The sequence below is a fragment of the Kluyvera ascorbata genome (assembly GCF_023195735.1).
GTDB classification, from domain to species: domain Bacteria; phylum Pseudomonadota; class Gammaproteobacteria; order Enterobacterales; family Enterobacteriaceae; genus Kluyvera; species Kluyvera ascorbata.
Window position 1 is genome coordinate 2,126,811 of sequence record NZ_CP096201.1, and the last position, 57,671, is coordinate 2,184,481.

Consider the following 57,671-nt stretch of genomic DNA (forward strand, 5'->3'; position numbering starts at 1 on the left):
CCTGCCCAGGCGGTTATCTGCATGCCGTTTTCGTGCAGCGGCAGATTACCGTTATGGAAGCGCATGCCGTTATCGGCCGGGAAATCGACCTCAACGCGGCCAAGCGCTAGCAGCAGACGGCCACGTGCTTCAACGTCACGAATAAATGCCGGGATGGCATCAATATCGACGGTATCCGGCTGGTTGCCCGCCAGACCCATAATAATCGCGATATCGGTATGGTGGCCCTTACCGGTGAGGGACAGTGAACCATAGACGTCGACGGCAACGCGCGTCACGTCATCAATCAGTCCCTTTTCGACCAGGTCATCGACGAACTGTTTGCCAGCCTTCATCGGCCCTACAGTATGGGAAGATGAGGGACCAATCCCCACCTTAAACATGTCGAATATACTAATCACTTTAACACTCCTGACAGGGTTGCCGCGTTGTTGCGGCAACGATGTAATAACTGCGCATAGTGTATGAGGGAACCTGAAACTCAGCTTAACTATTCACATGAATTTAATTAATGTGTAGCGTTGATTTTACTAATGCTGAAATGACGGTTTTCAGGGTAAGTATAGTCAGGGTTTTAGGCCCACCTGTAGCGCCAGCTCACGAATAATGCCTAAGGTTAGCCCCGACATAGTGCTGAGGCTACAACGTCCAGACTGTATTACTGCGTAGCAATACAAATAGAGAACCCGGAGCGTAAATTATTGCCGGGCTCTCTATGGTGGAAAGAACTAGTCGCCTGAATCAAAGATGAAATAGTGGGCTGGTTGGAATCCGAGAGGAACTGAGCACAGGGCCAAAATCAACGATGCTATCTGCATCATCGTCAAATTCTGACATAAATGCCGCCATCTGTTCGCGGATCAAAGACATTGAGATCGGCGCATCGGTTGGCGCAGCCAGAGGCAGTTGAATATCATATTCTACATAATTCAGGATATCTTCCGGTGCCCAGTCAGTGCCATCGGCAAAACTAATATGTTCCACCTGATATTTCGCCGCAGTGAAGTAATTTTTCACCGTCACGCTGTCAGTATTGCCGGAAAAATTGATCACCAGATCGCCACCATTGCGCTGTATTCGGGCATCCTTTGCCTGCACACCTTCACCAAAGCGTAAGGTATCTGCATCACCGGTGTTTTTGCGGCCTTCAGTAATCGTGTCCTGTCCATCTCCGACATTAAAGAGATAAGTATCGCTACCGGTTCCGCCTTTCAACGAATCATTGCCTGTACCTCCAGCCAGCAAGTCATTATCGTCACCACCGTCCAGACTGTCATTGCCATCACCGCCGCTCAGCCAGTCGTTATCGAAGCCGCCGGTAAGCATATCGTTTCCTGCATCGCCGTACAGCATGTCCCGACCGTATTCCCCTTTGAGCGCATCATCTCCTTCACCGCCAGACAACAAATCATCCCCGTCCCCACCAAACAATGCATCATTACCGTCGCCACCATAAAGCGTGTCTTCACCACTCGCACCATCAAGTGTGTCGTTTCCTGCATCGCCGTACAGCGCATCATTGCCACCCGCGCCGTAGAGGCTATCATTTCCGCCAGCGGCATGGATAACGCTGCCACAGTCCAGTGCCAGCAGGGTCTGTGCTTCACTCGTACCGGTATGTATTTGTGATAATACGGCGGCGGTATCCCAGACCGTACCGTCGGCAAACATGATCTGTTCTATCTGGTAGAGGAGCTCATCGCCCCCCTCGGTAGAGAAATAGTTTTTAATCGTCACGCTGTCAGCGCTGTTTTGAAAATAAATGATAAGGTCGTTATCCCACTGCTGCATGACAGCATTTTCTGCCAACAGACCATCACCGAAATGCAGCGTGTTGGTTTCGTTTACGTGACGACTTTCGCTGATGATGTCCTGCCCATCTCCTGCATTAAACAGATAGGTATCCCCATCCTCACCACCTTCGAGGGTGTCATTGCCCGCGCCACCTACCAGTATGTCGTGGCCACCGTGTCCCATCAGTCGATCATCGCCATCATCACCATAAAGCGCGTCATCAACATCAGAGCCGTACAATTTATCGTTTCCACCTGCTGCATGGATATTGCTCCCGCGATCGAACGCCCACAGTGTCTGAGCTTCGTCGCTACCAATCAGTATCTGGGCTTGTACGGTGGCATAATTCCATACCGTACCATCGGCAAAAGTAATCAGGTCGACCAGACAGCGATCCTGATCAAAGTAATTTTCTACCGTAATACTGTCGCTGTTATCGCGGAAGGTAATCGTTAAGTCAGCGCCGCTCTTATCAGCAATGGTGTTGCTCGCCAGCAGGCCATCACCGAGCACAAGGGTACCTGGAACGTAACTTTCGTTATCTGCATTAGGGGAGGGGATGTCTCCATAAGAAAAGTTTGCAGTGATTCGATCCTGACCATCTCCAGCATTAAACAGATAGGTATCATGACCAGACCCACCGTACAGCACATCATTGCCTGTACCGCCTGCCAGCACATCATCACTCCGCCCGCCGTACAGTACATCATCTCCGCCACCTGCATAAATTACGCTGCCGTGGTCGCTCGCAATCAGCGTTTGATCTTCATCTGTTCCCACTTGCGCCAATGCTTCCACCGCAGCAATATCCCAGAGTGAGCCGTCGGCAAAAATGATCAGGTCAACAGGGTGAACGTCCTGCGCGAAATAGCCTGGAATGACGATGCAATCGTCACTCCCGCGGAAGTCAATAACCAGATCATCATAGTAACGAGCAACATGGGAATCTTCCCTATGCAACCCATCGCCAATGCGCAAAATGTTGTGGTCGAGATTGTCGGCATAGCGGCAATCCTCGATAATATCCAGACCATCCCCGGCGTTAAATACATAAGTATCGCTACCTGCGCCACCCGTTAAGATATCTTGTCCGGCTCCACCGGTTAGCGTATCGTTACCATCATTGCCATAAAGGCGATCGTCTCCGGAGAGCCCCGTTAACGTGTCATCATGACTACCGGCCTCCAGAACACTGCCTTCTTCTTGAGCAATGAGGTTTTGCACAACATCTTTTATGACAACGACACCATCAAGAATGGTTGCCGTATCCCAGACTGAGCCATCAGCAAAAACAATCTGCGCTATTGGCCAGGTGTTAGAATGGAAGTAATCAATGACGGTAATACTGTCCGCACCGTCGCCAATGGTAATCAGCAGATTGCCATCCTTTCGCTGCAGTTGTATCTGGTCAGGAAGAATGCCGCTACCCAAGCGCAGGATATCCTGCTCCTGATGAGTGTTATTCCACGAGTCGTCAGTGTCGCCATAAATGACATCATGTCCATCGCCGACATTAAACAGGTAGGTATCATTACCGCCGCCACCGCATAACGCGTCGTTTCCCTGGCCGCCGGAAAGAATATCATCTCCTTCATTACCAATAAGCTCATCTGAGCCATTATCACCATAAAGAATGTCATTCCCTAGCTCTCCGAAAAGAACATCATCCCCGCCCGCGGCATGAATTTCATTGCCCTCAGGGAAGGCCCACAGGGTCTGGTTGCCCTCAGTGCCGACAAGAAATTGGGAGTTTCTTTCGGTAAGATCCCAAACAAAGCCGTTGGCAAACGCCAGCTTTTCGACTTTGTAGTCGTCAGCAAGGAAGAAATCCGTTATCGTCACGCTATCGTCGCTTCCTCGAAAGCCGACAATAAGATCGTCCCAATCGCGACTGAATTCCACCTGCTCGGGCGATAATCCTTCGCTGAAATAGATAATATCCCGCTCGCCGTGATACTCTTTTATTATATCCTGTCCGTCACCAACATTAAAAATATAAATATCATCACCACCTTCTCCTTTAAGTACGTCATTGCCTTTTCCGCCGGAGAAAATGTTATCATCTGCATTGCCGGAAAGTGTATTGCTGCCGTCATCGCCTAAAATGATATTATCATTTACAGTTAAAGATGGCAGATATTGGAGCATCCCAGGTTCATTTTTGATGAGATTGACATACAGACTGACTAATTGTACTCGGTTATTATCCGAATAGATGGATAGATTAAATAATGCTTGTGTAACGTCATCAAGCTTACCATATTCTCCATTTAAATATAGGCTGTGAATTAACTGTTCTGCCGCGCTCAGGCTGAGTACCAGACCAGTAACCCTGGAGTTATATCCCGTCAGAACCACATCTTTAAGCTCTTCGTATAAATAAGTCTGCGCAAGAATTTGAGCTTCGGTATAATTTCTGAATTTTTGATATTCATTAAGTAGTACCAGTGATGCTGAATCTCCTACCGTCGACCCGCTATATTTATTGTTATAAGGTGACATGGTTAACTGCTCAATGACAGCAACCTGTTGTAGGGTAATGGCATAGAGTTGAGTCGCCTTAACATCCTGTACCCCTGCCCACTGGTAAATTAGCTTGTCTAGTAACGCATCTTTTTTAGTACGGTCTGTTTCGATAAGATAATCACGAAGTAATGCTTGCAGAATATCATCCGCCACCATCGCCTGACGTAAATCAGGAAGATGCCCAAAACCCCGAGCATTAGGGAGCCGAATGACCTCTTCGGTCAGAGGCAAATCGTTATTGTGAATTCGAACGGATTTGTCCACCTTAAACCAAATATCCGCGCAGGCTGCGGTTATACCGTTGTCCAGCGTAACGTTGCTAATTTGCTTATGATATTCACCGTTATCATCCTGATATGTTGAAGCGGAATAGCGAACGTTGACGGCAGTGATACCCGCATCCGCCATGCTATATAATTCCCCGGCGTCCGTTTTGCCATTACTATTTTTATCCTGCCAGATATGGAGCGACGACCAGGCTTTATCATTGCTATCCAGACTACCGTCCAGATTATCATCCAGTTCCGCTAGTGCCTGAAAACCATTACTGGCTATGCTACCATCGCGCAAGCGCGTGTTGTTACCAAACAACTCTAGACCGCTGGTAATCTTCCCATCGCCATTAAGATCCCGCACTAACAGGCCATCGGTGGCGGCTACCCAGCCGCTAAGTTCTTTGAGTCCATCATTGGCATGATCAAAATAGACCTCTTTATCGGATAATGTTTCGACGCCATTACCGTTCAGATCGATAACAACAGGAGATACCGTCTCTTCAGCTGCACCATCGTCTGGTTCGTCATCGGGCTCTCCTTCTTCACGTAACGTAATACCCATTGCGGAATAAATGTCGCCGCCATCGGAATCCTTGGTTTGCCGGGCATATTTTTTAAAATCAACAATTCGCAGCCCATCATTAATGACCAACGTGTCACCGTCAAAATAGTATTTGTCACCTTCGCTACTTAAATAGGTGATGTTGCTATCGGCTTCAGTTTCTGGAACTGTTTCTGAGTTTTCATCTGTGTTTTCTTTTATCTCAAGAATAGCTTCGGTCAGTTCTATTAATTGACCGTCAGCATTCTTAAGAAATATAGCACCATCAGGATTACTCCCTGCCGTAATAATAATAGTGTCATACTCATCGACAATATAGGTATTAAAACCGGCACCTCCATATAAAGTGTCGGCTTCACCATCATCAAGCTCATCTTTACTGCCCCCGTAAATGACATTTCTGCCATCACCGCCGTACAAAATGTCTTGTCCCGAACCGCCTTCAAGGGTGTCGTCGCCGTTTCCTCCTTCCAGATAATCGCTTCCCGCAGCACCCGAGATGACATCATTCCCTTCATTGCCATAAAGATAATCGCTCCCACCGGCGCCAGTAATACTGTCAGATTTCTGGCTACCAAATATGATTTTGTGGTCATCCATCGAGATTCCGCGGCCGTCTATGCTTAATTGCATATAATCACTGCCAGACAGCGGTGTGCTCATGTCCACAAAATCATAATTGCCGTATGTTGAATCGCTGTTCATCTGCTCACTGACGTCCAGACCCTGCAGTTGATACTGAATCCGCCAGTAGGTCATTTTTGCGCGATCCTGCCAGTACTGTTCAGAGTAATTAGCGTACTGATACTCCGTGTTGAGCGCGTATGCCGAATAATTGTAATCAGTAATCACAAAGGGATTAAGGTTAATCAGTGCATAACGGTACGCCAGGCTGTTTTTTGCCATTGCCGCCATGGCACTCGCACTGGAGCGCGTATCTAACGTATAGCGGTGTTCTGGCGTAAATCCGGGAGGTAAGCGGTTTGGTAATTGATCATTCACTCCAGTGAAGACATTCTTCATTCTGTCCAGCAGATCCATCACCCCGTTGGCATCATGGTCGCGGATCAAATCTGCGTATTGGTCCACCGTTTCTGCCGTAATGAATCCTCCCAGTACCGCAGTCCCAAACCCTACTGCTGCAATGACCGATGCAGGCGCTCCCACCGTTGTGGCCGCTGCTCCAGCCGCGATCCCAGCCAGAGTAGCAACGATCTCGCCACCAAACTCTTCAAGGGCAAATTCAATCCAAATGGAAATGGCTTCATTTTTATCACCGCGATCCATCGCAGCTGACGATTCCGCAGCCACCATCGCCAGTGATGCCCCTAATAATGTCTTGCCAACTAATGGAGCATGTTTGACCAGTTTTGTACTTATTTCCGCCAGGTCGTTCGCCGTTTTTTTATAGCTGGTGAGTTGGGCATCATTCAGTGTACGTAGTTCTTTTCTAAGGTTATTAATATAATCTACATCGCTGTAGCTTTCCGGAGTGATATTAAGCCACGAGTCAATGTGTCCGTGTATAAGGTCGGTGCCCATGATGTTTTGCCAGGCGGAGTCGCGTAGCAGTTTAAATATCTCAGAGGTGCTTTTTCCTGAAAGTTCTGATTTGGGGATACCCTCAATCGTCGTGATATTAGGGTTATCCATCAGGGCCGGTAATTCCGTTGCGCCAAATACCCGAGTGGGGTCGGTGTTCATGCCGACAAGCAGACGGACTTCACCGGTGGTTTCCGCAACAAAACGCTGGGAAATGATATCCCATGCACCGTTGGGCTGGCGGACACCATCGATAATTTCGCCAAAGAGGAATTGATTGGATTTTGAACCTATGTCAGCACGATCATCACCGAATATTTGGAAGAGTATATCATCAAGTTCAGGATTTGATAGAAATGTGCTAGCCTCTGTTTTATCGATAAGACGAATGTCAGAATTGTTTTTTAAATCATTAACTATATCAGATGCTCGAACAATACTAACCGTTTCACTAGCTGTTTCGACCTCTCCTAACACGCCACTATAAAGCACGGTAGTGCTGCCAGCACAACTGACATCCAGTTGATATAATAGAGCCTTTAATTCTTCCTCAGATGTGATGGTCTTAAGAAGGCTATTCGCTTGCTTAGTTGTTAACATATCCCTGTCTCTAATAGTCTTTCAGTTAAAACTCAAATCTGACAATTGTGTCAGGGACTTGGATTCTGGCTCCGCGAACGCCGAAAATTGTCAATGCATTTTTTAAAGACGAGATGATCTCAATATACTCTTTTTCATTATTTATTTCTGGTGAGATAGATGATAGCTGCCAGATGATAACAAATGGCAAATTATGAATATTCGGGCTGCTATCCTGTGACTTTTTAAGTTTAAACTCATAATTTTTCCCTTGGTAATGCAATACAAATACACGCACTCCTGTGGGCTCTGGATAACCGGAACGACTATTTTCATAACTATCTATTCCACCGACATACATGAGCCAAATATTCCTTTCCCGATCAATAGTGAGGCAAGGTCTGGCAGAACCGTCAAGGCGGGCCTCAGGCCATTTGCGATTGCCCGGCCCCAGGTCACAGGCGTTATAGACATTGTCCAGATCAAATTTTTGGATCTCTTTTTCATCGGTAATAAATTCATTCACAAAACCCATATTATTCACCTCATTAAAACATTTCATTAAAACAATAAGTATCAGTATATTAATATACATAGGATACATGGTTCTCTGCTTTCTTTATATCGTAGAAAATCGCGTACGTCATGAACTATTATTTACGATAACGATTTTTTCTTTGCACGTTAAGCCCTGGTGTCGCTAGTCAACATCGCAGGATAGGGAAGTTTGCCATGCTAAAGATATCTGGTGTGGGGGGATGATATTGCGTGTATCTACTAAAGCTCAGATCAAGGATTCATTCAGAGGAAAGAGATTTGTTAACGAGGACTATGCAACGGCGCCAAATACCCGAGTGGGGTCGGTGTTCATGCCGACAAGCAGACGGACTTCACCGGTGGTTTCCGCAACAAAACGCTGGGAAGTGATATCCCATGCACCGTTGGGCTGGCGGACACCATCGATAATTTCGCCGTAGAGGAATTGATTGGATTTTGAACCAAACTCATCTGGAATATCACCGAAAATAGAAAATAATGTATTTTTAAATGCACTACTTTCCATGAATGCACTTGCTGCTGTTTTATCAATAAGACGTATATCAGGATTATCTTTTAAACCATTGACTATATCTGATGATCTGATGGTATTCATATTACCATCAGATGTTTCAACTTCACCTAAAGCCCCTCTGTAAAGTACCGTTGTATTGCCAGTACAACTGACGTCGAGTTGATATAATAGTTTCCGTAACTCTGCTTCAGTAGTGATAGAGCTCAGCAGATTGTTTGCCTGTCTTGTCGTTAACATATCCCTGTCCTCATATCCTTTAATTAAAATTCAAATCTGACAATGGTGTTTGGTCTCTGAATATTTGCACCAAGAATTCCAAAAACCTCTAGCGCTTCTTTCAGTACAGACATGAGTTGTTTTTTTTCTGTGCTTTCCTCTATTTCAGGAGGAAGGGAGACAAGCTGCCAGATTACAATTCGAGGTGATTCAGTATTGAAATTACGCGTTCCACTCTTTGATCTTTTAAGTCTGAACTCATAGTTTTTTTCTGAATAATGGAGAATAAATACACACACTCCCGTTGGTTCAGGATAGCCAGTCCGACTATTTTCATAGCTGTATACCCCACCAGGGTGCATGAGCCAGATATTTCTCTCCCGATCGATAGTGAGATTCGGTCTGTCAGAACCGTCAAGGCGGGCCTCTGGCCATTTCCGATGACCCGGTCCCAGGTCACAGGCGTTATAGACATTATCCAGATCAAATTTTTGGATCTCTTTTTCATCGGTAATAAATTCATTCACAAAACCCATATTATTCACCTCATTAAAACATTTCATTAAAACAACAAGTATCAATATATTAATATACGTATGATAAATTGTTCTCTGCTTACTTTATATCGTAGAAAATCGCGTACGTCATGAATTATTATTTACAACAACGATTTTTTTTGCTCGCTAAGTCCTGGTGTCGCTAGTAAATATCGCAGGATAGGGAAGTTTACCATGCTAAAGATATCTGGTGCGGGTGTGATGATATTGCGTGTATCTACTAAAGCTCAGATCAAGTATTCATTCAGGGGAGAAAGAAGAGATTTGTTTACGAGGATAACGCAACGGCGCCAAATACCCGAGTGGGGTCGGTGTTCATGCCGACAAGCAGACGGACTTCACCGGTGGTTTCCGCAACAAAACGCTGGGAAATGATATCCCATGAACCGTTGGGCTGGCGGACACCATCGATAATTTCGCCGTAGAGGAATTGATTAGATTTAGAGCCAATCTTATATGGGTTATCAGCAAAAATAGAAAGTAATGTATCTTTAAATGCCTTGCTTTCCATGAATTCACTTGCTTTAGTTTTATCAATAAGACGTATATCAGGATTGTCTTTTAAACCATTGACTATATCTGATGATCTGATGGTATTCATATTACCATCAGATGTTTCAACTTCACCTAAAGCCCCACTGTAAAGTACCGTTGTACTGCCAGCACAACTGACGTCGAGTTGATATAATAGCTCCCGTAACTCTGCTTCAGTAGTGATAGAGCTCAGCAGATTGTTTGCCTGTCTTGTCGTTAACATATCCCTGTCCTCATATCCTTTCGTTAAAATTCAAATCTGACAATGGTGTCTGGCATTTGATATCTTGCGCCGAGAATCCCAAAAACCCCCAGCGCTTCTTTCAATACCGACATCAGTTGATTTTTATCTTTGTTCTCCTTGATTTCAGTAGGAAAAGAGACAAGCTGCCATATAACAATTCGAGGTGATTCATCACGATAATTGCACGTGCTATCATTTGAACATTTAAGTCTGAATTCATAATTTTTTCCCGAATAATGGAGGATAAACACATACACTCCGGTCGGTTCAGGATAACCACTACGACTATTTTCATAACTATGTATAACTCCAGGGTGCATCAGCCAGATATTTCTCTCCCGATCGATAGTGAGATTAGGTCTGTCAGAACCGTCAAGGCGGGCTTCTGGCCATTTCCGATTACCCGGTCCCAGATCACAGGCGTTATAGACATTGTCCAGATCGAATTTTTGGATCTCTTTTTCATCGGTAATAAATTTATTCACAAAGCTCATATTATTCATCTCGCTAAAATATTTAATTAAAACAATAGATATCGATAAGGTAATATGGCGCGACATCGTATTTTATGCTTATGTTATATCGCAAAAAATCGTTCTCGTCGTGATTTATTGCTTACGATAAATACAATATAGTGGTGAATATATACTGATTGATAATTGATCTACTGTATAGTGGTTACCACTATTGCCGAGGTGGGGTTTAACTATTATGTTCACAATAGTAACCGCCAGCGGCATCGCGCTGGCGAAAATAATCTCTATTTGAATTGGTGGACGCTCAGGGTTTAAGGCCCACCTGTAGCGCCAGCTCACGAATAATGCCAGCGGTCATGCCCCAGACAAAATAGTGCTGATACCACGAGAGCCAAACGCGATGCTCATTGCCACGGCGGTGAATATCGAGCGGGTGATAACGCCCCAGACGCAGCGCTTCGGCAAGCGGCATTTCAAACACCGACGCCACTTCATCTTCACTGGCGTGATAGTGCAGATCCGGTGGGATCACCCCGAGCACCGGCGTAACCTGAAAGCCGGTCACGCTGTCGACCGGCGGCAGCACGCCGATGATATCCACGCACTCCGGAGGAATGGCGACCTCTTCCTGCGCTTCACGCAGTGCGGCGGCAATCAGCGAGGCATCGGTGCTGTCTACGGCACCGCCGGGGAAGGCCACCTGGCCGGGGTGTTTGCGCAAACGCGCCGAGCGCTGGGTCAGCAGCAGGCCCGGCTCGGGGCGGCGAACAATGGGCACCAGTACCGCCGCCTGTCTGGCGTTTAATGCTGCCCGCGCGGTCTGCGGGCGAAGCAGCTGAAAGCGGGAGAGGAAGTCATCCAGGTTCAGCGCGGGCTCTTGCATTGTCAGGACTCCAGTTGTTGAAGGATTCTATTCACTTTATCAAATGTTTCCTGATATTCCGCATCTTCGTCGCTGTCGGCGACAAGGCCGCCGCCCGCCGAGCAGTAAAGCGTGCCGTCCGAGGCCGTTACCGTGCGAATGGTGATGCTGGTATCCATGTTGCCGCAGGCGCTGACATAGCCGATGCTGCCGCACCAGGCGTTACGGCGATGGGGCTCCAGCTCGTCGATAATTTCCATCGCGCGAACTTTTGGCGCGCCGGTAATTGAGCCGCCGGGAAACGCGGCGCGCAGCAGATCGGTAGCGTGCAGCGTCGCTGGCAGCTGTGCGGTGATGGTGCTCACCAGATGATGTACCGCCGGGAACGGTTCAACGACGAACAGCTCCGGCACGCGTACACTGCCCGGGACGGCGACGCGCCCGATGTCGTTGCGCATCAGGTCGACAATCATCAGGTTTTCTGCACGATCTTTCGGCGAGTTGGCCAGCCGCTGGGCCTGCTCGGCGTCAGCCTCTGGCGAGCCCAGACGCGGCAGGGTGCCTTTAATCGGCCGAGTCTGAATGCAGCCCTGCTCGAGCTGAATAAAACGCTCGGGAGAAAGGCTAAGAATGGCGCTCTCATCAAGACGTAAAAACGCGCTAAACGGCGCACGATTCGCGCGGTTGAGTTCCACAAAGGCCGCCCATTCGTCGCCGCGATAGCGCGCCTGAAAACGCTGGGCGAGGTTCACCTGATAGCAGTCGCCGCTGTGCAGATAGGCCTGCACCTGGCGAAACTTCTCGCCGTATTGCTCGCGGGTCATGTTCGACTGCCAGCCAGAGGTGAGGGCGAACGGCTCGGCGACAGGGGCAATCTGTTGTTCCAGCCAGCGTAAGCGGGCCTGAATATCGCCGTGGCAGAGCAGCGTTACCGCCTGGCGTTGATGATCCACAATCAGCGCCCAGTCATAAAGCCCAACGGCCATATCCGGCACGCTCACATCCTGCCGCGCCTGGTCGGGCAGCTTTTCAAAGCGACGGCCCAAATCATAACCAAAAAGACCAACCGCACCGCCGGTAAACGGAATGTCGGCGAGGGGAGCGGTCGAGATGTTAAGCCGTTCAATGGCCTGCTGCAGCAGCGCGAGCGGGCAGTCACCGGAGGCCTGTGTTTGCCCTGCTTGGGTGATGAGGGTGCTATCGCCACGGGTTACCAGGGTCTGGCAAGGGTCGGCCACCACGATATCGTAACGGCTGTGCGGGTGGTCCGCGAAGCCTGAGTGCAGCATCATCGCCCAGGGCGATGCGTTTAACGGGGCAAAGTAGTGTTCGGCGGCATCCTGTCGCCAGGGAAGCGTCATCGTTGAAGGGGGTAACATTGTTTCTCTGTCCAGCCTTGTTGCACTGCCACTGGCGAATGTTCGGGCAGCATGAAATAATACGCGCTCACAATGTAGCAGGAGTAAATGATGTTTGCAGGATTACCTTCACTGAGCCATGAGCAGCAGCAAAAAGCCGTTGAGCGCATTCAGGAACTGATGTCGCAGGGCATGGCTAGCGGTCAGGCGATTGCGCTGGTGGCCGAGGAGCTGCGTGCTACCCATACTGGCGAGCGTATTGTCGCGCGTTTTGAGGATGAAGACGAAGACGAATAACGTCATGTCCATTCGTACAATACCGCTGCTGCTGGCGCTGATGGCCGTGCCTTTCGTGGCAGCTGCGGGCAGTTCGTGTCGCCTGACGGACCCCAATCTCACGCTACAAAGCTATACCGCCGATCCCCAGTACGAACGTATTGCCATGTACTGGCTAAAAGCCAACGGTAAAGACTATGGTTCGCTGCGCGCGCTGCTGTCCGACATTAACGGCGACGGTCGCGTGCGGATGGCGATGAACGGCGGCATCTACGATAAAGCCTACGCCCCCCTTGGGCTGTATATTGAAAACGGCCAGCAGAAGGTGGCGGTGAACCGGGCGTCCGGCGGCGGAAACTTCTTTATCAAACCCGGCGGTGTTTTCTACGTTAAGGGCGACCGTGCGGGGATAGTCAGCCTCGACAAACTGAAATCGACGAAAGGCATGGACTACGCGGTGCAGTCCGGCCCGATGCTGATTGAAAACGGCGTGATTAACTGGCGGCTGAAACCGTCGGCAAGTTCACGCAAACTGCGCAACGGTGTAGGGATCACCGCGCAGGGCAAGGTCGTGTTTATGCTGAGCGAGCGGGAAACCAATTTCTATGATTTCGCCTGCTATGCGAAATCGCGCCTGAACGTGCGGCAAATGCTCTATCTCGACGGCACCATCTCAAAGATGTACCAGCAGGGGAGCAGTGTCCCCTGGCAGTACCATCCTTTCGTCACCATGATAACCGTGGAAAAACGCGAGTAGCCTGGACGCGCGCATCGCGCCGATTCCGGGGACTTATCCTCGCATATTACCGCTCGCCTGGTTACGCACCTATGCCAACAAATAGCTTAACCCCATAAACGCCGCCATTCCCGCAATCACCGTCGCAAACAGGCTGCGGCTCAGCGCGCCAATCAGCGTGGCTACCGCGGCCGCCAGCAGTGAAATGCTGATTCCACTGCCGGTTAACGCCGGTTTTCCCACCAGCTCAGCGGCGATAATGGCCGACATAATCGCCGCAGGAATAAAGCTCAGCCACTGCTGCAACGCAGGCGGCATACGAAAACGCGACAGCAGCAGTACCGGCACCACGCGCATTAGCGCGGTTACCCCCGCCGAGAACACAATCGCCAACAGAATATTACGCTCCATCCTGATGCTCCTTTTGCTTAGCAAATTGCATTCCTAGCGTTGCCAGCGTCGCGGCAACAGACGCGGCGACAATCACCACCAGGCTGGTATCGGTATGCCCGGACATGAGCAGCGTAATGATCACGGCCACCGCGATGCTGAAAGACTCCAGCAGCTTACGACGGCTGGCAAACCACAGCATCAGCACCAGGCCGATAAACATCGATACCAGGCTAAAGCTCAATCCTTCCATCAAGGCTTCCGGCAGCGCTGATGCCAGTCCCGCGCCAATCACGCAGGCCAGGATCCAGTTCAGCCATGCCGCAACGTTCAGGCCAAACATCCACGCAAAGGACACCTTATTCTGCGCGCCCGCACGCTGTATCGCGACGCCAAACGTTTCATCGGTCAGCAGCAGACCGCTGACGATTTTCTGTAACGTTGTCTGCTCACGAAAATAGACGCTCATTGCCGAACTCATCAGCAGATAGCGCAGGTTGACCAGCAGCACGCTGAGCACCACTGAGGCGACTTCCGCGCCAGCCGCCCAAAGCGAATAAAAAAGAAACTGCGCCGATCCGGCGTAGAGCAGGCTTGCCAATAGCGCCGTTTGCAGGTTAGTAAAACCGGAAAGGGTACCGATGGCACCGGCGGCGAAACCAATGCTCCAGTAGCCTGGAATGGTGGGGAAGCAGGCGATTACCCCGGCGCGAAACTGTGCCCTGGCCTCATTGCGTGGTGAGGCGGCGGTGTGAGTTAACATCCATCTGTCCTGTGGTTTGTGTGTCGGTCTGACGATGGGCACGAGTGCACCATCTTTTATAAGAAAATCGTATGTATCAGAACAAACAGCATATTACAGGTTTGATGTCGGAGGATAAAAAAATCCACGCGGGGGCGTGGATTTTAGAGGCGATGCCAGAACGTCGGATTAGCTTTCGCGTTTCGCCATCATCACCGCGAGGTCGACGAGACGGTTGGAGAATCCCCATTCGTTGTCATACCAGGCCAGGATTTTAACCATATTGCCGCCAATCACCAGCGTTGACAGACCGTCAATAATGGAAGAGCGCGGGTCGCCCTGGTAATCGCTTGAAACCAGCGGCTCATCGCTATAGCCGAGGATCCCTTTCAGCGGACCTGCCGCGGCGGCCTCACGAAACGCATTGTTCACCTCTTCAACGGTGACATCACGCTCAAGGGTTACGGTCAGGTCGACGATGGAAACCACCGGTACCGGTACGCGCAGCGAATACCCGGTTAAGCGTCCGTCCAGTTCGGGAATGACTTTACCCAACGCTTTCGCCGCACCGCTGGAGTAAGGCACGATTGACAGCGCAGCAGCGCGCGCGCCTCGCAGGTCTTTTTCTGGCTGATCGTGCAGTGCCTGGCTGTTGGTATAGGCGTGGGTAGTGTTCATCAGACCATGTTTGATACCAAAGTGCTGATGCAAAACCTGCGCGGCAGGCGCCAGCCCGTTGGTGGTGCAGCTACCGTTGCTGACGACAACGTGTTTGTCCGGGGAATAGAGTCCGTCATTCACGCCCATCACGATGGTCAAATCCTCGTTTTTACCGGGGGCAGAGATAATCACGCGTTTTGCGCCACCGCTGTGGATATGCACCGCCGCCTTGTCGCGTTCGGTAAAGAAGCCGGTGGCTTCAATGACGATGTCGACCTGCTCCTGGCGCCACGGGATGTTGGCCGGGTCGCGTTCGCTAAACACTCTGATGGGCTTGCCGTCGACCACCAGCCGTCCTTCACCGGCGGAGACCTCTGCGGCGAGGGTGCCGAGCAGTGAGTCGTGTTTCAGCAGGTGCGCCAGCGTTTTGCTATCCGTCAGATCGTTAATCGCCACAATCTGCATATCCGGGTTGCCCAGCGCCGCGCGCAGTACGTTACGTCCGATTCGGCCAAAACCGTTAATACCGACCTTTACCATGATCAACTCCTTATCTGTTGTCTCTGGCATTACTGTAGGCCGGTGGCTATTTGGCGTAAATGACAAAAAAGGATCACTTTACGCCATTTTGCGGCAGTGGAACCGCTGGCGATATTCTCCCGGTGTCAGGTGAAGCTGTTTTTCAAACATACGACGCAGATTAATGCTGCTGCCAAAGCCGGTTTGCTGGGCAATTCTCTCCAGCGTGTCGTTGGTCTGCTCTAGTCTTTGTCGAGCGGCGGCCAGACGGGCTTCAGCAACATAGCGGGCCGGAGATGCACCCGTTTCCCGGGTGAAGACGCGGGTGAAATTGCGTGGGCTCATGGCCACTTTTTCCGCCAGTTTCTCCACGCCAAGGTCGTCGGTGAGATTATCAAGGAGCCAGGCCAGCAGGTCGTTAATGGGGCCAAGCGTGCTGGTTTGTTGGAGGTGGTAGCGGCTAAACTGCAGCTGACTGCCGGGGCGATGCAGGTACATCACAAAATCCTGGGCGATATCGCGCGCCAGGCTGAAGCCGTAGTCCTCTTCAACCAGCGCCAGCGTCAGGTCAAAACCGGAGCTGACGCCTCCGGAAGTCCAGATATTGTCGTCCTGCACATACAGCGGCCCACCTTCCACGCGTACCTGAGGATATTCTGCCTGCAGGGTTTCCAGCAGCTTCCAGTGGGTTGTGGCGCGCCTGCCGTCCAGCAGTCCGCTTTGTGCGAGCAGCATCGCGCCGCCGCAGATAGAGGCGATACGGCGAGTATGGGGGGCGGCAAGACGTAGCCAGTCGACGACGGCAATCCCTTCCTGCGGATTCTGCCCCCTGCCGGTAATGATGATGGTATCAAGAGGTTCCCGCGGGTCTATCTCGTGGAGGCGATGATCGGCCAGCAGATTTAAACCCGACTGGCCGTGGATCACCTGATGCGGTTGAGTGGTTGCCAGCTGGACCTGGTAGCAGGTAGCGGTGGCGTTTTCTGGATGCAGACGGTTTGCCTGCATCAGGATGTCAGCAATACCAGCGGATTCGAACAGCATGCCGCCATCGGGGACGATAATCAGGATTTTCTTCATGTCCTGAAAAGTAGTCTTTTTACAGAATAAGTCAACAGGACATAAGAGGGCGGTGACCCGTTATCCCTGAAGCAGCGACAGTACCGCTTCGGGTTGATGGTTTGATTTTGCCAGCACAGAGTTGCCCGCCTGCTGTACAATTTGTGCGCGAGACATTTGAGAAACCTCGGCTGCGTAGTCAGCATCTTCAATCCGTGAACGTGAAGCGCTGAGTGCTGAAGAGGTGTTGGTTTGTACGTTCTGAATGGACTCAAGACGGTTCATTGTGGCCCCCAATTGACTTCGGCGCTGATCAACCCGAGCAATGGCAGCATCAATCGCCGCCAGCGGGTCGTCAGGCTGGCGAAGCCGAATACCGTCTGCTGTTTCTTTCAGGTTGATGGTCGTCCAGCCTGTAGCCGCATCGGTAGAGGCGGTGTAGCTATTTGGATAATAAATCTGGACTTCACCGCTGCCGTTGAGAGTTTTAATCAGCAGTGTCCCGTCGGTTTGTTTCACCATCGTCGCGGTTTTTCCATCAACGCCGAGGTTCATGATGTAATTGCCATCGGCATCCGTGCTCAGCACATTCGCAAAGGTCCTGCCTGCGTTATCGGTATAGCTGAGCTGCATTTTGCTCGGGTCGAGGGTGATATTCGACGAGCCACTTACGGTGGTGACGGGAGTAAAGGCATTCTGCGAAACTGCGCTATTCGCCTTCACGGTGACGCTTGGTACCCCGCCATCGCTTTGCATCGAGACCGACGCCGCGTAATAGCGATAATCGCCACCGCCATTATCCACTTCCATGTAGTATTGATTTCCGCTCTTGACCAGCCGAGAGGCGCTGGAGATATCCGCACCGCTGTTATCAAGGAAGGTTGGCGTTATGCTGGTTAAATCGACGTCAGGCGTGCTGGTGACCTGGACGGGAGCGTTGAGCGTGGTCAGCGCCGTGGCGTCGGTTATCTTTGCCTGCATCGCACCAGTCGGCCCCCAACTGAGCTCTGCGGCAAAATAGTCAGTGCCTTGCTGGATGTAGTACTTCCCATCGCTATTCACCAGTGCATCTGCTGTGATAGGCGTGTTGGTATCATCCATAAAGGACAGTCCCACGACGGCGCGGGAAGACAGCGTATCGACACCGCTATACAGCGCTGTGGCGGAGGTCGGTATCACGTTAACGTCGGCAGAATCAGTGGCGGTGGTGTAGGTCGCACCATAGGTCGCTGGAAGATAGGTATTTTTACCTTGCGCGTCCGTCGCCTGAATATAAAGTTGTCCGTTATTGTTGCTGCGTACCAGCTGCGCGGAACTGTAGGTGCTGCTTAGGGTAAATGTCACGCTGGTGGATGGATCGCTCAGTGAAATGTTGCTGGCGCTGCCCAACAGCTGGTCGGTTGGCGTCACTTTACCGCTTATCCCGCGAATAACCAGATCGGTCAGACCCAGTTCATTAACGCTAAAGCCCGGCTTACCAAGGAAAAGGCCCATGGTTTCGTTGTCGTTGACGCCGACCTGCAGGGAGACGGTTCCCGCGCTACCATCAAGGACATTTTTGCCATTAAAGCTGGTCTGGCCGTTGAGTCGGGCTATCTCTTTGAGGTTGAGGTTAATCTCGGCCTGGATGCTGTCTGCATCCTCTAAAGAGTAGGTTTCACTCATTGCCTGGACGGAAAGTTCACGGATGCGCTGCAAGCGCTGGTTTACTTCACTCAGTGCACCTTCAGCGGTTTCTGCCATGGAGCGTCCGTCGCTCGCGTTTCTGCGTGCCTGCAGCAATCCCGCTATCTGGCTCCCCATTCGGTTGGCGATCGCTTGCCCAGCAGCATCATCCTTAGCGCTGTTTATGCGTGATCCTGAGGAAAGGCGTTCAATCGACTGCTGTAAAACAGAGCTGTTTTTTAATGCGTTGTTTTGTACGACCAGAGTATTGATGTTGGTGTTGATCCCTGCCATCTTGCGCCCGCATTTTTGATTTTGCTTTTACGGTATATCGTCCGGATGGAAGAAATATTTAGACATAAACATAAAAATCAGCGGGTAATTTGACAAGGGGCGGTGTTAACCCCCGTAATCTTTGATTAAAAGCAGCCCTGTTGGATGATAGGTTTACCTACTGCGACCACGTTATTGGTTTTTGGGTCGACGTTCAGCACCACTGAGCGAATTTGCGGGCAGATAACCTCCATGCTCTGTTTACTGCATTCCAGCTGTAACCAGCGATGCTGAACGCCATCCTCGGTCTGGACGTGATTCAACGCGGGGGCGGGGCTACAGATGAAGCCGTTTTCAGCCACTCTTGCCTTTGCGGCGTTCATATTCAGGCCAACGACATGCAGCGCGTCAACCTCTTTGGCATGCGTACTGTCTGATACACGAGTCAACATGCAGCCAGACAGCGAAGCGATGAGAAGGAGCAACGGCGCAATGCGCAGGAAGGCGAAGTATTGAGTGAGCATCCGGCAATCTTTGTGGGGTGACATCATCATTCACCGTAACGGGTTATCGAGGTGTTACGGCACGCTATCATTGAATCATAGACAATGAAAACCACGCTGCGCCGTTTTTGTACCCGAGGAATTCAGCTATTGACTGCTTTGTGCGGTTTCGCCTGCGCGGCATTATCTAGCCGTCGGATAGCGGGCACCAGGCTCGCGCATACCGTTGCCATAACCACCGCGACCGCAGATACCATCAGCACATGACTGCTGCCAAAACGCATGGCCAACGGGCCAGCAACCAGCTCGCCGAATGGGATAGCCACAAAGGAACCTACTGCATCGTAGGCATATACGCGCGCCAGCTTTTCTGGCGGAATATGCGTCTGCAATGAGTGCGCCCAGGAAACACCGAAGAGGCCAAAAGCCACGCCGGTAACAAAGAAAGCGACAATCAACCACGATGCGCTGACAGCCTGGCTCAGCATAAAAATCGGCACCGCGCAGAGGACAACCAACATCACGCCAATGAAGAGATCCCGGCGCGGACGCCAGCGCAGCGCGAGGAAGGTACCGGCGATAAGCCCAATGCTTTGCGCCGCGACGATCATGCCCCAGCGCGCGCGACCAAAAGAGGCGTCCGCAATGGCGGGACCGAGCACCATCACCACGCCGCTGAACGCCGCATTGACGATGGTGAACTGCACGACGATAGACCATACCCAGGAACGGCTGGCGAACTCTGTCCAGCCTTCTTTTAAATCCTGCAAGATATTGCTTTGCGACTCGCTTGCTTTGATGGCGCTGACCCGAATCAGGGAATAGAGCGGGGCGGCGGCGGCGAAGCCAAGCGCATCAATCGCCAGTCCCCAGCCGGGCCCCACCGAGCTTGCCAGCACGCCGCCCAATGAGGCGCCAATAACCGTACCGCTATAGACGCCAAGCTGAATCAGGGCGTTGGCTTCACGCAGGTTTTGGGCGGGCACCGTTTGAGGAACCAGCGCAGACGACGCCGGTAGAGCAATGCCCGCCGCCGCGCCGTTCAGCGCACCGAGGAGCGCAAGGCTGATGACGGTGGCGGAGCCATCCAGCACCGACCATGCGACAATCCCCTGGGAAATGGCGGCCACAACGGAGGAGTAGACCAGCACGCGGCTGCGTGAATAACGGTCGGCCAGCACGCCGCCGAGCAGCAGAAACGCGACGTTAAAAATCGAACGTGACGCGACGACAATGCCTAAATCGGAGACCGAACCGCCGATATCAAGCACCGCAAAAGCCAGAGCAATTGGGGCAATGCCGTTGCCAAGAACGGTCAGTAAACGCGCCGTAAAAAGATGGCGAAAAACGGGGAAATGCCAGGCTCGAATTTTTTTATTATGCGTCGTCATTGTCGCGGCAACTTCTGGTCTGAAGAATGGGTAAGAGCAAGAGGTCGCAACAGAGTATCGGCAGGTTCAGCGGGGGTAAAGCGGCAGCGCAAAAAAAATCCACGCCGCGACGTGGATTTAGCATGATGCGGTATTCGATATTAATTCAACCTGACCGGCATGCCTGAACGCATCGTCAGCGCCTGTTTGAGAACGGGCTGCTGGATATCCGCCGCCGCTAACGTGGCGTTGAGGGATGCGGGTATCACCGTTGCTTTTGCGGTGCTGGCACCCGATTCAGATAACGGGCTGTGGACTTCGATGTAGCGCGCGCCGTCAGGTTCAACGCTGGCTTTTACAGGCTGATTAACAAACTCAACGCGGGTGCCAACGGGAACTTCGCTAAAAAGTTTTTTCAGATCGTCGGCCCGTAAACGCACGCAGCCGTGGCTGACGCGCAGCCCAATACCAAAATTCGCATTGGTGCCATGAATGGCAAACTGATTGCCAATATACATGGCATACAGTCCCATTGGGTTATCCGGCCCCGCGGGGACGACCGCTGGCAGGATATTCCCTTCGGCGGCAAATTCAGCACGCTCGTTCGGGGTTGGTGTCCAGGTCGGCCCGACCTTTTTCTGTTTCACTGAAGTGACCCAGTGTTCTGGGGTATCGTGGCCAATCTGACCGATGCCGACCGGGTAGATTTCAACCGTACCACTGCCCGCGGGGTAGTAGTAAAGGCGCATTTCAGCGGTATTTATGACGATTCCCTGATGGACGGTGTCAGGTAAAAGTGTCCGTGACGGGAAAGTCAGGACGGTACCCGGTGCAGGTAAATACACATCCACGCCGGGGTTCGCATCCAGCAGGTTACTCATACCGATATGATGCTTTGCCGCGTAGGTCTCCAGCGGCGATTTTTGCCCCTGTGGGATCTGTTCGTATTGGTTGCTGCCGACCAGACTGCCGCCCCCGTTGGGCAGTGGGTAGGTGAGAGCAAATGCGGGCGAGACGCTGAAGGAGATGACCAGTGATACCAGTAATGTGTTAACTTTCATTTGGTTGAATTGTACGACAAATTAGCGTGTCATTGATTGTACTCGCCTGGTATCTGCAACTCCATTGTTTTCGGCGGATAGGGTTACGTACCTCGCCGGCTTGGAATTCATGGGGAGCGGATAGGTAGTTTTAAACGGAAGTCGCCAACCGGCGGCGCAAGTGCCGTTAGACACCGCCGGATGATGGCCGGCGACTCTGCATTATTTGCGCGAACAGCAGGCTATATAGTTTAGCTGGTGGCGGTTGCGGCGAAAGAAGCGAAACATGCCCAAAAAGCGCGTCCGATTCTCGCGGGTGCGCAAAGCGTTAAACAGAATTTTTGCGGCGCGCGCCAGCCCCTCGTCGCGAATCATTCCGGCGGGGGACATCAGAGACATCGCGCCGTGGTGAGTGTCGACCGAGCGGAAACCGCTATCGAGAAAGAGCGTTTTCCACGCCGCCTGGGTCATCGGGCTGACGTTGGATTTCACTATCTCTTCCAGCTGCGCTTGTCCCCGGGTTTCCAGCCGCTCCTGGGTAAACATAATGTCATGCGTCAGCAGGCGGCCGCCCGGTTTAAGCACGCGATAGTACTCGTCGATAAGCCGGGTTTTAGCCTTGTCCACATACATGGTTAGCATGGCTTCGTTGATCACCACGTCGAAAGTTTCATCCGCAAAAGGAAGCTTTGTTGCGTTGGCTTCCATGACCGTAATGTTCTCTCCAAGGCCAGCGGCGGCGATATTTTCACGTGCTTTAGCGAGCGCGTTTTTATCCATATCGACGGCATAGATAGTGCAGCCAAAACGCTGGGCCAGCTCGATAGAAGTGGTGCCCATATTGCAGGCGACTTCCAGAACGGTGCTGTCCGGTGACAGCGCGGACTGATTAAAGAGCCATTCAGTGGCATCAACGCCACCGGGACGCAGCCGGGTTTTCCCCAGACTTGCTAAAAAGGTGTGACCGGCTTTTTCACTTGCGCTCATGGTTTGCTCCTGCCAATAAGATTCATTTAAAATACAACTTATCATATTTGCAAGTTAATGAGAACCATTTGCATTGACGAGCATTCCAGCCGGTCTTACCTTTGTGAAGCCCACGTTCAGGGCGCGAGGCGATTAAACCAGTGTTACCATTTCATTTCACCGGTATTCACCTTGGCGCTGAGTTCGAGCGAGCTTTCATCCGCCAGGTTCGGGTAGGCCGCTTTCATCGTCTTGATAACGTCGGCAGATCCTTTGTGGTTTGCCAGCGCCTGCTCGAACGTTTGCAGATAGCGGTGAGTAAAGGTGATGGCCGCGTCTTTTGCCGGGCGCTCACCGAGATAGTGACCCGGAATAACCTGCTGAGGTTTCAGCGACTGCATTTCGCTTAATACCGTCATCCAACCCTGGCGAATGGCGGGAGTCTGGGTATCGGCGGTCCAGACGTGAATGCCGGACGCAATACCGGTTCCGCCCAGAATGGCCTTGTTTGCGGGGATCCACACATAGGCGGCATAGTCACCAGAATGCTTGAGTTCCAGCGGCTCGCCGTCAACGGTGAAACGCGTCACCTTGGTCGCCTGCGGCACGGTGATTGTTGTTGGCGCACCGTCCTTCATCTGCGGGCCCCAGAAGGCCAGCTTGGCATCCTTGGTGGCCTTGATATGTGCCACGACCGATGGCGAAGCGACGACGCTGACGCCCGGGAATGCTTTCACCAGCGGCTCAAGCCCAAAATAGAAGTCGGGGTCGCCAGAGGTAATCACGATCGTTTTTAACGTCTTACCACTGGCTTTGATCATCTCTACCAGTTTTTCGCCATCTTTGACGCTGAACTGGGCATCAACCAACACCGCTTCTTTCGGGCCAGAGACCAGTGTGGAGGATACCGGGAAAATGCCTTTTTCCTGTGGATTGTAGACTTCCAGGTGCAGCGGGGCGGCAAATACGGGAGCCGCTGCCAGTGACAAGGCCAACGTGAGTGATTTCATGTTCATAGGTTCCTTAGCGGTGTATCCGGGTAAGTTGAGGTTTGACTAACGCCAGAAAGGCATCCGGCTGGCCGTAGTGCTGTGCGACGGGCAGCAGCGTGCACTGTCCGTCGGTATCGATAATGACCGCCGTTGGAAATCCCTGGCCTTTAGCCATGGCCATCAGCATCCGCGCGTGCTGAATGCTCTCCAACGCTTCACTCTCGGTGATTTGCTCGAGTTTCACGCCAGGCGAGATGGCCTGTTCGAGCATCTGGTTGACGACGGCGGTCTGGGTAATATTTTGCCCATCGACATACCAGGCGCGCTGCACGGCGTTGAGATAGTTGAGATCCTCGCCGGGTTTGGCAAAGCGCTGCGCCGCTAGCAGCCCGCGCGTCGCGGGTAGGGAGTCGAGCATTAACGTGCTGTCTTCCAGCAGCATCTGGTGATAGCGATCGCCAAATTTCATTCCGGTTAACGTTGCGATGCGAGCATCGTGTTCATTCACGTGCGCCACCCACTCGGGGTTCAGCGTGCGGCGGTTGGCGCCAATAAAAAGCCCGCCGGACAAAATTGGCTGGTGGGGAAAATGTTGGGCGATACGGTTCATCAGCGGCAGCGCGCCGTAGCTCCAGCCGCATAGGGGGTCGATAATCCAGTAAAGCCCGGCCTGAAATGCCATGACGTCGTTCTCCGTTAATGGGGTAAATCCATTCTACGGATTTTGGCTTCTGCTAGAATTCCTGAAACAATACATGCTGAGTTTCATAAAACGATCAAATGGAGTGGCGATGGATAGGGTCATGGCGGCAATTACCTATAACCGCATTTGCGAGCTTGGGAGTCTGAGTGCGGCCGCGCGCTCGCTGGGGATTTCTCGTCCCATGGTCAGCCGCTATCTTGATGAGATGGAACAGTGGGCCGGCGCGCGGTTAATTCATCGCTCAACCCGGCGGCTCACGATTACTCCCGCGGGGGAGAAAACGCTGGAGAAAACGCGCCAGCTGGCGCTGTTATCTCAGGGTATTGAGGGCGATGCGACGCGGCTGACGCCGTCGGGTACGCTGCGCATTGCCTGCGCCCATTTTACGGCGACGCATCTGCTTGGCCCTGTTATCCCAACCTTTCTGAATCAGTATCCCGCGTTGCGCATTGAAGTGGATATTAATAACCATCCGGTCAGCCTGGTGGGCGAGCGCATCGACCTGGCCATTCGCATTACCAATGAACCGGAGCCGGGCGCGATTGCCCGTTTTCTCGGAACCTGTCAGTCGGTGCTGTGCGCCTCCCCGCGGTATCTTGCACGAGCGGGCATGCCTGAGACGATTGAGAGTCTCGCGCAACACAACTGTCTGCACTACAGCCGCTTTTCCGGGCAGTCCTGGTCTTTCCGCGACGGGGAAACAGGGGGGATGTCGGTGGCGGTGAGTGGTAATTTCAGCGCGGGGATATCGTCACTGCTCTGCGATATGGCGGCGGCGGACATGGGGCTGGCGATGGTGCCTGAAATAGAGGCGAGGGCGGGGTTGGAAAGCGGGCGTTTGGTACGAGTGTTGCCGCACCTGGAGCCTGCACCGCTGGGAATATACGGACTTTATCAGTCGCGAGACCATCAGCATGCGGCGCTGGGGCTGCTTATTGATGCGGTTAAAGGGTATCTGGCGGCCGGGTAAGTACGATTGAGGTACAACGGGGCCATTCTGGCCCGTTGTACCGTTGAGCCCACTTTACTGCTCGGCCGCCAGTTCCTGCCGTTCGCTCTGCGGATGATGTTTCTTGCTGAGCGTGAAGTAACCAAATATTAGCGTGATGACCACGATACTCGCCATAACCAGGAAGATTTCCTGATAGCCCACCTTATCAAACAGCTTACCGATAGGCAGCGACAGTACGATGATGCCGATGGAGCTGGCGATATTAAAGCCAATCAGGTACATCGTTGATGAGAGGCGTTTATCAAAGTTCGCGACGCTGAATTTAAACACGGAGATGACAAACAGCGGCACTTCCAGCGCGTGCAGCATTTTGATCAAGGAAATAATATAGATATCGGTGAACAACGCAGAGCCCAGAATGCGACAGGTCATGATTGTGCCACCCAGCAGCAATGCGGATTTAGGTCCGATGCGGTTAATCAGGAACGGAATCATCGCCATGCCGACGGCTTCCATAAACACCTGTACCGAGTTGAGGTAGCCGTAGACGCGCGGAGCCAATTCAGGGTCGTCAAATAAGCTGGCGTAAAACACCGGGAACATTTGCTGATCGTAGATGCTATAGAACGACCAGGTGCCGACGACAAAGATAACGAAAAACCAGAACTGCGAATCTTTAAAGATGGTGAGAAAATCCTTTCGGGTCAGCGCGTCTGGCTCGGGCGCACGTGTATCCGCGGATGCCGGGGCCGGTGCGTCGGTTTTGAACACTACGTTAATCACCAGGAATAACACCCCCATGACCGACACGCACCAGAAGTTAATATGCGGGTTGATACTGAAGAAGATGCCACCCACAAACGTCCCTGCGGCGTAGCCAAGCGATCCCCAGAAGCGGGCGGTGCCGAATTCAAAGTTGAATTTGCGGCTCACTTTTTCGACGAAGCTTTCCACCAGACCGCAACCGGCGAGATAGCCAAGGCCAAAGAAAATGGCGCCCAGCACCATGCCAAGCTTGAAGTTGGAGACCAGCAGCGGTTCATAAACATAAATCAGGAACGGACCGCTGAGCGTGATGACGGTCCCCATCATCCAGATAAGGGGCTTGCGGGTACCGAGCTTATCCTGCAGAAAACCGTAGCCCAGCATAAACAGCATGCTGAAAAACTGGTTTACGGCATACAGCATTCCCAGCTCCGTTCCTGACAGGCCTAATTTGCTTTTTAGCCAAATGGCATAAAAAGACCACCACAGAGACCAGGCGGCAAAGAAAAAGAGCAGATACCCGGAGGAATACCGGTATTTATCATTACTGAACGGCATCGTTATTTTCATGTTTTTCCAATCCAGATTAGGTCATTGTAAGGTCTTGCCGCCGAGACGTAACGCGTGCTCGGTATTACGGGTTTATCGTTCTGCGTAACGAAGGTTGTGACTGAATAAAGCGGCTCAGCTGCTGGTTGTTGGGGAACGCGCTAAGCGCGCCACGCTGGGTAGTTGCCAGAGCACCGCAGGCGCTGGCCTGCTCGAGAAGGGAGGACAACGCCGCCGTTGACGCAGGCCAACCTGCACCGGCAAGTGCTGCCAGCAGCCCGGCCATAAAGGCATCACCTGCTCCGGTGGTATCGATGCTGTCGACGTGATAGCCGCTTAACGTCATCCTATCGTTTTGCCAGAAAGCGATAGCGCCATCGGCGCCGCGGGTGATGATTTTCAGGCGTGCGGGAAAACCAGTCAGACGCTCGCAGGCGCTGTTCAAATCGTCGGTCTGCGTTAGCCAAAGCAGTTCTTCCTCCGACATCTTCAGTATGTCGCTCTGCCGTGCGAAGTCGCTCACCTGGTCAAACATCTGCGTCTCATTGCTCCACATTTGCGGACGCAGATTGATGTCGAAGCTCAGCGTGCCACCGGCCTGGCGCATAGCCGCCATCGCCTGGGTAAGCGTGGCTCTGCAGTCAGGGGCGACCAGCGCCAGCGAGCAGAAGTGCAGAATATCGTGGCCAAAGTCGGGCAGGCTCGCCGGACTGAGAAACTGATCGGCAGAGGGGTTGACCAGAAAATCAAATTGCCGCTCACCGTCAGAGTCCAGCGACACCAGTACGGTGCTGGTGTGCCGCTTGGGATCAAACTCCAGGCTTTTGGTGTCCACCTGCGCCGTCACCAGCGTTTGGTGCAGAAAGCGGCCGAAGGCGTCATTGCCTACGCGGCCGATAAAGCCGCTGTCATGGCCGAGGCGGGCGACGCCGATGGCCACATTGAAGGGCGCGCCTCCCGCACAGGCTTCAAACTGCATATTGTCGCGCGGTAGCAAATCCACCACGGCATCTCCGAGCGTCCAGATTGTCATTATTTTTCCCCAAAGCAGTGAGACGGGTGGTTATTTGGCGGCGAGCGGCCAGGCATGCCCGTTATTAAAAATGGCGTGTCCGTTCTGGCTAAATAAGGTCAGTTGGCGATCGTCCGGTTCAGGATAAATACGGCTGCTGAGGGTGTACTCGCCGTGATTAACAAAGATTTCTACCGACGAACTATCGATAAACAGGCGTAGGTCCAGCACATCATTGGCGGGCAGCGGTACGCTACGGCAGCCCGACAGGCCGTGTTGCGGATAGCGACGTTCCAGCACCAGACGCTGTGCCTGGGTATCGACGAAGACGCGCAGCCCGTCACCCAGCGCGATGCCATACTGTTCAGCTTGGCTGCGGGCGATATCGAGGCTCAGTTCGACTTCGAGAGCAAGCGCCTGTTCTTCTACCATCAGGGTGCGATTGTTAAGGTCACTGACCGGCCAGACATGAAGCTGACCGCGTAATGACTCCAGCTCTTTGACCGGGTTCATGCGCAGCCGCAAATCTGCATCGAGCGTCACTTCCCGGGGAAGAGTAAGCATGCCCGCCCAGCCGTCGGCCTGTTCTGGCATCGGCGACTCCCACATGGATAGCCAACCGATCACCACGCGGCGACCGTCCGGAGTGATAAATGACTGAGGGGCGTAAAAATCATGCCCGTGATCCATCTCCTGGAAGGGTTGGGTAACGTGGAACTGATGGTTATCCTGCCATTCGCCGACCATATAGCCGCTCTGGAACAGGTTACGGTAATTGTAGCCGTCGGCGGCGATACCCTGCGGCGAGAACATGAAGACGAGCTTATCGTCCAGCGGGAAGAGGTCCGGGCACTCCCACATGTAGCCCATGCCGTCATCGGCCTGGGCGAGCGTGCTGGCAAACTGCCAGTGCTGCAGATCCTGCGAGCGATAGAGCTGTACTTCGCCCACGTCGTCAACCCGGGCGCCCACCACCATGTACCAGCTTTCTCCCTCTTTCCAGACTTTCGGATCGCGAAAATGGTGAACACCCTGCGGGGTATCCAGAACCATACCCTGGCGTTCGAAGTGAACGCCATCGGTGCTGGTGGCCAGACACTGCACCTGATACAGGTTTTCCTCTTTCGCTTCGCCGTCGAATTTGTGCCCGGTGTAGATCAGGGCCAGTTTATTGCCGTCAACCACCGCTGAACCGGAAAAACAGCCGTCTTTATCTTCTGGTCCTTCTGGCGCCAGTGCTATCGGTAAGTGCTCCCAGTTCACCATGTCGCGGCTGCGCGCATGGCCCCAGTGCATTGGCCCCCAGACCGGTTGCCACGGATAGTGCTGATAGAACGCATGGTAGTAACCATCAAACCAGGACAGGCCGTTAGGGTCATTCATCCAGCCCGCTGGAGGGGCGAGGTGATAGCGCGGATACCAGCGCGGATTGATACGGTCTTTTTGCTGGTTTAGGGCCTCGTTGGCCGTGGCGAGTAATGCTGTCATTTGTTTGTCCCTATCAGTTAATTGAGTAAAAGATAACGTTAACATTCTCGGTTTTCTCGCAGAATTGATGGTAATATCGATGTTAATCACAAAAGTTAACGTTAACATTTTGCGAGTGTTATCGAGATCGCATTTTCAGACCCGGTAGGGTGAACGCCGTCAAAGGAGAGGGTATGGCATCTTTAAAGGATGTGGCGCAACGGGCTAACGTCTCGTTAATGACCGTATCGCGAGCGATTAACGAGCCCGAACGACTGCGGCCAGAAACGTATAAAAAGGTGATGGAAGCGGTAGATGCGCTGGGGTATGTCTCCGATCTCTCGGCGAAAAAAATTCGTGGCGCGAAAACCACGGCTAACACTATCGGGGTGTTAGCGCTGGACACCATGACCACGCCATTTTCCGTGGAGATAACGCTCTCTATCGAAGAGACCGCGCGGGCGCACGGTTGGAATAGCTTTGTGGTGAATATGTTCAGCAATGACCAGCCAGAGAAAATGGTGGATCTGCTGCTGGCGCATCGCCCTGACGGTATTATCTACACCGCGATGGGGCTGCGTCAGGTTCCGGTGCCGGAAAAGCTGCATAAGTATCGCTGCGTGCTGGCGAACTGCGAAAGCATCAGTGGCCCTTTTCCCACCTATATTCCTGATGATGAGCAAGGGCAATACCTTGGCGTGAAAGCGCTGTTGGCCGCAGGCTATCGTCGGCTGCTGTGCATCCACCTGCCAAAAGGGATTGTGGCGACCGATCGTCGTAGGGCGGGAATGGAGCGCGCCTGTCGTGAAGCGGGTGTCGACCCTGATGCCATGTTCCACCACTATCTGCCGCCCGGTGAGCGCCACCATATTGATGCGGCGGAGATTGCCGGGCATTACCTGAGCGGCACGCGTCCGATGTTTGATGCGGTGGTATGCGGTAACGACCGCGTGGCTTTTGTTATCTACCAGGTCTTGCTGGGGCGAGGGCTGCGCATTCCGCAGGATGTTGCCGTTCTGGGCTATGACAACATGGTAGGCACCGGCGAGCTGTTTTTGCCGCCGCTATCCACAGTACAGCTGCCGCACTATGAAATCGGTCGTCTCAGCGCACTGCATCTTATCCAGGGGCTCGATCACCGCGATACCGTGCGGGTAGACAGCCCCTGGCTTGCGCGTGAATCGATATGATTAACCGAATCCGCGGATTATCTGTTAAGAGCATGGCTTATTTCTTCTCGCTCTCCCGCATCGTTAATCAACCGAAAGGTGATGTTATTTCCCGTCCCGAGTGACGCTTGCGGCAGCGCTTTTAATCCAAATCGCTGAGTGGAGAAGGGGGGCAGCATCAGGTCAAGCTCGGCAGTGGCCTGGTAGCGGTGTCCGCGAAAGCTCACGCTTATGTCGTTATAGGAGAGAAAATAGCCGCTCGGATTACGACAAACTAAGGCGAGGGGCGCATTATCTTCTACCGTACACGAAACGGATTCCCCAGCAGCAGTGACGTTATCGCGCAAACTTTTGGGGCGGTAAATGAGCTTTAGCTGCGTCTTCATTGACATCAACAGATACTGCTGCTGGGTAAGCCCCGTTTTTACCGCCGGTACCTCGTAGAGGTTAATCCAGAACAAACTTTCCCTATCGGCCGCTAACTTTTTACCGTCGTAGATGATTTTCACCGATTTCACTTCGTCTGCCCGGAGATTAAATATCGGGGGGATAAGGACAAACGGTGCATCGGGGCTCTGGGTGAAATTATTAATGTCGCCGGTATCGACCCACACCTGCACAAAAGCAGGGTAGGCGTTAATGTTCATGACGTTGATGCCCTGCGTGTCTTCACCTTCATGAAAAATGACGCGCGTTTTGTCGACCAACATCCCCGCGTGCGCGTTTAACGTCATCGCCGCGAAAAATAGTGCAGTGAGTTTACGCATCACTGTACTCTCACCCAGACGTACGCTTTAGCGCTGACTTTGCCTGCGGTGACCGTCTGCCCCGGTATTTTTTTCAAGGTCGCGGTCAGCACTGACTGGTAGTTGGTATATCCAGAGGCCGAACTACCGCTAGCGGATGCGCCGTTGAGCACAGAATACCAGCCCACGTCGTTACCGCTTGGGCAACCGGTGGAGGTACAGGCACCCCAGCCCAGGAAGTTCATCGCCGTACCGGTTGCGGCGTTGCTTAACGCGATGCCGACACCGGTGGCGATGGTGGCATCGGTGCCATAGCCATCGGATAAGAGATAGCTGACGCCGCCGGAGGCATTCACTAGCCCCAGTTTTTGCGCTGCTAAATAGCTTTCATACGGTACCTGTAGCCCTAACGCCGTGCCTCCTGATGAGACGCCGGACACGGCGGTGTTATCGCATTCAATGGAGACGGTAAAGTTAGACTGTGACGTTCCGCCGCCTTCCAGAGATTGGATGCTGATAGTGGGTAACAGAACCAGTGGCGTGACGTTACGCGCCACGCAGGTCGCCGTGTGGGTTAAGGTCGAGATGGGGGACGTTCCCATGCCCATCGCTATCCAGCGTCCGGTGCCCCAGGTTGAATAGTTATAGGCTGAATCCGAACCGATAGTATCGGTGGCGATACCTGGCCCTTTGAAGGTGACGTAACCATTCGGCTGAGTACAGGAATAACTTGAGGTTCCCGTAGCTGAGGCCATTCCCGCATAGGGATTGCTGGAACTGGTCGCGCCACAATAACGGCTTGCACCATTGCCAGGAAGCCCGCTGATACGTATCAGGTCAGCGCGAATGGCGCTGAAATCTTTCACCCGGATCTGTATTTTGCTGCCGACAGTGGCGTAGCTGGTAATCGGGTACTGCTGCCAATAGCGCGTGAAGGGCATACCAGAATTGAGGTGTGTGAGCTTAATGCCGACATAGGGAAAATAGGTCGCGTAATAGTCTGGATTCCCGTCATCGGTGCCCAGGTCGTAGAAACCGCCTACGCGGTCGTCACCGTTGGTGGCAAACACTTCGTAGATACTGCCGACATCGCTGGCGTCGCATTCGTATAAAACCAGGTCGCCTGCGCCGCTGCTGCTGTAGCGTGATGCGGTGGTGATGCTGAATACGGTGCTGCCCAGCGGCGTACCCGTAGGCTGGAGATAGGCGCTGGTGATATTGACGTTGCCGAGCCCAATCCCCACGCCACAGCTATCGCAACCGGCATCGATTGATGATTTACGGGTACAGGTTGCCTGCGCGGTGGCGACAGATAAAAGCAGGAGGGCAGCGCCCCAGATTAATGTACGGAACATGGAATGGTGTCTCACCGGCATTCTCCAGGCGTTTTAATAATGGTGTCGTGGCTCTGCTCATCCGCAATGTGATAATGCAAGCGGCAGGATTGCTGATTCCCCCACTGAATGGTCAAGGTGTCTTCCAGTTTGTCATTGCGAACCCAAGCCTGATTGTTCTGCCCAACCGTGCCAACAGGGCGACCGTCGTTGTCGTAAATGCTGGCGCCAATCGGCAGGCTGCCGCGATAGCGAATATCAATGAGCATGGGGTAGCCGTGGATGACGCTAAATTTGACCCGAACCATCGCGCCAGCCAGAGGCGCAATGCGCTGACTGCTTGATACCAGTTCGGCATTTTTGTTTATCCCGGACGAGTCGAGAACGACGTTGTTATATTGATATGGCGCGACGGATGGGCTCAGGGCAAAGCCAAATCTGTCGATAGCCACGTTCTGACTTCCGGCGATCGTCGCGCCCTGGGCGCCTTTGGCCTCCACTAACGCGAAGGTTTCGCCCAGATAAGGTCCTGCGGTGATGCCATCTTTATGAATCACCACCGCGCCCTGCAGCCCCGCTGAACCCTGAGAGTAGTTTTTGCCATGTGAGAGGGTGCCTTGCAGAGACCCAATTGTCGTAGCAGCTTGCAGGGTACCGCCGACGGAATGCGTGTTGTCGTAGTCGCGCGCGTAGGTGACGCCATAGCTTAACGGGCGTTCGCTGTCCGTGACGCCGGATAGCGTGGATTGCAAGGTTGATCCGATGCCGTTTTGTTGCGTGTAGGTTGAGCTGAGCGTCGTCTGCCGGTTCTGGCCAAAGGGAATGGAAACCGAGACCGAGCTTAGGGTCTGCTGATTGGCGGAATAATAGTTATTGATATAGTTGTCATAGCCAATTCCTCCATCAATGGTTGAGCGATAAACCTCGCTGTAGCGGGTACGCGCAATTGACGCATTTATCGATATGCCGTTGGCAAACTGCTTGCTATAGCCAAACTGGTATTGCTTATCCGGGCTTCGGCCGTCGCGGTAGGCCTGCGTTGAGCCCGAAAGCCAGACGCTACCAAGGGCATCCATATCCTGGGTGACGGAGACTTCAAAGCGGGAGGACTGGTTTAAGGTCGTCGAGGTCCAGTCTTGCTTATTCTCTTCCCTTGCCTGGCGTAAGCCAAAAACGTCTGAAAGATCGCGGTAGCCAGCCGTTGAGTAGCGATATCCGGCGATGGCGATGGTGGTATTGGTGGGTTCAATACGTTTGCTATAGCTGGCATGGAACATCCAGCCGGTTTGCGAACCGCTGGGTAAATCGGCCTGGGAGAACGTTGAGTCCAGTCCGAAGGCGCCAAGCTCGGAGGAGTGCACTGCGCCCATGACGGCGGAGAAGTAGCCCTGCGCCAGGCGGCTGCCAAGGTTGGTGGTGACGTTATTGCTCACGCCGTATTGTAGCGTGAATTCGGTGAAAGGGTCCTTGTCGCCCACATAGCGAGAACGGCCCGCGATGGCTGAGTATTTGAACATTCCCTGCCTGACTGATTCTGGACCCGCTGCGTAGGGCACAGTAAAGGTGCTGATGCTGCCATCGGCTTCGGTGACCGTCACGGCGAGATCCCCGGAATAAGAGACCGGGTACAGGTCGCTAATCTCAAAACTGCCGGGAGGAACGGTGGTTTCGTAGATAACGGCTTTGCCCTGGCTCACGGTGACGCGGGCATTGCTTCTGGCAACGCCGCGCACCACAGGGGCATAGCCCTGCTGGGACTGAGGCAGCATCCGGTCGTCAGAAGCGAGCGAAACGCCGCGAAAGGCCATACCGGAGAAGAAATTACCGGCGGTATAGCTATCGCCAACCGTCAGGCTGCTTCTGATGGGCAAAATAGGGCGTTGGAGGTAGGCGCGGTTGCTGGACCATAAGGTTTTCCCCGGAGAGCTATGTGACCAGGAGCCCTGCTGATGCAGCTGCCATTGCCCGAAGTTTATCGCGTTATTTAAGCTAACCCAGGTTGATTGATAATCACCGTTAGCGCTGCCGTTAAATCGCGAGTAGTACTGATTCAGGCTGTAATTCGACAGGAACATGGTTTCTCCGGCATTCAGATCGTCCGGCGGAACATATCCTCGAGGTGTTTTAATCAGCTCGGTTTCAGGAATAATAATATTCACCCGCATTTTGGTCATGTCGGTATCGACGGATGACTGTGCAACCACCGCGGATAAAAAATAGCAACTGTCTGATTTTACAGTGGCTTTATCTTTTAACGGCAGCTGCGCGATGAGTGCAGGCGAGAAGCATGGCTGCGTACTATCTTTCGTGACGCGGAAATCAACATTCTCATGAGATAAGAATATGCCATTAACCTGAATATCAACCGAATAGACGCCAGGCTTTATTTTATCATTAGAGATATAGTTGATAATATCATCAACCGGTAAACCGCTCCCTTTTAATAGTGTTGTGTCAAAAACATAGTCGCTATCGCTGTTATGTATATCCGTGCTGCCCGAACTGGCATATACGGATAATGATAACGGGGTAACGAACAGTGTTAACACTATTGTCCTTAACATCATTCCCACGTTTCCCGGTTAACGCGCTTTCAGCGTTTTTTCTTGCAATACGCCGTAGTCATTGAGGAAACCAACGCGAATCTCTTTTGCATTCTGCACGGCATCGCAGTTGGCCTTTAGTTGGACAGTTGACTCAGGTGCGAGCATGGTCATGGGGATTGCGCTCTTTGTCGCGCCAGACGGCATAGAGACACGAATACTATTGAGATAATAGGGTGACTGATTGCTGACCTCGAGGTAGCAACCATGGGTATTTTTCTCAATTTTATAATGAACGAAATCGAGCATCTGCTCGTAGGCAATAGGCAAGTCAGAGGGGCGCAAGAAGACCTTCACCGTACTATTAACGATGAGAACTAGCTTATTTTTATCTTGCTGGTCTGCGGGCATTGAAGGGACCTGAGTAAAATGCAGATAGGATACCTGCTCTTTAGTCAGTTTCTGTCCCGCCGCCGGATTTAGCAGGCTGATCACCTGATCTTGCTTCGGCCCAATTTTAAAAATAGCCGGCGAGACCGCGAGCCTATTTTGCTGGCCGTCAGCCTCTTTGCCATCTGGCGTTACGGATAGCCAGACCTGAACGATGTAGGGGAAACTATCGTTGTTGGTAAATTTGACGGTCTTCTGCGCGAGGCTGGCATCTAAAATGACTCGGTTACCTTCCATAACAACGCTAGCGCTGGCCGGTAAGCCGGTGAAATACAGCAATGGCAGAATGCAGACTGTTTTTTTAAACATGGGGATCCTGGCAGGCACATATTGCTATGCGCCTGACGGTTTAATTATAGGAAATGGAATACTGTGCCGAGGCGATTACGGTCCCAGGCGTCACGCCTGCCGTTTCTGCGTAGTAACGTGCGGTGAGATCCTGTGACGCGGTTGCTGAGGCAGCGTCTTTACTAAATGAGGTGGTTTTCACCGTTGAACCATTTACAAAAGATAATGCCGTAGAGCCGTCGCTATCCAGAATCTGAATAGAAACGTTGGTTGCAGTACCGCCCACGTTGCCAAGGTTGCTGTTTGTGGTGATGCTATTGCCAGCCAATACGGTTGAAATGGTTGCCGCATCGGTGGTGTTGCAGCCGGTGACGTTCACGGTAAATTTAGTATCGCCCGCGGTGGCTTTTGCTGTGCTAAGAGAGCCCGTTGATACCGTTGGCAGCAACACAATCGGTGCCGTTGAGTTGCCATTAATATTGACCGTACAAGTTTGTGCGTTGACTTCACCTTTAAATTGCACGGTATTTGTCGAAGCCGCAAATGCGGATGACGACATCATGGCAAGAGAGATGAAAAAAAGTTGAGCTTTCATTAAGCATCCTTGTTTTGAAGATGAATCATTGTGTGTGGTAAGCGTGCAAAACCGCCCGCCGGTGTTAAATTCGGGTTGAGGTTAGTGTGAGGGTTATTATTTTAGAGTAGGGGCATAAGTAAATGGCGGATACGCCAGCAAGGTGTATCGAAAGTATTCATGGCTGGGTTTTGTTCCGCTCGCCAATTCAGTTCTGATGGTTGGAAATATATCAAGCCCTACCTAACATAAACCACGAGATTTATCTTAAGACTAATCTCATCTAACTTTAATTTTTTTCATTTTTTTTACATGATTTCAGATTTGTCCCGTTATTTTCTGATGGAATTAGTTGTTTTGGGAAGAATCCTAAAAGATATGAATGCACTCATAAAATTTGTTATTTTTCCTATGTTGCTCATAATGACTGCAAGTTAATCATTTGAATACAAAGACTTAAGTATGTTGCATTGTTGTTTTTTTGAGCGTATTACGTGTCAAGATATTGAGCGGAATGGGGAAAAATCGTAGTGATAAGATCGTAGGCATCATGATCTAACGTAATACTACTTAAGTGGGTGAATGGGATGACTGTTGACAGTATCGTGTCGCGAATGCCACGGTGGTTTAAGCATCGTTTTATTCAGTTAGCGCAGTATAAATTAATATAAAGTTATTTTTAGTAGTTTAAAAAATGAGGAATGATGGATGTTGGCGCATTAAGATTACCGATGGTGTTTATCTGTACCAGGAGGTTTTGCATTCTAAGTCTGTATTCAAACATGAGTTTTAAAAGCATATTTAAACATATGATCACTTAAAATACGGATAGCCAGGACAGAGGCTACTGTGTTGATTTTGATGCCATAGTGTAAATTCTTAAACCTCGTTTTGTGTATGACAACGTCGAATCAAGGTGATTTTCAGACAAATGAGGCAAGGATGTTTGATAAAGACATAGATAGTGTCAGTTGTAGAGATGTTGATTATATTTTATCACCCTGTGGTATGGCTACTCATGGTCTTCTCGCGATGCTGCACGACAATAATGATGTGGCTGTTTTAGATGTTGAAAGTGAGGAAAGTATCGATAATGTGCAAGTCCTTCAGAACGAAAGAATGGTTGTCTATGTCCCTAATGAACCCTATTGGATGCTTTCAACGCTTAAGTCATTAATATCGATATTAAATCGCTCGGGACATATCTTTTGGGTGCTCATTATCAGCAAACTGCCGGCTTCCTGGCTGTGGAATGTGATTAAATCCCAGGTGGCAAAAACTAAAATTGATAACGCAGTGATTCATATTGCGCCATCCGATCTGCCCTGTGATAAATTATCTGAACTTTTATTGCCTGAGAGGAATGTTTGTCCATATTTAAAAAGTGTGGTGATAGCAGAGAATTTCTATTTAGGGAAGCATGATGATCTGCGTGGTAATGATAGGAAAGAAGGGCTATCAAAAAAAGAAATGCAGGTCATGGCGGGCCTGTTTCAGGGAGTTAATATTGCCGAACAGGCTGACTATCTAGGTGTGAGCAAAAAAACGCTATATAATCAGCGCCTGTCTGGGATTAAGAAAGTATCGGGAGTAATTCCCTATTTATTTTCTAGTATCCATGAAAAAACAGGCATGGCTAACGGAGATATCACTATGCTAAGTCGTCTTTCTTCATTTGAGAGGGAGTTCGCACATGCTTTGTACAGTAATGAGCTGTTTGTTGTCTTCCAGCCGGTGACTCAAGGTCCTAAAAATCTTGAGGGTTTTGAAATTCTGATTAGATGGTATAGCAAAGGTCATGTTTTAACACCGAATGAGTTTTTGCCTAAGTTACATTCCACTTATGTGTGGATTATCTTGACGGCATTTCTTATCCAGAAAACGGTAAGTTATATTAACTTTTATCAAGGCAAGTATTTCTTCTCAATTAATATTGAGTCCAGTACCATCGACAATGATGGTCTGGTCAGGATGCTGGAAACAGCCAAAAAACAGCTGAGTTCCTCTGACTGGACTAAAAAATTTGTTCTGGAGATTAATGAGCGTAACGATCTTAGCCAAAATGAACAATCGCTAGACAACCTTGCCTATCTGCAAAAGTTAGACTTTAGCATCGTCCTGGATGATTGTTTTTCACGCAATAGCGTGAATTTCCCTGTACGAAAGTTTCAGTTTGATGGCTACAAGCTGGATATGAATGTGGTGGATGCCCTGAGTCGAGATAGAGAAGCGCTAGCGCTGGTCAAAAGTCTCTCTTATTACTGCAAGTTGACGAATCGCTATTGTATTGCCGAAGGCGTAGACCGGCCGGAGAAAATGGATATTTTGCAAGAATCTGGTATTTCGTTCTATCAGGGCAACTATATATCAGAGCCTATTACCGGTGATGAGTTGCCGCAGTTTATCAGCGAATTTACCGTTAAAACCTAAGGTTTACGCGCTCAGAGCAGGCTAAGTTACGTAAGAACAACAACGATTTTAGCAGCGTTGAGAGCCCTAACAGCCAACCACATGGCTCTTGCCTGTGTCTGGATAGCCACAATTGGCTGGTGGTGGTATACGCCCGCTAACACCGCTGCTATATGGCCTTAAGTCCCGGCAGCGGTATCCCGCTGGGAAGTGCTGGTGATGAAAAAAATCCACGCAGTTGCGTGGATTTTTAGATCATGAGCTGGTTTCCCAGGCGATGGATGACCGCCAGGAATAGCGGATTAGACGTTGAACAGGAAGTTCATCACATCGCCATCTTTAACGATGTAATCTTTCCCTTCTGCACGCATCTTGCCAGCTTCTTTCGCGCCTTGCTCACCTTTGTAGGTGATGAAGTCTTCAAACGCGATGGTCTGTGCGCGGATAAAGCCTTTTTCGAAGTCGGTGTGGATTTTACCCGCCGCCTGTGGTGCCGTTGCGCCAACAGGGATGGTCCATGCACGCACTTCTTTCACGCCAGCGGTGAAATAGGTTTGCAGGTTCAGCAGTTCATAACCGGCGCGGATAACGCGGTTCAGGCCAGGCTCTTCGAGACCCATTTCTGCCATGAATTCTTCACGGTCGGCGTCGTCGAGTTCAGCGATGTCGGCTTCAACGGCGGCACATACGGCGACCACAACAGAACCTTCAGCCGCTGCAATTTCACGCACTTTGTCGAGGTACGGGTTATTTTCAAAACCGTCTTCGTTGACGTTGGCGATATACATGGTTGGTTTCAGGGTCAGGAAGCTCAGGTATTTGATGGCCGCTTTGTCTTCTTCAGTCAGCGTTTTCAGCGCGCGCAGCATGCCCGCGTTTTCCAGCTGTGGCAGACATTTTTCCAGCGCAGCCTGTTCAGCTTTAGCGTCTTTATCGCCACCTTTGGCTTTTTTCTGTACACGGTGCAGGGCACGTTCGCAGGTGTCGAGGTCAGACAGCGCCAGCTCGGTGTTGATAACGTCGATGTCGTCAGCCGGGTCCACTTTGTTGTTCACGTGGATGATGTTGTCGTTTTCGAAGCAGCGAACAACGTGGCCGATAGCTTCGGTTTCACGGATGTTGGTCAGGAACTGGTTACCCAGGCCTTCACCTTTGGAAGCACCTTTTACCAGGCCCGCGATATCAACGAATTCCATGGTGGTTGGCAGGATGCGCTGAGGTTTAACGATTTCCGCCAGCTGGTCCAGACGCGGATCGGGCATCGGAACAACGCCTGTGTTCGGCTCAATAGTACAGAACGGGAAGTTTGCCGCTTCAATACCCGCTTTGGTGAGCGCGTTGAACAGGGTGGATTTGCCTACGTTTGGCAAACCAACGATACCGCATTTGAATCCCATGTTTAAATCACCTTAATCTTTTGATATTCAACCTGTTGTAGAAAACAGATTGTAGAAAAGTAAATAACTCCGCCTATTATACACGTCATACAGGAAAAAAACCGTACTTCATCCTGATGCGGTGGCGGCACCCGAAGACTTTTTCGTACCGCAGTAGATTTATTGCGCTTTAAAGGCGTGCAGGCGATTCGTCGCTTTGGTCAGCCCGTCTTTCAGCCAGATCTCGGTACAGCGCGCCGCTTCGTCTACGGCATCGTCAATCAGCTTCTGTTCGGCAGACTGCGGTTTGCCTAAGACAAAGCCGACTACTTTGCTTTTATCGCCCGGATGACCAATTCCGATGCGTAAGCGGTGAAAATTAGGGTTATTACCCAGTTTGCTGATGATGTCCTTCAGGCCATTGTGGCCGCCGTGGCCGCCGCCGAGCTTGAACTTTGCCACGCCGGGTGGGAGGTCCAGCTCATCGTGAGCCACCAGAATTTCATCTGGATTAATACGATAGAAGGTCGCCAGCGCCGCAACGGCTTTGCCGCTGAGGTTCATAAAGGTGGTTGGCACCAGCAGGCGAACATCTTCTCCCGCCATATTAATGCGCGAGGTGTAGCCAAAAAACTTACTTTCTTCACGCAGCGGCGCGCGAAAACGCTCTGCCAGCAAATCGACGTACCAGGCACCCGCGTTATGACGCGTTCCCGCGTACTCTGCGCCGGGGTTAGCCAGGCCGACAATCAGTTTAATCGTCACGTTGTTATTCCTGAGTGGGCAATCTTTTCGGCGGCTAGTTTACGTCGAGAGGGCGCGCTTGACAAAAATAAGCGCCCTGAGCGGCAAAACTTGAATAATTCATTACCGGAATAATATTGATTGAAAAGTATTTCAGTCACTTAAATGTAAAGATTTGTTGATGAGATGTTCTTATTTGTGATCGCCAGCGCACTTATCCACAGCGGTGTTGTCTATACTTTACACACTAGGAATAGGGATATATCCCTAAACCCAAAGCCAATCTACGGAGGTGACATTATGAAACGCAAAAACGCTTCGTTACTCGGTAATGTGCTCATGGGGTTAGGTCTGGTCGTTATGATCGGCGGCGTTGGTTACTCAATTTTAAACCAGATGCCACAACTTAACCTACCGCAGTTTTTTGCGCATGGTGCGATTCTAAGCATCTTCGTCGGCGCGGTGCTTTGGCTGGCTGGGGCGCGTGTCGGTGGGCACGAGCAGGTGAGTGATAGATATTGGTGGGTGCGTCACTATGATAAACGCTGCCGCCGCAACTCTCATCGCCACAGCTAAAATACAATAATGGCTCCCGCAGGAGCCATAAATAAAGTTTTCAGAGTCCTGGCCAATGGCCGGGACTTTGTGCTTTCAGGACGGTCGACGTTATTCGAACAGTCGGTGATGCAACGCTTTGACCGCGCTGTCGGCCGCATCGCCGGGCAGCAGGAAGCAAAGATTGTTATGAGATGCGCCGTGGCAAATCATCCGCACCGCATGCTCTTCCAGACGAGAGAAAACATCGTTGCACACGCCCAGCTCTTTCGTCAGCTGATTTCCCACCAGCGCCACCAACGCCAGCCCGGTTTCCACTTCAACACGACAGTGTGAGGCGAGGGCGGTAAACAACGCCGTGGTCAGCGTATGGTCTTCGCCGGAGGTGGCGTTCGAAGAGTCCAGCGCCAGCGCAATGGTCGATTCTGATGTGGTCACCAGATCCGTTGCGACGTTGTGCTCAGCCAGCAGCGTGAAAATCTGTGCTAAGAAACGGTTAGACGGCTGCTCGTCCAGGCGATGCAGGCGCAGAAGCGTCTGCTTGCGACGTACCGCCACTGCACGATAGCGCGGTGGGTTGTCGGTAGTGCAGCAAACCAGCGTACCGCCAGCGGCCGTATCTTTGCTGGAACCCACAAACACCGGTATGTTCTTACGCATTGCTGGCAGCAGCGTAGCTGGGTGCAGTACTTTCGCGCCGTAACCTGCCATGTCACTTGCTTCAGAGAACGAAATGCTGTCGATGCGTTTCGCGTTCGGCGCGATACGAGGATCGGTGGTGTAGATACCGGCGACATCGGTCCAGATATCAACGCGGCCTGCGTGCAGCGCTTCACCCAGCAAAGAAGCCGTATAGTCGCTGCCGCCACGGCCAAGCGTGGTAGTGCGACCGTTAGCATCACGGCCAATGAAACCCTGGGTAATCATTATTTCTTGTTCGATGCGCGGGCGCAGGTGCGTTTCAGCAAGTTCAGCCACGGCGCTAACCTGAGGTTCAGCACAGCCGTGAGTGGAATCGGTGCGAATCACGCTACGCGCGTCAAACCAACTGCTTTCTACGCCGCGCTCACGCATGACTTCCGTAAACAGCAGACTGGACATCAATTCACCATGACTCACCAGCTCATCGCTCAGCGCTGCCGACGGAGAAACCGTCGCCGTTTGTGCCAGGCGGCTGATATTGTCGAGGAGATTATCGATCTCTTTGCTGATAACGGTCGGCTGCTTCAGACGGGAAATAATGTTGTACTGAATCGTCCGTAGGGTATCCAGTTTGTCCAATTGCTGATGACTTTCCAGACCTTCAGAAAGCTCAACCAGTAAGTTGGTGACACCTGCGGAAGCAGACAGTACGACTAAACGAACATTTGGATTGGCAAGCACAATGCTGGCACTGCGGTTCATCGCATCAAAATCAGCAACGCTGGTGCCGCCAAATTTGGCAACGATGAATTGTGGGTAAATGCGGGTCATAACACTCTCATATCAGGGCGCCATATGGTGATGGCTAGAAAATTTTCATTCTCGGCATAAGGGAAGGTTCCTTCTCCTTACGAAATGTCCGCCCGCGAACATTTCTGGATGACAACCCAGGAGTAATCCTGTTGTCGATAACGTGTTCTGCCCGTCACACGCTACCGGGTGCTGCGCATTAGTCTATATTTACTGGGGGGTAAATAAGCGCGCCATAGTAAGTGATTTATCTCTATGGATCGACTTTTTTATTTATATCTCAGTAAATAAATGAAAAATCCCGTTTTATTCGAAATCCTCAAGCCTATTAACGGTAAAAACACGTAAAAAAATAATAAATCCTTAACAATTGGGTGGCTATCATTACATCATCAGCTTTGTATTTATCTGAAGCTTTTAAAAATAAATGGTAACAATTTGGTACCAGGGTGTTGTGGGTTTTGTAATGTTATTCATTGATTTTAAAGTGAAAAATGACGACTGGAAACCGCGAAAAATAAATGATTGAGTCCTTCGCTAAAACAACATATATTAGCCGCGATTTTTTACAGGTAATCCTTATAACCATTTATTCAATCAGGCGTTAATCTACACCTGGTTGTAGGAGTGATATGATGACGGATAAAGTCCGTATTGATACTTTACGTGCTAATTCATTACCACAGAGCAATGATACCTTTTTAGCAAGACAAGCTGAGTTTGAATCTAACGTCAGAAGCTATCCACGTAAGCTGCCATTAGCGATTGCGAAGGCACAGGGCGTTTGGATCACTGACGTTGAAAATAATCAATACCTTGACTGTCTGGCGGGTGCCGGCACCCTGGCACTTGGTCATAATCATCCTGATGTACTTCAAAGCATTCAAAGTGTCATCACGAGTGGCTTACCGTTACATACGCTTGATCTCACGACCCCATTAAAAGATGAATTTTCATCTTATTTACTTTCCCTGTTACCGGGTGAGGGTAAAGAATATTGCCTGCAGTTCACCGGCCCATCCGGCGCGGACGCTGTAGAAGCGGCTATCAAACTGGCGAAAAAAGCGACCGGTCGTTCTGGCGTAATCAGCTTCTCCGGCGGTTACCACGGTATGACTCACGGCGCGCTGTCCGTGACCGGTAACCTGTCACCGAAAGAAGCCGTCAGCAACATGATGCCGGAAGTACAGTTCATGCCATATCCGCACGAGTACCGCTGCCCGCTGGGTATCGGTGGCGAAGCGGGCGTGAAAGCGCTGACCTACTACTTCGAAAACCTGATCAACGACGTTGAAAGCGGCGTACGTAAACCTGCGGCGGTGATTCTGGAAGCCGTTCAGGGTGAAGGCGGCGTGAACCCGGCTCCGGTCGAGTGGCTGCAACGCATCCGTAAAGTGACTCAGGAACACGGCATCATGCTGATCCTCGACGAGGTTCAGGCTGGCTTCGCGCGTACCGGTAAGCTGTTCGCCTTCGAACACGCTGGTATCGAGCCAGACATCATCGTGATGTCCAAAGCGGTTGGCGGCGGTCTGCCACTGGCTGTTCTGGGTATTAAAAAGCAGTTTGACGCATGGGCACCAGGCCACCACACCGGTACCTTCCGCGGCAACCAGCTGGCAATGGCGACCGGCCTGACCACGCTGAAGATCCTTAAAGACGACAAGATTGCCGATAAAGTTGCCGCCCAGGGCGAGTGGCTGAAAGGCAAACTGGCAGAGCTGCAGAAACGTTACCCGGTTATCGGCCACGTTCGCGGTCTGGGTCTGATGATCGGTCTTGAAATCGTTAAGCCTAACGAAGCACCGGATCACATGGGCTGCTTCCCGGCTGATGGCGAGCTGTCTGCGTTGCTGCAGAAGAAATGCTTCCAGGCGGGTCTGATCCTGGAACGCGGTGGTCGTAATGGTTGCGTACTGCGCCTGCTGCCATCCCTGCTGATCACGAACGATGAGCTGGAAATCTTCCTCGATAAATTTGAGAACGCCCTGAATGCCGCTGGCGTGAAGCCGGTTTAAACGGAGTAGGATCGAATGTCTGACGTAAACCCGATTCTGTCCGGCTCGGCGCAGAGTATTGCTGCCTATCAGGACGCTATCGAGCAGAGTACTAAAGCGGTCGTTGAATGGTTAAAACAGCCTGAGATGTATCAGGGTAAAACCGTTGAACAGCTGCGTGAACGTATCAACCTGAACTTTACGTCTCAAGGCCTGGGTAACCAGGCCGCTATTGAGCGTGCGGTTGAATACTTTCTGAAAGACAGTCTGTCCGTTCACCATGCGCAGTGCGTGGCGCACCTGCACTGCCCAAGCCTGGTCATTAGCCAGGCGGCGGAAGTACTGATCAACGCCACTAACCAGAGCATGGACTCCTGGGACCAGAGCCCGTCCGCGACCATTATTGAGATCAAACTGATCGAATGGCTGCGTGAACAGGTTGGCTTCCCGGCAGGCGATGCAGGCGTGTTCACCAGCGGCGGCACCCAGAGCAATCTGATGGGCCTGATGCTGGCGCGTGATGCGTTCTATGCGCGTCAGGGGCACTCTGTACAGCAAGACGGTATTACCGGCGACCTGCGCAAGATGAAAGTGTTCTGTTCTGAGAACGCGCACTTCTCCGTGCAGAAAAACATGGCGCTGATGGGTCATGGCTATCAGTCCGTCACGCTGGTGAAAACTGATGCTTTCTCTCGCATGGACATCAATGACCTGAAAGAGAAGTTGGCGCAGGCGAAAGCCAACGGCGAACAGGTGATGGCGATTGTTGCGACGGCTGGTACTACCGATGCGGGTGCAATCGACCCGTTAACGGAAATTACCGCGCTGGCAGCGGCAGAGCAGATCTGGGTTCACGTGGATGCCGCATGGGGCGGGGCATTACTGCTGTCTGAGAAGTATCGTCATTTCCTCAATGGACTTGAGCAGGCTGACTCCGTCACCCTGGACTTCCATAAGCAGTTCTTCCAGACCATTAGCTGTGGGGCGTTCCTGCTGAAAGATGCGCGTCATTATGAACTGATGCGTTATCAGGCTGCGTACCTGAACTCTGATTTCGACGAAGAGCACGGCGTGCCGAACCTGGTATCCAAGTCTCTGCAGACCACGCGTCGTTTCGATGCGCTGAAGCTGTGGATGGGCCTCGAAGCGCTGGGCAAAAAGCAGTATGCCGAAATCATTGATAACGGCGTAACGCTGGCGCAGCAGGTTGCTGAATTTGTTGCTTCCGAGCCGCACCTGGAGCTGGTCATGCAGCCTCAATTGGCAAGCGTTCTGTTCCGTTTCCGTCCGGAAAACAACGACAGCGCGTTTGTGGCTCTGCTGAACCAACGTATTGGTGACGTACTGCTGGCTTCCGGTAGCGCGAACGTGGGTGTGACCGAAGCTGATGGCGTAACCTGCCTCAAGCTGACGCTGCTGAACCCAACGGTATGCCTGGAGGACGTTAAAGTTCTGCTGGCGAGCGTGAAAGACACCGCTGAGCAACTGTTGAAAGCATAAGCAATCTCGTTGCGATAAAAATGGCTCCCGAGGGAGCCATTTTTTTTGCCTGTTATGCCGCCCGGCGGCGTTTCGCTTGACCGGGCTACGGTTAGAGGATGTCTGCTAATGCGGCATCTTTGTTTGGGAAGAAGGTCAGGCGTCCTGGGATTGGCTGAATACCCGCGCGAGCCATGGTGCGCAGCGGCTGGAACTCCAGGTTGGAGACGCGCAGCTCGCAGCCTTCAGGCAGTTTTTTCACGAAACGCTGGAAGGCATCCAGACCACCGGCGTCCAGCACCGGTACGGCATCCCACTTCAGCACCACGATACGTTTGCCCTCAATACGTGTTTCAAGATCGCTGAACAGGCCTTCGGCGGCGGCAAAGAACAGCGGGCCAATCACGCGCAGCACCAGCACATCGTCCGGCACGGTCACGTTCACGGCGGAAAGGCGGGTCATACGCGCAATACGGCGCATAAACAGCAGCGAAGCCAGCACGATACCGACGCTGATGGCGATAACCATATCAAACAGCACGGTCAGCGACATGCAGATAAGCATCACGATGATGTCGTCTTTCGGTGCTTTGCGCAGCAGGTACACCACCTTGTGCGCCTCGCTCATGTTCCATGCCACCATCAGCAGCAGGGCCGCCATGGCAGAAAGCGGCAGCCAGGAAAGCACCGGGGCCAGAATCAGCAATGCCAGAATCACCAGAATCGCGTGGATCACCGCCGAAACCGGTGAGGTAGCACCGGCACGAACGTTTGCCGCCGAACGGGCAATTGCCGCGGTGGCGGTAATGCCGCCAAAGAACGGCGCGACGATGTTACCGAGACCTTGGCCGACCAGCTCGCTGTTCGCTTTATGTTTAGTGCCGGTCATACCGTCGAGCACCACCGCGCACAGCAGAGATTCAATCGCCCCCAGCATCGCCATGGAAAACGCCGCTGGCAACAGGGCGTGAATAGAAGCCCAGCTTAAGGTGAAGGTTGACCCCGGCATGTCCCATGGCAGCACAAACTGCGGTAGCAGCTGCGGGATACCGTTGCCCTGAGAGCCGTCAGCCAGGATGTAGTGGAACTGGGAGCCGATGGTGGCGACGTGACCACCGAGCAGGTTCACAATCAGCATCACCACGCAGCCCGCAATCAGCGCAGGTAGGTGGCCCGGCAAACGCAGGCCGAGGCGCGGCCAGAGGATCAGCGTGCCGAGGGTGACGATGCCAATAGCCGCATCGCCGACGTTGATGGTCGGCAGCGCCATCACCAGCGCGCCGACCTTCTGTAAATAGTGTTCTGGAACGTGCGTCATCTGCAGACCGAGGAAGTCCTTAATCTGCATGGTCCCGATGGTGATACCAATCCCCGAGGTGAAGCCCAGCGTCACCGACAACGGAATATATTCGATCAGGCGGCCAAAGCGGGCCAGGCCAAAGAGGATCAGGAATATACCGGACATCAGGGTCGCGACCAGCAGGCCCGCCAGGCCAAACTGCTGCGAAACGGGGTAGAGAATAACCACGAAGGCCGCCGTCGGCCCGGAGACGCTAAAGCGCGAGCCGCCGGTCAGGGCGATAACAATCCCCGCGACGGCAGAGGTGTACAGGCCGTACTGCGGTGCCACGCCGCTGCCGATCGCCAGCGCCATCGCCAGCGGAATAGCGATAATCCCGACGGTGATACCGGCAATCAGATCGCGCATAAATCGCGCGGAGGTGTATTTCTCTTTCCAGCAGGCATCAATCAGCGCGCGGAAAGGCATAACGTGAGGGGAGAGTAATTTATTCACAGTCGTGTTTCATCCATGAGCGCATCATCTACCATGTGAATGATAGTTGAAGTTGGCATAAATCATACAAATTAAATACATAAACAAAAAAACCCGCCGCAGCGGGTTTTTTAACCAGATTCGATTAATGTTCGAACATGGCAGAGATGGATTCTTCGTTGCTGATACGACGAATCGCTTCGGCCAGCATCCCGGACAGAGTCAGGGTACGAACGTTTGGCAGCGCTTTGATCTCATCACTTAATGGGATGGTATCGCAGACGACCACTTCATCGATAACGGAGTTACGCAGGTTGTTCACCGCATTGCCGGAGAAGATCGGGTGAGTTGCGTAAGCGAATACGCGTTTAGCACCACGTTCTTTCAGCGCTTCAGCGGCTTTGCACAGCGTGCCACCGGTATCGATCATGTCATCAACCAGTACGCAGTCACGACCGGCAACGTCACCGATGATGTGCATTACCTGGGAAACGTTCGCGCGAGGACGACGTTTGTCGATGATAGCCATGTCGGTATCGTTGAGCAGTTTAGCAATAGCACGAGCGCGGACTACGCCGCCGATGTCTGGAGAAACCACGATTGGGTTATCCAGGTTCAGCTGCAGCATATCTTCGAGCAGGATTGGGCTACCAAATACGTTATCAACCGGAACATCGAAGAAGCCCTGGATCTGTTCAGCGTGCAGGTCTACGGTCAGTACGCGGTCAACGCCAACGCTTGACAGGAAGTCAGCAACAACTTTAGCGGTGATAGGTACACGAGCAGAGCGAACGCGACGGTCCTGGCGAGCATAACCGAAGTAAGGGATAACGGCGGTGATACGACCTGCGGAAGCACGGCGCAGGGCATCTACCATAACGACTAATTCCATCAGGTTGTCGTTAGTCGGGGCACAAGTGGACTGGATGATGAAAATATCACCACCGCGTACGTTTTCGTTAATTTGTACGCTGACTTCGCCGTCGCTAAAGCGACCTACAGCGGCGTCGCCGAGAGAAGTGTACAGGCGGTTGGCAATACGTTGTGCTAGTTCCGGGGTGGCGTTACCAGCAAAAAGCTTCATATCAGGCACGAGAAGAACCTCAGGCATGCGTCCAGTGGTGGATGAAACGAGCCAAAAACTGTGCGGGCCAGGCGCGGTTTCATCCAGGCGGTGTATTAAAGAGCGCGATGCAACGTCTGGAACAGGGTGACGTTGTCACCAGAGCTCAGTTTGCCCGGCTTGGTTACTCATCACTATTCTTCTTTCGTCAGCATGACTGACGAAAAACGAATGAATCAGAGCAGGGCTTGCTTCAATGGTGAAAGGTTTACGCCTTTCGCCACAAAGCCTTGCAACCATTCCGGGGCTTGCTCAAGCACCTGGCGGGCAGCGAGTTCTGTGTCGAATTCAGCAAAGACACAGGCTCCTGTTCCAGTCAGGCGCGACGGCGCGTATTCTAACAGCCAGGAAAGCACATCATCAACCTCGCGAAAACGTTTTCTTGCGATAACCTCGCAATCATTGCCGAATTCACAATTTAATAACGTTTCTATTGACCTGACCGGGGTGTTTCGTGGCAGCTCCGGGTCGCGGAAGATAACCGGAGTTGGAATGCTGACGCCGGGGTGGGCCACCAGATACCATTTTTCCGCAACTTCTACCGGCGTTAGCACCTCACCAACCCCTTCAGCGAAGGCCGCATGACCGCGGACGAACACCGGAACATCGGCACCGAGCGTCAGGCCAATGGTCGCCAGCTCATCTTCCGAGAGCCCGCACTGCCATAAATGGTTAAGCGCAACCAGCACGGTAGCTGCGTTAGATGAACCGCCGCCAAGGCCGCCGCCCATTGGCAGGCGCTTATCAATGCTGATGTCCGCGCCGCTGCCTTCAGGCAGACGCTGGCTATCGGCGGCGGTTTTCATCAGCAGGCGCGCGGCGCGAATAATCAGGTTCTCTTCGTTCGGCACGCCGTCCACGGGGGTGAGCAGCCGCAGCTGACCATCATGACGCGGCACAATGGTCAACGTATCGCCGTAGTCGAGAAACTGAAACAGCGTCTGCAACGTGTGATAACCGTCAGCACGCTGCCCGGTGATGTATAAGAACAAGTTCAGCTTTGCCGGAGAGGGCCAACGGGTCATCATTTAACGATCCAGTTATCCATTTTCAGCTTGATGCGCTGTGAACCTTCGGTCAGTTCCATGTTAGACGGTAGGGCCGGTTTGGTTTTGCTGTCATAGCCGCCGTACACCACTTTCCAGGTTTTCCCGTTCTGGGTGTAGTTAAGCTCGCTCAGGCGATACTGGTCATCGAGCTTATAGTCGGTAGCGTCGCCCGGCAGGCCGAGGATCCACTGACGCAGGCTGTTGAGTGGAATGGGCATCCCGGTGAGCTTACCAATCATCTCTTCGCCGTCGGCGGCGGTATAGTGCTGGCCTTTGTTATCGGTCAGCTGTGCGGAACCCGGTTTACCAATCAGCTCAAGCTCAGTGCTGCCAAGCGGGTTGGTCAATAGCAGACGATAGTTGTCCTGGCCGGTTTGCTGCCAGAAGAAGCGAGCGTAAACCTTTTGCTGGTCGGACAGATACGCAAACGCGCCGCGGGTCTGATACTGGCTTAATTGACGGACCTCTTGCTGGTGCTGCTTCCACTCAGGGGCGGTTGGGCTTTTGCCCGGGCCCGTTGGCGCAGTGGTGGTACAGGCGGTAAGGACCAGGGCTGCCAGCGGCAGCAGACGAATCAGGCGGAAATCAGACATGACAATCCTTGAAATGCGTTGCAGTGATAACGCTTAATGCTAGCGTTGCCTGCGGGCAGCGTCTACGCTGAAGTTGTCTTAAATCATAAAATTAACCAAGCCCGCCTATTACTCCAAAAGGGGGGCGTCCCTTTTATTGATCTCGCGCATCCTGTATGATGCGCTCAGACTAACCTTATCAACGCTGGTACTACTCCCGCACAATGACCCTTTTAGCTCTTGGCATCAATCATAAAACAGCTCCGGTAGCGCTGCGAGAACGTGTGACGTTTTCGCCAGATACGCTTGACCAGGCGCTGGAGAGCCTGCTGGCTCAGCCAATGGTGCAAGGAGGCGTGGTACTGTCGACCTGTAACCGCACCGAACTCTACCTCAGCGTAGAAGAGCAGGATAATCAGCATGAAGCGATTATTCGCTGGCTGTGCGATTACCACGGCCTGAATGAAGAAGAACTGCGCCAGAGCCTTTATTGGCACCAGGACAACGACGCCGTCAGCCATTTGATGCGCGTTGCCAGCGGGCTGGACTCGCTGGTATTGGGTGAGCCGCAAATCTTAGGGCAGGTTAAAAAAGCGTTTGCTGATTCCAGCCGCGGGCATCTGCACGTCAGTGAGCTGGAACGCATGTTCCAGAAATCCTTCTCTGTTGCCAAGCGCGTGCGCACGGAAACGGATATCGGCGCCAGCGCGGTGTCGGTGGCGTTTGCGGCCTGCACCCTGGCGCGACAGATTTTCGAATCGCTCTCGTCGGTCACCGTACTGTTGGTGGGTGCGGGTGAAACCATCGAGCTGGTGGCGCGCCATCTGCGCGAACATCACGTGAAAAAAATGGTGATTGCCAACCGTACCCGCGAACGCGCGCAGGTGCTGGCCGATGAGGTCGGAGCCGAAGTGATTGCGCTGAGCGACGTCGATGAACGCCTGAAAGAGGCCGACATCATTATCAGTTCTACCGCCAGCCCGCTGCCAATTATTGGTAAAGGGATGGTGGAGCGCGCGCTGAAAGCGCGTCGCAACCAGCCGATGCTGCTGGTGGATATTGCCGTGCCACGCGACGTAGAGCCAGAGGTGGGGAAACTCGCTAACGCCTATCTCTACAGCGTGGACGACCTGCAAAACATTATTCAGAATAACCTCGCGCAGCGTAAAGCCGCCGCGGTACAGGCTGAAACCATCGTTGAGCAGGAAACCAGTGAGTTTATGGCCTGGCTACGCGCGCAAAGCGCCAGTGAAATCATCCGTGATTATCGCTCCCAGGCTGAAACGGCGCGTGAAGAACTCACCGCTAAAGCGATCGCCGCACTCGAACAGGGTGGCGATCCGCAGGTCATCATGCAGGATCTGGCGCGCAAGTTAACCAACCGCCTGATCCACGCGCCAACCAAATCTCTTCAGCAGGCCGCCCGTGACGGGGATGACGAACGCCTGCATATTCTGCGCAACAGCCTCGGGCTGGAGTAGCACAACTCTATTTATAACAAGGTGCATTTACGCCAATGAAGCCTTCTATTGTTGCTAAACTGGAAGCTCTCTACGAGCGCCATGAAGAAGTTCAGGCGCTGCTCGGAGACGCAGCAACTATTGCCGATCAGGACCGTTTCCGCGCGCTGTCCCGCGAATACGCACAGCTGGGCGACGTGGCTCGCTGTTATACCGACTGGCGTCAGGTTCAGGACGATATTGAAACTGCCCAGATGATGCTCGACGACCCGGAAATGCGTGAAATGGCGCAGGAAGAGTTGCAGGAAGCCAAAGCCAAAGAAGAAGAACTGGAGCAACAGCTTCAGGTACTCCTGCTGCCTCGCGATCCGGACGACGAACGCAACGCCTTCCTTGAAGTACGCGCCGGTACCGGCGGTGATGAAGCCGCGCTGTTTGCCGGCGACCTGTTCCGCATGTACAGCCGCTACGCCGAATCGCGCCGCTGGCGTGTTGAGATCATGAGCGCCAACGAAGGTGAGCACGGTGGTTACAAAGAAGTGATCGCCAAAATCAGCGGTGAAGGCGTTTACGGTCGTCTGAAATTTGAGTCCGGCGGCCATCGCGTGCAGCGCGTTCCGGCCACCGAATCTCAGGGGCGTATTCACACCTCCGCCTGTACCGTGGCCGTGTTGCCAGAGGTACCGGAAGCGGAATTACCGGATATCAATCCGGCGGACCTGCGTATCGATACCTTCCGCTCCTCGGGCGCGGGCGGTCAGCACGTTAACACCACCGACTCCGCTATCCGTATTACCCACTTGCCGACCGGCATCGTGGTGGAATGTCAGGATGAACGTTCCCAGCATAAAAACAAAGCCAAAGCGATGTCGGTGCTGGGCTCGCGTATTCGCGCGGCGGAAATTGCCCGTCGTCAGCAGGCTGAAGCCTCCGAACGTCGTAACCTGCTGGGCAGCGGCGACCGCAGCGACCGTAACCGGACCTATAACTTCCCGCAGGGCCGCGTGACCGACCACCGTATCAACCTGACGCTTTACCGTCTGGATGAAACCATGGAAGGTAAGCTGGATATGCTGATTGAGCCTATCGTGCAGGAATACCAGGCCGACCAGCTGGCGGCGCTTTCCGAGCAGGAATGATGACTTATCGACAATGGCTGCAGCAGGCCGTGACGGCGCTACAGGGTGGCGAAAGCCCTCGTCGTGACGCGGAAATCTTGCTGGGACATGTAACCGGTAAAGCACGAACCTATATCCTGGCGTTCGATGAAACCGAGCTGACTGCGCCGCAGGCTGAAACGCTGGCGCAACTGCTGGCCCGTCGCGTGAACGGCGAGCCCGTGGCCCATCTGGTGGGCACGCGCGAATTCTGGTCGTTGCCGCTGTTTGTCTCTCCCGCTACGCTTATCCCGCGCCCGGATACCGAATGTCTGGTTGAACAGGCGTTGGCGCGTTTGCCGTCGACGCCGTGCCGTATTCTTGATCTTGGCACCGGCACCGGTGCGGTGGCGCTGGCGCTGGCGAGCGAACGCCCCGACTGTACGCTTACCGCCGTAGATTATGTTGCCGATGCTGTCGCGCTGGCGCAGCGTAATGCCGATAATCTGCGCATTAATAACGTCACTATCCTGCAAAGCGACTGGTTCAGCGCGCTGGGTGAGCAGCGTTTTGCGATGATCGTCAGCAATCCGCCGTATATCGACGAGCAGGATGAACATCTTGCGCAGGGTGATGTGCGTTTTGAGCCGAAAACGGCTCTCGTGGCGGGGGATAACGGTCTGGCTGACCTGGCGCATATCATCATCCAGGGGCGTACGTGGCTGGAACCCGGTGGCTATATGCTGCTGGAGCACGGCTGGAAGCAGGGTGCCGCGGTGCGTGAGCTGTTTACGTCCTCTGGCTATCTTCAGGCTGAAACCTGCCGCGACTACGGCGACAATGACCGCCTGACGCTGGCACAGTGGCCTGGTAACGTGGAGGCACACGGATGAATCTGTTTTTATGGGTGCTCTATTTGCACATTGGGGCGGCTATCGTCTCGGTGAGCTTTTTCGCACTGCGCTTTTGGTGGAAACACCATCAAAGCCCGCTGTTTGATGCGCGCTGGGTGCGCGTACTGCCGCATGGCGTCGACAGCCTTTTGCTGCTCAGCGGTGTGGCGCTAATGGTGATGACGCGCTATTTCCCGTTCACCGAAGAAGGGACGTGGCTGACGGAGAAGCTGTTTGGCGTTATCATCTACATCGTTTTAGGGTTTGTTGCGCTGGGTCGTCGTCGACCGCGCAGTCAGCAGAGCCGGTTTGTTGCCTTTCTGCTGGCGTTGGTGGTGTTGTGCATCATCGTTAAACTCGCCATCACTAAAGTTCCGCTGTTAGGGTAGGGTATGAAGTCACTGGCTGATTTTGAATTTAATAAAGCGCCGCTATGCGACGGCATGATCCTGATTTCCGAATTCATTCGTGATGATTTCCCATCGCAGGTGGTGCGTGAACAGCTCGAGTGTCTGGTGGCGCTTGCGCGTGAAGAGATCAGCCCAGCCTGGCCGTTACCGCGCCAGATGGAGCGTCTGATTGAACTCTTCTATCATGAGTGGAATTTCAGCGATTCCTCGGGCAAATATCGCCTTTCAGACGCACTGTGGCTGGATCAGGTGCTGAAGAACCGTCGCGGTAGCGCGGTGACGCTGGGGGCGATAATGCTGTGGATCGCCGGCAACCTTGATATTCCGGTGGTGCCCGTTATCTTCCCAACGCAATTACTGCTGCGTGCTGATGTAGACGATGCGGAGATGTGGCTGATTAACCCGTTTAACGGCGACACGCTTGATGAGCACACGTTGGAAGTGTGGCTGAAAGGTAATATTGGCCCGATGGCCGAGCTGTTTAATGAAGACCTTGATGAAGCAGACAACGCCGAGGTTGTTCGCAAGCTGCTGGATACGCTGAAATCGGCGTTGATGGAAGAGCGGCAGATGGAGCTTGCGCTGGGCGCTAGCCAGACGCTGCTGCAGTTTAACCCGGAAGACCCGTACGAAATTCGTGACCGTGGGCTAATCTATGCGCAGCTTGAATGTGAACATATCGCGCTGAATGATTTGAATTATTTCGTTGAGCAATGTCCGGAAGACCCGATTAGCGAAATGATCCGCGCGCAGATTAATACCATCTCGCATAAACAAATTACGCTTCACTAATTAGCGACAAACGCGGTTATAATCGCGGAAAATTCCCTAACAAGGCGATCTTATGAAAGAAAAAGTGGTTAGCATTGGTGATATCAAAGTAGCAAACGACCTGCCGTTTGTTCTCTTCGGCGGTATGAACGTGCTGGAGTCTCGTGACCTGGCGATGCGTATCTGCGAACACTACGTGACCGTGACTCAGAAACTGGGCATCCCTTACGTATTTAAAGCCTCTTTTGATAAAGCCAACCGTTCATCCATTCACTCTTACCGTGGTCCTGGCCTGGAAGAAGGGATGAAGATTTTCCAGGAGCTGAAGCAGACCTTCGGCGTGAAAATCATCACCGACGTTCACGAAGCAAGCCAGGCACAGCCGGTTGCTGACGTGGTTGACGTTATTCAGCTGCCAGCGTTTCTTGCGCGTCAGACTGACCTGGTTGAAGCGATGGCGAAAACCGGCGCAGTCATCAACGTGAAGAAACCGCAGTTCGTAAGCCCTGGCCAGATGGGTAATATCGTCGACAAGTTTATCGAAGGCGGTAACGACAAGGTTATTCTGTGCGACCGTGGTTCTAACTTCGGTTACGATAACCTGGTTGTGGATATGCTGGGCTTTGGCGTGATGAAAAAAGCGTCCAACAACTCCCCGGTTATCTTCGACGTTACCCACTCCCTGCAGTGTCGCGACCCGTTTGGTGCAGCAAGCGGCGGTCGTCGTGCTCAGGTTACCGAGCTGGCGCGCGCGGGCATGGCGGTGGGTATCGCTGGTCTGTTCATTGAAGCGCATCCGGATCCGGAAAACGCACGCTGTGACGGCCCGTCCGCGCTGCCGCTGGATAAGCTGGAACCATTCCTGAAACAAATGAAAGCTATCGATGACCTGGTAAAAGGCTTCGATGAGCTGGATACCAGCAAATAAGTTTTGCTGATGAATAAAAAAGCCGACCCTGGGGTCGGCTTTTTTGTCATGGTTGCTGGATGGCAAATCGTCTGTAGCCCGGCTAAGCGAAGCGCCGCCGGGAACAGCACTCAGGCAAAAATCGTCATCAGATACGCCGCAAACAGCGCCAGATGCGCCGCGCCGTTCAGCACGTTGGTACGCCCGGTCGAGAAGGAAATATGGCAAAGCACCAGCGAGGCGACCATCACAATCATCTCCGGCATGCCCAGGCCAAACATCAGCTCGTTCCCGGTCATAAACGCAATGAGCGTCACCACCGGCACGGTCAGCGAGATGGTCGCCAGCACCGAGCCAAAGAACAGGTTCATCGCGCGCTGTACCTGATTGTTCAGTACCGCCTTCAATGCCCCCAGACCTTCCGGCGAGAGGATAAGCAGTGCGACCAGGAAGCCGGTAAAAGCAACCGGTGCGTTCATGCTGGTCAGCAGCGTCTCCAGCGGATTGGCGTTCATTTTCGTGACCGCGATAACCGCAACCAGATGCACAATCAACCATACCGCATGCCACAGGCTGCTGTGCGCCGAAGGTTTACCGTGGTGTGGGTCATCATCGTCGCTGTCATCTTCATGCTCGTAGACAAACAGACTCTGGTGCGTTTTGGTCTGAATAAGTAAAAACACGCCGTACATCGCGGCAGAAATTAAGGCCACCAGCAGCGACTGACCAATCGTAAAATTGGCACCCGGCAGTGAGGTCGGGAATACCAGTACAATAATAGCGAGCGGGAACAGGGCAATTAAATACTGCTTGATGCCAAACAGGTTCATATATTGCGTGGCAAATTTACGTCCGCCGAGCAATAACGAGAAGCCGACTAAGCCGCCGGTTACAATCATGATGATGGAATAGAGCGTATCGCGCATCAACGTTGGCGCGGCATCGCCGGTTGCCATAAGCGCTGAAATCAGGCTCACTTCTAGGATAACAACGGAAAGACTTAAAATCAGAGAACCGTACGGCTCACCCAAACGGTGCGCAAGCACGTCCGCGTGACGAACGACGCTAAAGGCGCTGCTGAGAATACCGACCAACGCCATAGCGTTGATAGCAATGACCACTGGCAATGACTGACTGCTTCCCCAGAAGAACAGAATTGCCAGTGCCACCAGCGGGAAAATAAGCGACGTCTCCTTATGGCGAGTTTTCACCGCCTCTTGTGCGTGGGTCATGTTTGTCTCCATATCTGCAGGTATTTATAAT

General features: G+C 52.5%; 50 protein-coding genes (1 of these 50 only partly in view). 14 read left to right on the top strand and 36 right to left on the bottom strand.

Annotation, left to right across the window (positions count from 1 at the left end; translation table 11 throughout):
- From sdaA to pabB, 9 genes are all read right to left on the bottom strand, one after another.
- Positions 1–401: the 5' end (the start) of an L-serine ammonia-lyase gene (sdaA, locus tag MY052_RS10075; protein WP_248538727.1), read on the bottom strand. Its footprint begins 964 nt before the window's first position; the window shows 401 of its 1,365 coding nt (coding positions 1–401); it begins with the start codon at positions 399–401; its stop codon lies beyond the left edge, outside the window.
- 340 nt (positions 402–741) lie between these two features.
- Positions 742–7,299, bottom strand: coding sequence for a calcium-binding protein (locus MY052_RS24180; RefSeq protein ID WP_276522980.1), 6,558 nt, complete (start codon positions 7,297–7,299; stop codon positions 742–744).
- Between the two features lie 25 nt (positions 7,300–7,324).
- Entirely contained in the window at positions 7,325–7,813 is a 489-nt protein-coding gene (locus tag MY052_RS10095; protein ID WP_248538728.1) for a hypothetical protein, read from the bottom strand.
- A gap of 294 nt (positions 7,814–8,107) precedes the next feature.
- Positions 8,108–8,587, bottom strand: coding sequence for a hypothetical protein (locus tag MY052_RS10100; protein WP_248538729.1), 480 nt, complete (start codon positions 8,585–8,587; stop codon positions 8,108–8,110).
- A 23-nt stretch (positions 8,588–8,610) separates the two neighbouring features.
- Positions 8,611–9,102: a hypothetical protein gene (locus tag MY052_RS10105; protein ID WP_248538730.1), complete on the bottom strand. Its 492-nt coding sequence runs from the start codon at positions 9,100–9,102 to the stop codon at positions 8,611–8,613.
- A gap of 289 nt (positions 9,103–9,391) precedes the next feature.
- Positions 9,392–9,880: a hypothetical protein gene (locus MY052_RS10110; RefSeq protein ID WP_248538731.1), complete on the bottom strand. Its 489-nt coding sequence runs from the start codon at positions 9,878–9,880 to the stop codon at positions 9,392–9,394.
- A 23-nt stretch (positions 9,881–9,903) separates the two neighbouring features.
- Positions 9,904–10,461 carry a hypothetical protein gene (locus MY052_RS10115; protein ID WP_248538732.1) on the bottom strand — a complete coding sequence of 186 codons (558 nt, stop codon included), beginning with the start codon at positions 10,459–10,461 and terminating at the stop codon, positions 9,904–9,906.
- 220 nt (positions 10,462–10,681) lie between these two features.
- Positions 10,682–11,260 carry a CoA pyrophosphatase gene (locus MY052_RS10120; RefSeq protein ID WP_035891628.1) on the bottom strand — a complete coding sequence of 193 codons (579 nt, stop codon included), beginning with the start codon at positions 11,258–11,260 and terminating at the stop codon, positions 10,682–10,684.
- A 2-nt stretch (positions 11,261–11,262) separates the two neighbouring features.
- The gene (gene pabB, locus MY052_RS10125) at positions 11,263–12,618 is read right to left on the bottom strand and encodes an aminodeoxychorismate synthase component 1 (protein WP_248538733.1); all 1,356 of its coding nucleotides are present in this window, start codon (positions 12,616–12,618) and stop codon (positions 11,263–11,265) included.
- Positions 12,619–12,708: 90 nt separating this feature from the next.
- Between pabB and MY052_RS10130 the strand changes: the two genes are divergently transcribed.
- Entirely contained in the window at positions 12,709–12,894 is a 186-nt protein-coding gene (locus MY052_RS10130; protein WP_035891624.1) for a YoaH family protein, read from the top strand.
- Positions 12,895–12,934: 40 nt separating this feature from the next.
- On the top strand, positions 12,935–13,630 hold the full coding sequence (locus tag MY052_RS10135) for a phosphodiester glycosidase family protein (protein ID WP_411815157.1): 696 nt from the start codon (positions 12,935–12,937) through the stop codon (positions 13,628–13,630).
- A 69-nt stretch (positions 13,631–13,699) separates the two neighbouring features.
- Here MY052_RS10135 and MY052_RS10140 read toward each other — a convergent pair whose 3' ends face one another.
- From MY052_RS10140 to MY052_RS10190, 11 genes are all read right to left on the bottom strand, one after another.
- Positions 13,700–14,020 carry an AzlD domain-containing protein gene (locus tag MY052_RS10140; protein ID WP_035891621.1) on the bottom strand — a complete coding sequence of 107 codons (321 nt, stop codon included), beginning with the start codon at positions 14,018–14,020 and terminating at the stop codon, positions 13,700–13,702.
- Positions 14,010–14,762, bottom strand: coding sequence for an AzlC family ABC transporter permease (locus MY052_RS10145; protein ID WP_248538735.1), 753 nt, complete (start codon positions 14,760–14,762; stop codon positions 14,010–14,012). The genes MY052_RS10140 and MY052_RS10145 overlap by 11 nt, the downstream gene beginning before the upstream one ends.
- A gap of 168 nt (positions 14,763–14,930) precedes the next feature.
- A complete protein-coding gene (gene gap, locus MY052_RS10150) occupies positions 14,931–15,941 on the bottom strand; it encodes a type I glyceraldehyde-3-phosphate dehydrogenase (protein ID WP_248538736.1) in 1,011 nt (336 codons plus the stop codon).
- A 78-nt stretch (positions 15,942–16,019) separates the two neighbouring features.
- Positions 16,020–17,000, bottom strand: coding sequence for a GlxA family transcriptional regulator (locus MY052_RS10155; protein ID WP_123652015.1), 981 nt, complete (start codon positions 16,998–17,000; stop codon positions 16,020–16,022).
- A gap of 60 nt (positions 17,001–17,060) precedes the next feature.
- Positions 17,061–18,938 (bottom strand): flagellin N-terminal helical domain-containing protein, encoded by a 1,878-nt coding sequence (locus MY052_RS10160; protein WP_248538737.1) that lies wholly within the window; start codon positions 18,936–18,938, stop codon positions 17,061–17,063.
- 125 nt (positions 18,939–19,063) lie between these two features.
- Positions 19,064–19,441, bottom strand: coding sequence for a hypothetical protein (locus MY052_RS10165; protein WP_248538738.1), 378 nt, complete (start codon positions 19,439–19,441; stop codon positions 19,064–19,066).
- A gap of 122 nt (positions 19,442–19,563) precedes the next feature.
- Positions 19,564–20,811 carry an MFS transporter gene (locus MY052_RS10170; RefSeq protein WP_248538739.1) on the bottom strand — a complete coding sequence of 416 codons (1,248 nt, stop codon included), beginning with the start codon at positions 20,809–20,811 and terminating at the stop codon, positions 19,564–19,566.
- 140 nt (positions 20,812–20,951) lie between these two features.
- Positions 20,952–21,851 carry a L,D-transpeptidase family protein gene (locus tag MY052_RS10175; RefSeq protein ID WP_248538740.1) on the bottom strand — a complete coding sequence of 300 codons (900 nt, stop codon included), beginning with the start codon at positions 21,849–21,851 and terminating at the stop codon, positions 20,952–20,954.
- Positions 21,852–22,052: 201 nt separating this feature from the next.
- The gene (locus MY052_RS10180) at positions 22,053–22,817 is read right to left on the bottom strand and encodes a class I SAM-dependent methyltransferase (RefSeq protein ID WP_202217782.1); all 765 of its coding nucleotides are present in this window, start codon (positions 22,815–22,817) and stop codon (positions 22,053–22,055) included.
- A gap of 143 nt (positions 22,818–22,960) precedes the next feature.
- Entirely contained in the window at positions 22,961–23,812 is an 852-nt protein-coding gene (locus MY052_RS10185; RefSeq protein WP_035891606.1) for a Vmh family MBL fold metallo-hydrolase, read from the bottom strand.
- 7 nt (positions 23,813–23,819) lie between these two features.
- Positions 23,820–24,470, bottom strand: a complete 651-nt coding sequence (locus MY052_RS10190) for a DsbA family protein (protein ID WP_035891604.1) — start codon at positions 24,468–24,470, stop codon at positions 23,820–23,822.
- 109 nt (positions 24,471–24,579) lie between these two features.
- Here MY052_RS10190 and MY052_RS10195 point away from each other — a divergent pair, with 109 nt between their 5' ends.
- Positions 24,580–25,461: a LysR family transcriptional regulator gene (locus MY052_RS10195; RefSeq protein ID WP_248538741.1), complete on the top strand. Its 882-nt coding sequence runs from the start codon at positions 24,580–24,582 to the stop codon at positions 25,459–25,461.
- 54 nt (positions 25,462–25,515) lie between these two features.
- On the opposite strand, the gene MY052_RS10200 is transcribed toward MY052_RS10195, so the two are convergent.
- The 3 genes from MY052_RS10200 to MY052_RS10210 form a co-directional block, all read right to left on the bottom strand.
- Positions 25,516–26,778 carry an MFS transporter gene (locus MY052_RS10200; RefSeq protein WP_248538742.1) on the bottom strand — a complete coding sequence of 421 codons (1,263 nt, stop codon included), beginning with the start codon at positions 26,776–26,778 and terminating at the stop codon, positions 25,516–25,518.
- A gap of 64 nt (positions 26,779–26,842) precedes the next feature.
- Positions 26,843–27,790 (bottom strand): aminoimidazole riboside kinase, encoded by a 948-nt coding sequence (locus MY052_RS10205; protein ID WP_248538743.1) that lies wholly within the window; start codon positions 27,788–27,790, stop codon positions 26,843–26,845.
- A 30-nt stretch (positions 27,791–27,820) separates the two neighbouring features.
- Positions 27,821–29,257, bottom strand: a complete 1,437-nt coding sequence (locus MY052_RS10210) for a glycoside hydrolase family 32 protein (RefSeq protein ID WP_248538744.1) — start codon at positions 29,255–29,257, stop codon at positions 27,821–27,823.
- Between the two features lie 173 nt (positions 29,258–29,430).
- Between MY052_RS10210 and MY052_RS10215 the strand changes: the two genes are divergently transcribed.
- Positions 29,431–30,426, top strand: a complete 996-nt coding sequence (locus MY052_RS10215) for a LacI family DNA-binding transcriptional regulator (RefSeq protein ID WP_035891593.1) — start codon at positions 29,431–29,433, stop codon at positions 30,424–30,426.
- A gap of 17 nt (positions 30,427–30,443) precedes the next feature.
- Here the strand turns inward: MY052_RS10215 and MY052_RS10220 are convergent, their stop codons facing one another.
- The 5 genes from MY052_RS10220 to MY052_RS10240 are packed head-to-tail and all read right to left on the bottom strand — an operon-like array spanning position 30,444 to position 36,361.
- Positions 30,444–31,115, bottom strand: a complete 672-nt coding sequence (locus MY052_RS10220; protein WP_248538745.1) for a fimbrial biogenesis chaperone — start codon at positions 31,113–31,115, stop codon at positions 30,444–30,446.
- Positions 31,116–31,171: 56 nt separating this feature from the next.
- Positions 31,172–32,506: a fimbrial protein gene (locus MY052_RS10225; RefSeq protein ID WP_248538746.1), complete on the bottom strand. Its 1,335-nt coding sequence runs from the start codon at positions 32,504–32,506 to the stop codon at positions 31,172–31,174.
- Between the two features lie 11 nt (positions 32,507–32,517).
- Positions 32,518–35,052, bottom strand: a complete 2,535-nt coding sequence (locus MY052_RS10230; RefSeq protein ID WP_338033450.1) for a fimbria/pilus outer membrane usher protein — start codon at positions 35,050–35,052, stop codon at positions 32,518–32,520.
- Between the two features lie 15 nt (positions 35,053–35,067).
- Positions 35,068–35,787 carry a fimbrial biogenesis chaperone gene (locus MY052_RS10235; protein ID WP_248538747.1) on the bottom strand — a complete coding sequence of 240 codons (720 nt, stop codon included), beginning with the start codon at positions 35,785–35,787 and terminating at the stop codon, positions 35,068–35,070.
- Positions 35,788–35,827: 40 nt separating this feature from the next.
- The gene (locus tag MY052_RS10240; protein WP_248538748.1) at positions 35,828–36,361 is read right to left on the bottom strand and encodes a fimbrial protein; all 534 of its coding nucleotides are present in this window, start codon (positions 36,359–36,361) and stop codon (positions 35,828–35,830) included.
- A 921-nt stretch (positions 36,362–37,282) separates the two neighbouring features.
- Between MY052_RS10240 and MY052_RS10245 the strand changes: the two genes are divergently transcribed.
- Entirely contained in the window at positions 37,283–38,770 is a 1,488-nt protein-coding gene (locus tag MY052_RS10245) for an EAL domain-containing protein (RefSeq protein ID WP_248538749.1), read from the top strand.
- Positions 38,771–39,051: 281 nt separating this feature from the next.
- Here MY052_RS10245 and ychF read toward each other — a convergent pair whose 3' ends face one another.
- Complete coding sequence (gene ychF / locus MY052_RS10250; protein ID WP_035891582.1) at positions 39,052–40,146, bottom strand: redox-regulated ATPase YchF; 1,095 nt, start codon at positions 40,144–40,146, stop codon at positions 39,052–39,054.
- Positions 40,147–40,305: 159 nt separating this feature from the next.
- Positions 40,306–40,890 (bottom strand): aminoacyl-tRNA hydrolase, encoded by a 585-nt coding sequence (gene pth, locus MY052_RS10255; RefSeq protein WP_035891580.1) that lies wholly within the window; start codon positions 40,888–40,890, stop codon positions 40,306–40,308.
- Between the two features lie 279 nt (positions 40,891–41,169).
- Between pth and ychH the strand changes: the two genes are divergently transcribed.
- Complete coding sequence (gene ychH, locus MY052_RS10260; protein ID WP_035891578.1) at positions 41,170–41,445, top strand: stress-induced protein YchH; 276 nt, start codon at positions 41,170–41,172, stop codon at positions 41,443–41,445.
- Between the two features lie 90 nt (positions 41,446–41,535).
- On the opposite strand, the gene lysC is transcribed toward ychH, so the two are convergent.
- Positions 41,536–42,897 carry a lysine-sensitive aspartokinase 3 gene (gene lysC, locus MY052_RS10265; RefSeq protein WP_248538750.1) on the bottom strand — a complete coding sequence of 454 codons (1,362 nt, stop codon included), beginning with the start codon at positions 42,895–42,897 and terminating at the stop codon, positions 41,536–41,538.
- Between the two features lie 611 nt (positions 42,898–43,508).
- Here lysC and MY052_RS10270 point away from each other — a divergent pair.
- Positions 43,509–44,894 (top strand): diaminobutyrate--2-oxoglutarate transaminase, encoded by a 1,386-nt coding sequence (locus MY052_RS10270; RefSeq protein WP_072011324.1) that lies wholly within the window; start codon positions 43,509–43,511, stop codon positions 44,892–44,894.
- Positions 44,895–44,909: 15 nt separating this feature from the next.
- Positions 44,910–46,373 carry a pyridoxal phosphate-dependent decarboxylase family protein gene (locus tag MY052_RS10275; RefSeq protein ID WP_035891569.1) on the top strand — a complete coding sequence of 488 codons (1,464 nt, stop codon included), beginning with the start codon at positions 44,910–44,912 and terminating at the stop codon, positions 46,371–46,373.
- Positions 46,374–46,464: 91 nt separating this feature from the next.
- Here MY052_RS10275 and dauA read toward each other — a convergent pair whose 3' ends face one another.
- The 4 genes from dauA to lolB form a co-directional block, all read right to left on the bottom strand.
- Positions 46,465–48,120: a C4-dicarboxylic acid transporter DauA gene (dauA, locus tag MY052_RS10280; RefSeq protein WP_248538926.1), complete on the bottom strand. Its 1,656-nt coding sequence runs from the start codon at positions 48,118–48,120 to the stop codon at positions 46,465–46,467.
- A gap of 151 nt (positions 48,121–48,271) precedes the next feature.
- Complete coding sequence (gene prs, locus MY052_RS10285) at positions 48,272–49,219, bottom strand: ribose-phosphate diphosphokinase (protein WP_003856663.1); 948 nt, start codon at positions 49,217–49,219, stop codon at positions 48,272–48,274.
- 206 nt (positions 49,220–49,425) lie between these two features.
- Positions 49,426–50,274 carry a 4-(cytidine 5'-diphospho)-2-C-methyl-D-erythritol kinase gene (ispE, locus tag MY052_RS10290; RefSeq protein ID WP_248538927.1) on the bottom strand — a complete coding sequence of 283 codons (849 nt, stop codon included), beginning with the start codon at positions 50,272–50,274 and terminating at the stop codon, positions 49,426–49,428.
- Positions 50,274–50,897 carry a lipoprotein insertase outer membrane protein LolB gene (lolB, locus tag MY052_RS10295; RefSeq protein ID WP_035891565.1) on the bottom strand — a complete coding sequence of 208 codons (624 nt, stop codon included), beginning with the start codon at positions 50,895–50,897 and terminating at the stop codon, positions 50,274–50,276. Before lolB ends, ispE begins: the two co-directional genes overlap by 1 nt.
- A gap of 197 nt (positions 50,898–51,094) precedes the next feature.
- On the opposite strand from lolB, the gene hemA reads away from it, so the two are divergent.
- The 6 genes from hemA to kdsA are packed head-to-tail and all read left to right on the top strand — an operon-like array spanning position 51,095 to position 56,429.
- Entirely contained in the window at positions 51,095–52,351 is a 1,257-nt protein-coding gene (gene hemA, locus MY052_RS10300) for a glutamyl-tRNA reductase (RefSeq protein WP_123652483.1), read from the top strand.
- A 35-nt stretch (positions 52,352–52,386) separates the two neighbouring features.
- Positions 52,387–53,469, top strand: coding sequence for a peptide chain release factor 1 (gene prfA / locus MY052_RS10305; protein ID WP_035891560.1), 1,083 nt, complete (start codon positions 52,387–52,389; stop codon positions 53,467–53,469).
- The gene (gene prmC / locus MY052_RS10310) at positions 53,469–54,320 is read left to right on the top strand and encodes a peptide chain release factor N(5)-glutamine methyltransferase (RefSeq protein ID WP_248538751.1); all 852 of its coding nucleotides are present in this window, start codon (positions 53,469–53,471) and stop codon (positions 54,318–54,320) included. Before prfA ends, prmC begins: the two co-directional genes overlap by 1 nt.
- A complete protein-coding gene (sirB2, locus tag MY052_RS10315) occupies positions 54,317–54,709 on the top strand; it encodes an invasion regulator SirB2 (RefSeq protein ID WP_035891555.1) in 393 nt (130 codons plus the stop codon). The genes prmC and sirB2 overlap by 4 nt, the downstream gene beginning before the upstream one ends.
- A 3-nt stretch (positions 54,710–54,712) precedes the next feature.
- Positions 54,713–55,522 (top strand): invasion regulator SirB1, encoded by an 810-nt coding sequence (gene sirB1, locus MY052_RS10320; RefSeq protein WP_035891553.1) that lies wholly within the window; start codon positions 54,713–54,715, stop codon positions 55,520–55,522.
- A gap of 52 nt (positions 55,523–55,574) precedes the next feature.
- Positions 55,575–56,429: a 3-deoxy-8-phosphooctulonate synthase gene (gene kdsA / locus MY052_RS10325; RefSeq protein ID WP_035891549.1), complete on the top strand. Its 855-nt coding sequence runs from the start codon at positions 55,575–55,577 to the stop codon at positions 56,427–56,429.
- 110 nt (positions 56,430–56,539) lie between these two features.
- On the opposite strand, the gene chaA is transcribed toward kdsA, so the two are convergent.
- Positions 56,540–57,640 carry a sodium-potassium/proton antiporter ChaA gene (chaA, locus tag MY052_RS10330; protein WP_035891548.1) on the bottom strand — a complete coding sequence of 367 codons (1,101 nt, stop codon included), beginning with the start codon at positions 57,638–57,640 and terminating at the stop codon, positions 56,540–56,542.
- Between the last annotated feature and the right edge of the window lie 31 nt (positions 57,641–57,671).

What these genes read in the sequence shown, in the direction of transcription:
- MY052_RS10215 (WP_035891593.1), top strand. Translation starts at nt 29,431, where the DNA reads ATGGCATCTTTAAAGGATGTGGCGCAACGGGCTAACGTCTCGTTAATG.
- MY052_RS10170 (WP_248538739.1), bottom strand. Translation starts at nt 20,811, where the DNA reads ATGACGACGCATAATAAAAAAATTCGAGCCTGGCATTTCCCCGTTTTT.
- MY052_RS10195 (WP_248538741.1), top strand. Translation starts at nt 24,580, where the DNA reads ATGGATAGGGTCATGGCGGCAATTACCTATAACCGCATTTGCGAGCTT.
- MY052_RS10115 (WP_248538732.1), bottom strand. Translation starts at nt 10,461, where the DNA reads ATGTCGCGCCATATTACCTTATCGATATCTATTGTTTTAATTAAATAT.
- MY052_RS10130 (WP_035891624.1), top strand. Translation starts at nt 12,709, where the DNA reads ATGTTTGCAGGATTACCTTCACTGAGCCATGAGCAGCAGCAAAAAGCC.
- MY052_RS10180 (WP_202217782.1), bottom strand. Translation starts at nt 22,817, where the DNA reads ATGAGCGCAAGTGAAAAAGCCGGTCACACCTTTTTAGCAAGTCTGGGG.
- MY052_RS10120 (WP_035891628.1), bottom strand. Translation starts at nt 11,260, where the DNA reads ATGCAAGAGCCCGCGCTGAACCTGGATGACTTCCTCTCCCGCTTTCAG.
- ychH (WP_035891578.1), top strand. Translation starts at nt 41,170, where the DNA reads ATGAAACGCAAAAACGCTTCGTTACTCGGTAATGTGCTCATGGGGTTA.
- MY052_RS10145 (WP_248538735.1), bottom strand. Translation starts at nt 14,762, where the DNA reads ATGTTAACTCACACCGCCGCCTCACCACGCAATGAGGCCAGGGCACAG.
- MY052_RS10100 (WP_248538729.1), bottom strand. Translation starts at nt 8,587, where the DNA reads ATGTTAACGACAAGACAGGCAAACAATCTGCTGAGCTCTATCACTACT.
- MY052_RS24180 (WP_276522980.1), bottom strand. Translation starts at nt 7,299, where the DNA reads ATGTTAACAACTAAGCAAGCGAATAGCCTTCTTAAGACCATCACATCT.
- MY052_RS10270 (WP_072011324.1), top strand. Translation starts at nt 43,509, where the DNA reads ATGATGACGGATAAAGTCCGTATTGATACTTTACGTGCTAATTCATTA.
- MY052_RS10155 (WP_123652015.1), bottom strand. Translation starts at nt 17,000, where the DNA reads ATGAAGAAAATCCTGATTATCGTCCCCGATGGCGGCATGCTGTTCGAA.
- ispE (WP_248538927.1), bottom strand. Translation starts at nt 50,274, where the DNA reads ATGACCCGTTGGCCCTCTCCGGCAAAGCTGAACTTGTTCTTATACATC.
- hemA (WP_123652483.1), top strand. Translation starts at nt 51,095, where the DNA reads ATGACCCTTTTAGCTCTTGGCATCAATCATAAAACAGCTCCGGTAGCG.
- MY052_RS10105 (WP_248538730.1), bottom strand. Translation starts at nt 9,102, where the DNA reads ATGGGTTTTGTGAATGAATTTATTACCGATGAAAAAGAGATCCAAAAA.
- MY052_RS10240 (WP_248538748.1), bottom strand. Translation starts at nt 36,361, where the DNA reads ATGAAAGCTCAACTTTTTTTCATCTCTCTTGCCATGATGTCGTCATCC.
- MY052_RS10220 (WP_248538745.1), bottom strand. Translation starts at nt 31,115, where the DNA reads ATGTTGGTCGACAAAACGCGCGTCATTTTTCATGAAGGTGAAGACACG.
- sirB2 (WP_035891555.1), top strand. Translation starts at nt 54,317, where the DNA reads ATGAATCTGTTTTTATGGGTGCTCTATTTGCACATTGGGGCGGCTATC.
- lysC (WP_248538750.1), bottom strand. Translation starts at nt 42,897, where the DNA reads ATGACCCGCATTTACCCACAATTCATCGTTGCCAAATTTGGCGGCACC.
- MY052_RS10245 (WP_248538749.1), top strand. Translation starts at nt 37,283, where the DNA reads ATGTTTGATAAAGACATAGATAGTGTCAGTTGTAGAGATGTTGATTAT.
- MY052_RS10110 (WP_248538731.1), bottom strand. Translation starts at nt 9,880, where the DNA reads ATGTTAACGACAAGACAGGCAAACAATCTGCTGAGCTCTATCACTACT.
- gap (WP_248538736.1), bottom strand. Translation starts at nt 15,941, where the DNA reads ATGGTAAAGGTCGGTATTAACGGTTTTGGCCGAATCGGACGTAACGTA.
- MY052_RS10235 (WP_248538747.1), bottom strand. Translation starts at nt 35,787, where the DNA reads ATGTTTAAAAAAACAGTCTGCATTCTGCCATTGCTGTATTTCACCGGC.
- MY052_RS10200 (WP_248538742.1), bottom strand. Translation starts at nt 26,778, where the DNA reads ATGAAAATAACGATGCCGTTCAGTAATGATAAATACCGGTATTCCTCC.
- MY052_RS10210 (WP_248538744.1), bottom strand. Translation starts at nt 29,257, where the DNA reads ATGACAGCATTACTCGCCACGGCCAACGAGGCCCTAAACCAGCAAAAA.
- MY052_RS10160 (WP_248538737.1), bottom strand. Translation starts at nt 18,938, where the DNA reads ATGGCAGGGATCAACACCAACATCAATACTCTGGTCGTACAAAACAAC.
- pabB (WP_248538733.1), bottom strand. Translation starts at nt 12,618, where the DNA reads ATGTTACCCCCTTCAACGATGACGCTTCCCTGGCGACAGGATGCCGCC.
- MY052_RS10190 (WP_035891604.1), bottom strand. Translation starts at nt 24,470, where the DNA reads ATGGCATTTCAGGCCGGGCTTTACTGGATTATCGACCCCCTATGCGGC.
- MY052_RS10165 (WP_248538738.1), bottom strand. Translation starts at nt 19,441, where the DNA reads ATGCTCACTCAATACTTCGCCTTCCTGCGCATTGCGCCGTTGCTCCTT.
- prfA (WP_035891560.1), top strand. Translation starts at nt 52,387, where the DNA reads ATGAAGCCTTCTATTGTTGCTAAACTGGAAGCTCTCTACGAGCGCCAT.
- MY052_RS10175 (WP_248538740.1), bottom strand. Translation starts at nt 21,851, where the DNA reads ATGAAAGTTAACACATTACTGGTATCACTGGTCATCTCCTTCAGCGTC.
- chaA (WP_035891548.1), bottom strand. Translation starts at nt 57,640, where the DNA reads ATGACCCACGCACAAGAGGCGGTGAAAACTCGCCATAAGGAGACGTCG.
- ychF (WP_035891582.1), bottom strand. Translation starts at nt 40,146, where the DNA reads ATGGGATTCAAATGCGGTATCGTTGGTTTGCCAAACGTAGGCAAATCC.
- MY052_RS10185 (WP_035891606.1), bottom strand. Translation starts at nt 23,812, where the DNA reads ATGAACATGAAATCACTCACGTTGGCCTTGTCACTGGCAGCGGCTCCC.
- MY052_RS10230 (WP_338033450.1), bottom strand. Translation starts at nt 35,052, where the DNA reads ATGATGTTAAGGACAATAGTGTTAACACTGTTCGTTACCCCGTTATCA.
- MY052_RS10095 (WP_248538728.1), bottom strand. Translation starts at nt 7,813, where the DNA reads ATGGGTTTTGTGAATGAATTTATTACCGATGAAAAAGAGATCCAAAAA.
- MY052_RS10140 (WP_035891621.1), bottom strand. Translation starts at nt 14,020, where the DNA reads ATGGAGCGTAATATTCTGTTGGCGATTGTGTTCTCGGCGGGGGTAACC.
- MY052_RS10275 (WP_035891569.1), top strand. Translation starts at nt 44,910, where the DNA reads ATGTCTGACGTAAACCCGATTCTGTCCGGCTCGGCGCAGAGTATTGCT.
- sirB1 (WP_035891553.1), top strand. Translation starts at nt 54,713, where the DNA reads ATGAAGTCACTGGCTGATTTTGAATTTAATAAAGCGCCGCTATGCGAC.
- MY052_RS10205 (WP_248538743.1), bottom strand. Translation starts at nt 27,790, where the DNA reads ATGACAATCTGGACGCTCGGAGATGCCGTGGTGGATTTGCTACCGCGC.
- MY052_RS10135 (WP_411815157.1), top strand. Translation starts at nt 12,935, where the DNA reads ATGGCCGTGCCTTTCGTGGCAGCTGCGGGCAGTTCGTGTCGCCTGACG.
- prmC (WP_248538751.1), top strand. Translation starts at nt 53,469, where the DNA reads ATGACTTATCGACAATGGCTGCAGCAGGCCGTGACGGCGCTACAGGGT.
- kdsA (WP_035891549.1), top strand. Translation starts at nt 55,575, where the DNA reads ATGAAAGAAAAAGTGGTTAGCATTGGTGATATCAAAGTAGCAAACGAC.
- dauA (WP_248538926.1), bottom strand. Translation starts at nt 48,120, where the DNA reads ATGCCTTTCCGCGCGCTGATTGATGCCTGCTGGAAAGAGAAATACACC.
- MY052_RS10225 (WP_248538746.1), bottom strand. Translation starts at nt 32,506, where the DNA reads ATGTTCCGTACATTAATCTGGGGCGCTGCCCTCCTGCTTTTATCTGTC.